The 57,671-nt window shown below is 63.8% G+C and carries 49 protein-coding genes (1 of these 49 running past the window's edge); 31 read left to right on the plus strand and 18 right to left on the minus strand.

The features are described from left to right. Nucleotides 1-42 precede the first annotated feature (42 nt). From ABE456_RS14305 to pyk, 4 genes are all read right to left on the minus strand, one after another. Nucleotides 43-393, minus strand: a complete 351-nt coding sequence (locus tag ABE456_RS14305) for a hypothetical protein (protein ID WP_346644544.1) — start codon at nt 391-393, stop codon at nt 43-45. Nucleotides 394-570: 177 nt separating this feature from the next. After that, on the minus strand, nt 571-2,196 hold the full coding sequence (locus ABE456_RS14310; protein WP_346644495.1) for an NADP-dependent glyceraldehyde-3-phosphate dehydrogenase: 1,626 nt from the start codon (nt 2,194-2,196) through the stop codon (nt 571-573). A gap of 64 nt (nt 2,197-2,260) precedes the next feature. Then, on the minus strand, nt 2,261-3,058 hold the full coding sequence (gene tpiA, locus ABE456_RS14315; RefSeq protein WP_346644545.1) for a triose-phosphate isomerase: 798 nt from the start codon (nt 3,056-3,058) through the stop codon (nt 2,261-2,263). A 24-nt stretch (nt 3,059-3,082) separates the two neighbouring features. Further along, nucleotides 3,083-4,531: a pyruvate kinase gene (gene pyk / locus ABE456_RS14320; protein ID WP_346644496.1), complete on the minus strand. Its 1,449-nt coding sequence runs from the start codon at nt 4,529-4,531 to the stop codon at nt 3,083-3,085. Nucleotides 4,532-4,741: 210 nt separating this feature from the next. Here pyk and ABE456_RS14325 point away from each other — a divergent pair, with 210 nt between their 5' ends. Beyond that, a complete protein-coding gene (locus tag ABE456_RS14325; protein ID WP_346644497.1) occupies nt 4,742-6,040 on the plus strand; it encodes an OprD family porin in 1,299 nt (432 codons plus the stop codon). A gap of 113 nt (nt 6,041-6,153) precedes the next feature. After that, nucleotides 6,154-7,086: a GntR family transcriptional regulator gene (locus ABE456_RS14330; protein WP_346644498.1), complete on the plus strand. Its 933-nt coding sequence runs from the start codon at nt 6,154-6,156 to the stop codon at nt 7,084-7,086. Nucleotides 7,087-7,117: 31 nt separating this feature from the next. On the opposite strand, the gene ABE456_RS14335 is transcribed toward ABE456_RS14330, so the two are convergent. The 4 genes from ABE456_RS14335 to ABE456_RS14350 all read right to left on the minus strand — a co-directional run bounded on the left by ABE456_RS14335 (nt 7,118) and on the right by ABE456_RS14350 (nt 11,400). After that, nucleotides 7,118-8,158 carry an AbrB family transcriptional regulator gene (locus tag ABE456_RS14335; RefSeq protein WP_346644499.1) on the minus strand — a complete coding sequence of 347 codons (1,041 nt, stop codon included), beginning with the start codon at nt 8,156-8,158 and terminating at the stop codon, nt 7,118-7,120. Nucleotides 8,159-8,319: 161 nt separating this feature from the next. Beyond that, nucleotides 8,320-8,955 (minus strand): 3-oxo-tetronate 4-phosphate decarboxylase, encoded by a 636-nt coding sequence (gene otnC, locus ABE456_RS14340; protein ID WP_346644500.1) that lies wholly within the window; start codon nt 8,953-8,955, stop codon nt 8,320-8,322. Further along, nucleotides 8,952-10,223, minus strand: coding sequence for a 3-oxo-tetronate kinase (gene otnK, locus ABE456_RS14345; protein WP_346644501.1), 1,272 nt, complete (start codon nt 10,221-10,223; stop codon nt 8,952-8,954). The genes otnC and otnK overlap by 4 nt, the downstream gene beginning before the upstream one ends. Nucleotides 10,224-10,329: 106 nt before the next feature. Next, complete coding sequence (locus tag ABE456_RS14350) at nt 10,330-11,400, minus strand: isocitrate/isopropylmalate dehydrogenase family protein (RefSeq protein ID WP_346644502.1); 1,071 nt, start codon at nt 11,398-11,400, stop codon at nt 10,330-10,332. A gap of 249 nt (nt 11,401-11,649) precedes the next feature. Here ABE456_RS14350 and rraA point away from each other — a divergent pair, with 249 nt between their 5' ends. Further along, entirely contained in the window at nt 11,650-12,126 is a 477-nt protein-coding gene (rraA, locus tag ABE456_RS14355) for a ribonuclease E activity regulator RraA (protein WP_346644503.1), read from the plus strand. Here the strand turns inward: rraA and ABE456_RS14360 are convergent. Beyond that, a complete protein-coding gene (locus ABE456_RS14360; RefSeq protein WP_346644504.1) occupies nt 12,123-13,061 on the minus strand; it encodes a GntR family transcriptional regulator in 939 nt (312 codons plus the stop codon). The genes rraA and ABE456_RS14360 overlap by 4 nt on opposite strands. Nucleotides 13,062-13,183: 122 nt before the next feature. Here ABE456_RS14360 and ABE456_RS14365 point away from each other — a divergent pair, with 122 nt between their 5' ends. The 9 genes from ABE456_RS14365 to ABE456_RS14405 all read left to right on the plus strand — a co-directional run bounded on the left by ABE456_RS14365 (nt 13,184) and on the right by ABE456_RS14405 (nt 24,842). After that, nucleotides 13,184-13,846 carry an aspartate/glutamate racemase family protein gene (locus tag ABE456_RS14365; RefSeq protein WP_346644505.1) on the plus strand — a complete coding sequence of 221 codons (663 nt, stop codon included), beginning with the start codon at nt 13,184-13,186 and terminating at the stop codon, nt 13,844-13,846. Nucleotides 13,847-14,153: 307 nt separating this feature from the next. After that, a complete protein-coding gene (gene phbB / locus ABE456_RS14370; RefSeq protein ID WP_346644506.1) occupies nt 14,154-14,897 on the plus strand; it encodes an acetoacetyl-CoA reductase in 744 nt (247 codons plus the stop codon). Nucleotides 14,898-14,989: 92 nt separating this feature from the next. Continuing rightward, complete coding sequence (locus ABE456_RS14375; protein ID WP_346644507.1) at nt 14,990-16,321, plus strand: CitMHS family transporter; 1,332 nt, start codon at nt 14,990-14,992, stop codon at nt 16,319-16,321. 64 nt (nt 16,322-16,385) lie between these two features. Next, the gene (locus ABE456_RS14380) at nt 16,386-17,273 is read left to right on the plus strand and encodes a LysR family transcriptional regulator (protein WP_346644508.1); all 888 of its coding nucleotides are present in this window, start codon (nt 16,386-16,388) and stop codon (nt 17,271-17,273) included. Nucleotides 17,274-17,422: 149 nt separating this feature from the next. Then, nucleotides 17,423-20,095 carry an aconitate hydratase AcnA gene (gene acnA / locus ABE456_RS14385; RefSeq protein WP_346644509.1) on the plus strand — a complete coding sequence of 891 codons (2,673 nt, stop codon included), beginning with the start codon at nt 17,423-17,425 and terminating at the stop codon, nt 20,093-20,095. A 106-nt stretch (nt 20,096-20,201) separates the two neighbouring features. Further along, complete coding sequence (locus tag ABE456_RS14390) at nt 20,202-21,254, plus strand: lactonase family protein (RefSeq protein WP_346644510.1); 1,053 nt, start codon at nt 20,202-20,204, stop codon at nt 21,252-21,254. A gap of 63 nt (nt 21,255-21,317) precedes the next feature. Beyond that, entirely contained in the window at nt 21,318-22,634 is a 1,317-nt protein-coding gene (locus ABE456_RS14395) for an MFS transporter (RefSeq protein ID WP_346644511.1), read from the plus strand. A gap of 133 nt (nt 22,635-22,767) precedes the next feature. Continuing rightward, nucleotides 22,768-24,021: an OprD family porin gene (locus ABE456_RS14400; protein ID WP_346644512.1), complete on the plus strand. Its 1,254-nt coding sequence runs from the start codon at nt 22,768-22,770 to the stop codon at nt 24,019-24,021. Nucleotides 24,022-24,113: 92 nt separating this feature from the next. After that, nucleotides 24,114-24,842 (plus strand): transporter substrate-binding domain-containing protein, encoded by a 729-nt coding sequence (locus ABE456_RS14405; RefSeq protein ID WP_346644513.1) that lies wholly within the window; start codon nt 24,114-24,116, stop codon nt 24,840-24,842. Nucleotides 24,843-24,928: 86 nt separating this feature from the next. On the opposite strand, the gene ABE456_RS14410 is transcribed toward ABE456_RS14405, so the two are convergent. Then, nucleotides 24,929-26,335 carry a PLP-dependent aminotransferase family protein gene (locus tag ABE456_RS14410; RefSeq protein WP_346644514.1) on the minus strand — a complete coding sequence of 469 codons (1,407 nt, stop codon included), beginning with the start codon at nt 26,333-26,335 and terminating at the stop codon, nt 24,929-24,931. A gap of 168 nt (nt 26,336-26,503) precedes the next feature. On the opposite strand from ABE456_RS14410, the gene ABE456_RS14415 reads away from it, so the two are divergent. From ABE456_RS14415 to cydB, 4 genes are read left to right on the plus strand one after another with little or no spacing between them, the layout of a single operon-like run. Next, complete coding sequence (locus ABE456_RS14415) at nt 26,504-28,513, plus strand: DUF2849 domain-containing protein (RefSeq protein WP_346644515.1); 2,010 nt, start codon at nt 26,504-26,506, stop codon at nt 28,511-28,513. Further along, the gene (locus ABE456_RS14420; RefSeq protein WP_346644516.1) at nt 28,503-28,994 is read left to right on the plus strand and encodes a DUF934 domain-containing protein; all 492 of its coding nucleotides are present in this window, start codon (nt 28,503-28,505) and stop codon (nt 28,992-28,994) included. The genes ABE456_RS14415 and ABE456_RS14420 overlap by 11 nt, the downstream gene beginning before the upstream one ends. After that, a complete protein-coding gene (locus ABE456_RS14425; RefSeq protein ID WP_346644517.1) occupies nt 28,982-30,403 on the plus strand; it encodes a cytochrome ubiquinol oxidase subunit I in 1,422 nt (473 codons plus the stop codon). The genes ABE456_RS14420 and ABE456_RS14425 overlap by 13 nt, the downstream gene beginning before the upstream one ends. 14 nt (nt 30,404-30,417) lie before the next feature. Beyond that, complete coding sequence (cydB, locus tag ABE456_RS14430) at nt 30,418-31,425, plus strand: cytochrome d ubiquinol oxidase subunit II (protein ID WP_346644518.1); 1,008 nt, start codon at nt 30,418-30,420, stop codon at nt 31,423-31,425. A gap of 114 nt (nt 31,426-31,539) precedes the next feature. On the opposite strand, the gene ABE456_RS14435 is transcribed toward cydB, so the two are convergent. Then, the gene (locus ABE456_RS14435; protein ID WP_346644519.1) at nt 31,540-31,857 is read right to left on the minus strand and encodes a DUF2388 domain-containing protein; all 318 of its coding nucleotides are present in this window, start codon (nt 31,855-31,857) and stop codon (nt 31,540-31,542) included. Between the two features lie 291 nt (nt 31,858-32,148). Here ABE456_RS14435 and ABE456_RS14440 point away from each other — a divergent pair, with 291 nt between their 5' ends. The 3 genes from ABE456_RS14440 to ABE456_RS14450 all read left to right on the plus strand — a co-directional run bounded on the left by ABE456_RS14440 (nt 32,149) and on the right by ABE456_RS14450 (nt 34,164). Further along, on the plus strand, nt 32,149-32,706 hold the full coding sequence (locus ABE456_RS14440; RefSeq protein WP_346644520.1) for a proline racemase family protein: 558 nt from the start codon (nt 32,149-32,151) through the stop codon (nt 32,704-32,706). Between the two features lie 240 nt (nt 32,707-32,946). Continuing rightward, nucleotides 32,947-33,573, plus strand: coding sequence for a glutathione S-transferase (locus tag ABE456_RS14445; RefSeq protein ID WP_346644521.1), 627 nt, complete (start codon nt 32,947-32,949; stop codon nt 33,571-33,573). A 201-nt stretch (nt 33,574-33,774) separates the two neighbouring features. Then, nucleotides 33,775-34,164, plus strand: a complete 390-nt coding sequence (locus ABE456_RS14450; protein ID WP_346644522.1) for a hypothetical protein — start codon at nt 33,775-33,777, stop codon at nt 34,162-34,164. A 157-nt stretch (nt 34,165-34,321) separates the two neighbouring features. Here ABE456_RS14450 and ABE456_RS14455 read toward each other — a convergent pair whose 3' ends face one another. Then, nucleotides 34,322-34,936 carry a TetR/AcrR family transcriptional regulator gene (locus ABE456_RS14455; RefSeq protein ID WP_346644523.1) on the minus strand — a complete coding sequence of 205 codons (615 nt, stop codon included), beginning with the start codon at nt 34,934-34,936 and terminating at the stop codon, nt 34,322-34,324. 84 nt (nt 34,937-35,020) lie between these two features. Between ABE456_RS14455 and ABE456_RS14460 the strand changes: the two genes are divergently transcribed. The 9 genes from ABE456_RS14460 to ABE456_RS14500 all read left to right on the plus strand — a co-directional run bounded on the left by ABE456_RS14460 (nt 35,021) and on the right by ABE456_RS14500 (nt 47,056). Further along, on the plus strand, nt 35,021-35,770 hold the full coding sequence (locus tag ABE456_RS14460) for an SDR family oxidoreductase (protein WP_346644524.1): 750 nt from the start codon (nt 35,021-35,023) through the stop codon (nt 35,768-35,770). Further along, the gene (locus ABE456_RS14465; protein WP_346644525.1) at nt 35,763-36,518 is read left to right on the plus strand and encodes an SDR family oxidoreductase; all 756 of its coding nucleotides are present in this window, start codon (nt 35,763-35,765) and stop codon (nt 36,516-36,518) included. The genes ABE456_RS14460 and ABE456_RS14465 overlap by 8 nt, the downstream gene beginning before the upstream one ends. Before the next feature lie 168 nt (nt 36,519-36,686). After that, nucleotides 36,687-38,762 carry a hydantoinase/oxoprolinase family protein gene (locus ABE456_RS14470; protein WP_346644526.1) on the plus strand — a complete coding sequence of 692 codons (2,076 nt, stop codon included), beginning with the start codon at nt 36,687-36,689 and terminating at the stop codon, nt 38,760-38,762. A gap of 24 nt (nt 38,763-38,786) precedes the next feature. Then, entirely contained in the window at nt 38,787-40,451 is a 1,665-nt protein-coding gene (locus tag ABE456_RS14475; RefSeq protein WP_346644527.1) for a hydantoinase B/oxoprolinase family protein, read from the plus strand. Nucleotides 40,452-40,454: 3 nt separating this feature from the next. Beyond that, entirely contained in the window at nt 40,455-41,657 is a 1,203-nt protein-coding gene (locus ABE456_RS14480) for a pyridoxal phosphate-dependent aminotransferase (protein WP_346644546.1), read from the plus strand. 25 nt (nt 41,658-41,682) lie between these two features. Beyond that, nucleotides 41,683-42,495, plus strand: coding sequence for an NAD(P)-dependent oxidoreductase (locus ABE456_RS14485; protein WP_346644528.1), 813 nt, complete (start codon nt 41,683-41,685; stop codon nt 42,493-42,495). Between the two features lie 143 nt (nt 42,496-42,638). Continuing rightward, nucleotides 42,639-43,835, plus strand: coding sequence for an FAD-dependent oxidoreductase (locus tag ABE456_RS14490; protein ID WP_346644529.1), 1,197 nt, complete (start codon nt 42,639-42,641; stop codon nt 43,833-43,835). A 23-nt stretch (nt 43,836-43,858) separates the two neighbouring features. After that, entirely contained in the window at nt 43,859-45,544 is a 1,686-nt protein-coding gene (locus tag ABE456_RS14495) for a thiamine pyrophosphate-binding protein (RefSeq protein WP_346644530.1), read from the plus strand. A gap of 63 nt (nt 45,545-45,607) precedes the next feature. Continuing rightward, complete coding sequence (locus ABE456_RS14500; protein ID WP_346644531.1) at nt 45,608-47,056, plus strand: NAD-dependent succinate-semialdehyde dehydrogenase; 1,449 nt, start codon at nt 45,608-45,610, stop codon at nt 47,054-47,056. A gap of 77 nt (nt 47,057-47,133) precedes the next feature. On the opposite strand, the gene ABE456_RS14505 is transcribed toward ABE456_RS14500, so the two are convergent. Further along, nucleotides 47,134-48,021, minus strand: a complete 888-nt coding sequence (locus ABE456_RS14505) for a LysR substrate-binding domain-containing protein (protein ID WP_346644532.1) — start codon at nt 48,019-48,021, stop codon at nt 47,134-47,136. A gap of 150 nt (nt 48,022-48,171) precedes the next feature. On the opposite strand from ABE456_RS14505, the gene ABE456_RS14510 reads away from it, so the two are divergent. Beyond that, entirely contained in the window at nt 48,172-49,191 is a 1,020-nt protein-coding gene (locus tag ABE456_RS14510) for an LLM class oxidoreductase (RefSeq protein ID WP_346644547.1), read from the plus strand. Between the two features lie 33 nt (nt 49,192-49,224). Here ABE456_RS14510 and ABE456_RS14515 read toward each other — a convergent pair whose 3' ends face one another. The 5 genes from ABE456_RS14515 to ABE456_RS14535 form a co-directional block, all read right to left on the minus strand. Next, the gene (locus ABE456_RS14515; protein ID WP_346644533.1) at nt 49,225-51,675 is read right to left on the minus strand and encodes a TonB-dependent siderophore receptor; all 2,451 of its coding nucleotides are present in this window, start codon (nt 51,673-51,675) and stop codon (nt 49,225-49,227) included. Between the two features lie 84 nt (nt 51,676-51,759). Then, the gene (locus ABE456_RS14520; RefSeq protein WP_346644534.1) at nt 51,760-52,713 is read right to left on the minus strand and encodes a FecR domain-containing protein; all 954 of its coding nucleotides are present in this window, start codon (nt 52,711-52,713) and stop codon (nt 51,760-51,762) included. After that, on the minus strand, nt 52,710-53,240 hold the full coding sequence (locus ABE456_RS14525) for a sigma-70 family RNA polymerase sigma factor (protein ID WP_346644535.1): 531 nt from the start codon (nt 53,238-53,240) through the stop codon (nt 52,710-52,712). The genes ABE456_RS14520 and ABE456_RS14525 overlap by 4 nt, the downstream gene beginning before the upstream one ends. Before the next feature lie 262 nt (nt 53,241-53,502). Continuing rightward, nucleotides 53,503-54,402 carry a catechol 1,2-dioxygenase gene (gene catA / locus ABE456_RS14530; protein WP_346644536.1) on the minus strand — a complete coding sequence of 300 codons (900 nt, stop codon included), beginning with the start codon at nt 54,400-54,402 and terminating at the stop codon, nt 53,503-53,505. 167 nt (nt 54,403-54,569) lie between these two features. Continuing rightward, nucleotides 54,570-56,258, minus strand: a complete 1,689-nt coding sequence (locus ABE456_RS14535; RefSeq protein WP_346644537.1) for a sigma-54-dependent Fis family transcriptional regulator — start codon at nt 56,256-56,258, stop codon at nt 54,570-54,572. Nucleotides 56,259-56,631: 373 nt separating this feature from the next. On the opposite strand from ABE456_RS14535, the gene ABE456_RS14540 reads away from it, so the two are divergent. Further along, nucleotides 56,632-56,889 carry a phenol hydroxylase subunit gene (locus ABE456_RS14540; protein ID WP_346644538.1) on the plus strand — a complete coding sequence of 86 codons (258 nt, stop codon included), beginning with the start codon at nt 56,632-56,634 and terminating at the stop codon, nt 56,887-56,889. 55 nt (nt 56,890-56,944) lie between these two features. Then, nucleotides 56,945-57,671 carry the 5' portion of an aromatic/alkene monooxygenase hydroxylase subunit beta gene (locus ABE456_RS14545; RefSeq protein WP_346644539.1) on the plus strand. It continues 269 nt past the right edge of the window, so only the first 727 of its 996 coding nucleotides appear in the window; it begins with the start codon at nt 56,945-56,947; its stop codon lies off the right edge, out of view.

Raw genomic sequence — 57,671 nt, forward strand, 5'->3', positions numbered from 1 at the left:
ACACAAGGCCGCTCCTACAGGGGGTGCGTTAGCCGCTTACGGTCAGCGGCGGTAGTAACGGTGGTCGTCGTAATGACGCTGTTGCATGGCCCGCTCATGCCGGCGTTCCCAGTCACGGCGCCGTTCCCAGTCACGTCTGCGCTCCCAGTCCCTTCGGGCTTGCTCACGGCGCCACTGTTCGCGGCGCCAGTCGCTGCGGTGGTCGTGCCAGCGGTCGTCGTCGTGCGCCAGCAGTGTAGCCGGGTGCACATCTGCCACGCTGGCCACTCTGGACCAGGGGTTGGCGGCAGGTTGCAACGGTGACTGAACAGCCGGGGCCGCGGCCGCAGGCGCTTTCATTTGTGTTGCCGATGCCGTGCCCATCGCCGCGAACGAGAACAGGCCGAGCAGCATCAACCTAGCGACATGTATTTTCATGAGCGAAGCCAACCTCTGATAACAATTGAGCCATCTGGCCAGCAGGTGTGGGGCGAACCTTGTCTCGCGTGCCGCTACCTTTCTGTGCCTTCCACATAGACCGGCAAACGAGAAAAAGTTCGCTGCAGCAACAACTTGTAGAACTTTTGCGCCTCAGAACAGATAGTCGGTGGTGAGGAAGCTGGACTCGCGGCGTTGGATGATGTTGCTGACCAGGGCCTTGTTGTCCGCCTGGTAGCGGGTGGCAACCAGCGTGCGGATGGAGAATACGCGCAAGGCGTCATGTACCGACAGGGTGCCTTCGGCGCTGTTCTTGCGGCCATTGAACGGGAAGGTATCGGGGCCACGCTGGCATTGCGCGTTGATGTTGATGCGCCCGACCTGGTTGGCCAAGGCATCGACCAGCCGGCCAACCTGGGCACTGTCGTTGCCGAAGATGCTTGCCTGCTGCCCGTAGTCAGAGGCCAGCACATAGTCGATCACCGTCTGCAGGTCGCGGTAGGGCACCACCGGTACCAGCGGGCCGAACTGCTCTTCGTGGTACACGCGCATGTCGGACTTAACCGGGTACAGCAGTGCCGGGTAGAAGAATGAACCCCGTGCCTCGCCGCCGCCAGGGTTGACCACCTTGGCCCCCTTGGCCTGGGCATCGGCGACCAGGGTGGCCAGGTAGTCGACCTTGCCGGGCTCGGGCAGCGGTGTCAGCGCCACGCCAGGCTCCCACGGCATGCCGGGTCTGAGCGCCGCCAACTGGTCGTTGAACTTGGCGAGGAAGGCGTCGGCCACGTTCTCGTGTACGAACAGGATCTTCAGTGCCGTGCAGCGCTGGCCGTTGAATGACAACGCGCCGGTGATGGCCTCACTGACGGCGTTGTCCAGGTCGACGTCGGGCAACACGATACCTGGGTTCTTGGCATCCAGCCCTAGCGCAGCGCGCAGGCGGTGCGGGCGCGGGTGCAGTTTCTTCAAGTCGCTGGCGGCCTTGTGCGTGCCGATGAAGGCGAACACGTCGACCTTGCCGCTGGCCATCAGCGCGCTCACCGTTTCGCGGCCGCGCCCGTAGATGACGTTGATCACCCCCGGCGGGAAGCTGTCGCGGAACGCTTCGAGCAAAGGGCGAATCAGCAGCACGCCGAACTTGGCCGGCTTGAACACCACGGTGTTGCCCATGATCAGCGCCGGGATCAGCGTGGTGAAAGTTTCATTGAGCGGGTAGTTATATGGCCCCATGCACAGGGTGACGCCCAGTGGTACCCGGCGGATCTGGCCGAGGGTGCCTTGTTCCAGTTCGAAACGGCTGGAGCGGCGATCCAGTGTCTTGAGGGCGTTAATGGTGTCGACGATGTAGTCGCAGGTGCGGTCGAATTCCTTTTCCGAGTCCTTGAGGTTCTTGCCAATTTCCCACATCAGCAGCTTGACCACGGTCTGGCGCTGCTCACGCATGCGTGCCAGGAAGGTTTCGACATGCTGGATGCGCTCGGCGACGTGCAGGGTTGGCCAGTTGCCCTGGCCGTTGTCATAGGCGCGCACTGCTGCATCCAGAGCGTCAAGCGCGGCGTCGGCACCCAGTAATGGGGCGCTGCCGAGGACGACTGGATGGTCGCCGTTATCGCTGGCCAGGTGCACCGGGCTATGGACGGTGGCAACGGCGCCGGGCCAGTGGCGCAATTGGCCGTCGACCAGGTACTCGCGCTGGTGGAGTGGTTCGGCCAGGCGGTAGGCCGGGGGGACTTGTTCGGCGGTGGGGAAGAGGGTAGTCAAGCGAGAGTTGGCGCTCATGGTAGGTCCTTGTTGTTGTACTCAAATTTCAAAGGCTTACTCGGCCCTCTGTGGGAGCGGGCCGCTAGATCTGTGAGATGGGGGGCGTTATGGCCGCACGGCAAATGGCCGCGAACGCATCAGCGTCCAGCGAGGCGCCGCCGATCAGGCCGCCGTCGATGTCTTTTTGGGCAAACAGCTGCGCGGCGTTTTCGGCCTTGACGCTGCCGCCATACAGCAGGCGTATGCGCGCCGCGGTTGCGGGGGGCTGCGCGGCCAGCAACTGGCGGATGTGCGCATGCACCGCCTGTGCCTGCGCCGGGCTGGCGGTTTCGCCAGTGCCAATGGCCCACACTGGCTCGTAGGCGATCACGCCCTTGGCCAACTGCGCCATGCCAACCTGCTCCAGTACCGCCTTGAGCTGCGAGCCGATTACCGCGTTGGTATTGCCAGCGCGCCGCTGGTGGATGGTTTCACCCAGGCACAGCACCGGGGTCAGGCCGGCGCGCAGCGCGGCCTCGAACTTCATGGCCACCTGTGCATCGGTCTCGCCATACAGGCTGCGACGCTCCGAGTGCCCGACCAGGGCGTAGCCGCAGCCCAGGTCGGCGAGCATTTGCCCGCTGACTTCGCCGGTGAAGGCGCCCTCGGCGCGCTCACTGATGTTCTGCGCCCCCAGGCTGATGCCGGTGCGGCTCAGCAGCCCGGCCAGCTGGGCGAGGTAGGGCATTGGCGGGCAGATCGCCACTTGTACCCCAGGCATGGGCGGCAGGCTGGGCAGCAAGGCGTCGATCAGCCGGGCATTACCGGCGTGGGTGCCGTGCATCTTCCAGTTGGCGATGACCAGTTTCGGGCCAGGCGCTAGGGTGTTGCGGGTTGACATGTTCATCAAGGTTCTCCTGGCTGCTCAGCGAATGGCATCACCCACCCGCACGATACGCAGGGTGTTGGTACCACCCTGGTCGTTCGCGTGGTCGCCGCGGGTGATCAGCACCAGGTCGCCATGGCTCACCACCTGGCGTTGCAGCAAGGCGTCCACCGCGCATTGGTTGATTTCAGCCAGTGGCATCTGCTCGGTGTTCAACGGCAAGGTCTGCACGCCACGGAACAGGGCCACCCGGTGTTGCGTGCGCGGGTTGCCGGAGCAGGCGTAGATCGGCAGGTGCGAGCGAATGCGCGACATCAGGCGTGGGGTATCACCGGTTTCGGTCAGGCTGATGATGGCCTTGACCCCGCTGAGGTGGTTGGCTGCGTACATGGCCGATAGCGCGATGGTTTCGTCGATACGCTGGAACACTTCGTCCATGCGGTGGCGGGAACGCTGTGCCTGCGGGTGGCGTTCGGCACCGGCTATGACCCGCACCATGGCCTGGACGGTTTCCACCGGATAGGCACCCGTGGCAGTTTCTGCCGACAGCATGACCGCATCGGTACCGTCGAGTACCGCGTTGGCCACGTCGAACACTTCGGCACGGGTGGGCAGTGACTGGCTGATCATCGATTCCATCATCTGCGTGGCGGTGATCACCACGCGGTTCAGGCTACGGGCACGGTCGATGATCAGCTTCTGAACTGCCACCAGTTCGGCATCACCGATTTCCACACCCAGGTCGCCGCGGGCCACCATCACGCCTTCGCTGGCTTCGATGATGCCATCGAGCACCGCCGGGTCGGCGACGGTCTCGGCGCGTTCGATCTTGGCGACCAGCCCGGCTTCACCACCAGCGGCGTGCAGCAACTGCCGCGCCAGGTGCATGTCGCTGGCATCGCGGGGGAATGACACCGCCAGGTAGTCGACCTGCATGCGCGCGGCGGTGCAGATGTCTTCGCGGTCCTTGTCGGTCAGTGCGCTGGCGGACAGGCCGCCGCCCTTGCGGTTGATGCCTTTGTTATTGGACAGCGGGCCACCGACCAGCACCTCGCACACCAGCCGGCTGGCCTCGGCCTGCAGCACTTGCAGTTCGAGGCGCCCGTCGTCCAGTAGCAGGATGTCGCCCGCGCGGCTGTCGCTGACCAGTGCGGCATAGTCGATGCCCACTGCGTGGGCGTCGCCTGCCTGCTTGTCGAGCGAGGCATCCAGCACGAAGCGCTGGCCCTTGCTCAGTTGGACCTTGCCCTGGGCAAAGCGGGCAATGCGGATTTTCGGGCCTTGCAGGTCGGCGAGGATGGCGACGAAGCGGCCATGCTTGTGCGCCATTTCCCGCACCAGCTCGGCACGGGCTATGTGCTCGGCTGCCGAACCGTGGGAGAAGTTCAGGCGCACCACGTCCACACCGGCGCGGACCAGGCCCTCGATGGCGGCGGGTGATTCGGTGGCAGGTCCCAGGGTGGCAACAATTTTTGTTCTGCGCTGCATCAGGAGGGGTTCCTTCAAGGGCTGCGGCTGTATCGGATTTATTGGATATAAAAATTCGCACGTACAAATATTGCTCAATTTGTAAATCAAGATTGGCATATTGACGTTTTAAAATGCAATGTTATTTTTGGGCTGCGTTTTAGATCGACAACAACAAAGCCCGCAGCTGCACGGCGCGGGCAACACCTTCTAAACCAGGAAATACCCACCATGCATGCAGCATCAGTTGGCCTTACGGCGTTGGCACTGTGCCTTTCAAGCGGTCTGGCACAAGCTTCGGAGCAAGCCGAGGCAAAAGGCTTCATCGAGGGCAGCAGCCTTCGCCTGCTCACCCGCAATTTCTATTTCAACCGCGACTTCCGCGATGCCGCTGCCGGCGACCAGAGCTACCGCGAGGAGTGGGCACAGGGGGAGCTGGCGTTCTATCAGTCGGGCTTCACCCAAGGCACGCTGGGCCTGGGCGTGGATGCCCATGGCCTGCTCGGCCTGAAACTCGACGGTGGTCGTGGGCGCTCGGGGGCCGACCTGCTGCCCGTCGACAGTGATGGTCGCCCTGAAGACAGCTATGCCAGTGCAGGGGGGGTGCTGAAGGCGCGCTTGTCCAGCACCGAATTGCGCTATGGCGACATGCGCACCGAGCTTCCGGTGTTTGCCACCGGTGACTCGCGTTTGCTGCCCGAGACAGCAACCGGCGCGCTGTTGACCAGCCAGGAGGTAGAAGGGCTGCGCCTGGATGCCGGGCATTTCACCGCGTACAAACTGCGCGACTCCAGCAACCACGACGATGAGCTGTACCTGAACTACGGCGAGGGCAAGGTTGGCAAGGCCATCGATTTTGTCGGAGGCACTTACGCAATTACCCCGCAGCTCAATGCCAGCCTGTACGCGGCCGATTTCGCCGAAACCTGGCGGCAGTACTACGGCAACCTGCTGTACGTCTTGCCGTTGAGCGATAGCCAGGCGCTGGACTTCGACTTCAACCTGTACCGCACCCGCGACACCGGCAAGGCTTTGCAGGGTGAGATCGACAACACTACCTACAGCTTTGCGGTGGGCTATGCCTTTGGTGCGCACAAGTTGACGGCGGCCTACCAGAAAGTCGACGGTGACACACCGTTCGATTATGTGGGCGGTGACTCGATCTTTCTCGCCAACTCGGTGAACTACTCCGACTTCAATGGCGCCCACGAGCGCTCCTGGCAGCTGCGTTATGACCTGGATCTGGCGAGCTACGGCGTGCCGGGGCTGAAGTTCTCGGCCCGCTACATCAAGGGCGACGACATTGACGGCAGCCAGGCCGACCCGCTGGGCGGCTATGCCGGCTTGCAGGGGCAGGGCGGCGAGCACTGGGAACGCAACCTCGACCTGCGCTATGTGGTGCAGTCTGGCGCGGCCAAGGATCTTTCGCTGCGTTTGCGCCACGCCACCCACCGCGCCAATGCGGCGCAGGGCGAGGGCGATGTGGATGAACTGCGCCTGATCGTGGAGTACCCGTTCGACATCCTCTGATGCCGGCAGCGCCCACCAGGCGGCGGCGTTGCCCGGGCAACGCCGTGGCCGCTCGCGTATACTGTGGCGCAGATCCGGCAGCGCAAACACTTACCTTTGATTGGTTCAGGTACATGGCATCGAGCACCTTAGTCCAGAGAATCGTTTCTGAAATCCGGCAAAAGATTCAGCTGGGCGAACTGGCCCCGGGCGCGCACCTCAGTGCGCAGAAGGTGGCCGATAGCTTCCAGGTGTCGCGCTCGCCCGCGCGCGAGGCACTGACCACGCTTGCCGAGCAGAAACTGCTGGAGCAGATCCCCAACCGGGGCTTCTTCGTGTTGGAGATGCCCGGTGAGGTGGTGCCCGGCAGTGACGAAGTCACTTCGCTGGAAGAGCCGCCCGAGTACTACCGGCTATCCGAGGACTGGCTCAACGACGCCATCCCGGCAGAGGTGACCGAAAAGTACCTGCGCGACCGCTATGGCCTGACCAAGTTCCAGGTGACCGACATGCTCAACCGGGCGGCCAAGGTCGGCTGGGCGGAGCCCAAGCCGGGCTATGGCTGGCGTTTCCTCGACGTGGCCAAGACCCCGGAGACACTGGAGCAGATCTACCGCGTGCGCGCTCTTATCGAGCCGGCGGCGCTGCTGGAAAGCAGCTTTATCTGCGACCTGGAGGTGCTGCGCCGGTTGAAGAAGGAGCAGAGCGATTTGCTGGCGGGCGGTATCGACACCCTGCCTGCGGACATGTTGCTGAAGTCAGGCATTCGTTTTCATGAAGAGCTGATCAAGCTGTCGGGCAACCCGCTGTACCTGATGATTCTCAGGCAGTTGAACAACATGCGCCGGTTGATCGAATACCGCTCGATGATCGACCGCAAGCGCCTGTATACCCAGTGTGCCGAGCACCTGCGCATGGTCGAACTGGTGGAGGAAGGCGACAACCTGGAGGCGGCGCACCTGATGAAGCGCCACCTCAGCGGGTCGTTTGCGCGCAAGTCGCCCATCCTGGAGCTGCGTCGGGCGGCGCAGGGGCAGGTTGTGCCGAATGTTGTCGTGGAAATCTGAATTTCGGGGCAGCGAGGCGGCCCCGGCAATCTCAGGATTCGACCGCTGCCCGCCGCCCCAACCACACTTTCAACAGCGGCTCCGCACACAGCATCACTACTACCAGGCGCATGATCTGCATCGCCGTCACCATCCCCGCCCCAAGGTTCAGCGCCTCGGCCGTCAGGTACATCTCGGTGGCACTGCCCGGCATCATCCCCAATGGCAGCGTCAACAACCCGCTACCCGACAACCAGGCAAAGCCCCAGGCAAACAGGAAGGTGCAAGTAATCATCGACAAGGTGAACGCCACCACCTTGGCCAGGTACAGCGGCGAGCGCCGGAAAAAACCGCGGTCGAAGAAGCTGCCCAGCGCGCAGCCGATCATCAACTGGCCGTAATGGCTCAATTCCACCGGCAGCGCCATGCGCAGGTCGAAACTTGCCGTCAGCACCGCACACAAGGCCATCGGCCCGAACATCCATGGGTTAGGCAACCCCAGGCGCTTCCACGACAAGGCCACCAGCACTCCGCCCGCCAGCATCGGCCCTAGCCACAGCCAGTCGGCTGGCAGGCGCGTTTGCACGGCGCCAGGCGCTGCGTGCACCAGCAGGAACATCGCTGGCGGTACAATAAGCACAATCAGCACCAGGCGGATGCTGTGCGCGGCGGCGATCTGGCTGACGTTGGCCCGGTAGCGCATGCCCAGCTGGATCATCTCGGCGAAGTTGGCCGGCATGAAGGCGAAGTAGGCGGTGGTCAGGTCCATGCCGCGGCGGTGCATGAAGGCGATGCCGGCCAGGGCCAGCAACAGGGTGACGAAGGCGGCGGCCAGCATCAGCAGGAAATGCCCGGCAATTTCATGCACCACCGGCTGGGTGAAGTGCAGGCCGATGGAGGTTGCGATCAGCCATTGGCCAGACTTGCGGCCATTGGGAATTTCGGCGATGGCCCAGCCGCTGCAACGGACGATGATCACGGCCAGCATCGAGCCGATGATCCATGGCAGGGGCCAGTGGGCGGCGCTGGCGAGGAAGGCGCCCGCGGTGCCTACCAGCGGGGTGGCCCACCAGGTTTTCAGGCTTTTGAACATGGGGTCTCCTGGTGTTTATCGGGGAGGGTGAGATTTTTGGGGCTGCTTCGCAGCCCATCGCGACACAAGGCCGCTCCTACAAGGGGACCGCGCTCTCCTGTAGGAGCGGCCTTGTGTCGCGATGGGGCGCAAAGCGCCCCCCAAATTGCCCGGAAAACGCATCACTTGACCGGATACTGCCTCCGCAACTCCGCCACCTGCTCCGGGGTCAAGGTGCGGAACTTATGCTGGAAAATCAGCAGAAACAGCTGCGCCGTTGCCTCCAGCTCTTCCGTGGCATCCACCGCCGCATGCAGGTCGCTGCCCGCCACTACCGGCCCGTGGTGGGCCAGCAGCATGGCGTGGTGCTTGCCCGAAAACGCCCGCACCGCTTCGGCCAGTGCCGGGTCACCGGGTGCGTAGTAAGGCACCAGCGGCAGCTTGCCGACACGCATGGCGTAATAGGCGGTAATGGCCGGCAGCAGGTCGTCCGGGTCCAGCCCGTCGAGCACCGACACCGCCACCGAGTGCGTTGAGTGCAGGTGCACCACCGCACCGCTGGTGGGCCGTTCCTGGTACATGGCCAGGTGCAGCATCAGCTCCTTGGATGGCTTGTCGCCGCTGACATGGCGGCCCTCCCAGTCGAGCTTGGTCAGCCGCGCCGGGTCCAGCCGGCCCAGGCTGGACCCGGTGGGGGTGAGCAGCCAGCCATCGTCCAGGCGCACGCTGATATTGCCGGTGCCGCCGTGGGTCAGGCCGCGGTCGTACATCGACTTGCCCAGCAGGACGATGTCCTCGCGTTGCTTGCTCTCGTTCATGGCGCCAGCTCCAAGGCCTGGGTGAAGAAGCCTGGGCCGCCGAAGTTGCCCGACTTCAACGCCAAAGCCACAGGGGCCTGGCTCTGGCTGAGGGTCCAGGGCACGCCGGGGGCAATCGACGGGCCGATGCGCAGCGCCTCGACGCCCAGGGCCTTGACCACTGCACCGGAGGTTTCGCCACCCGCTACCACGAAGGTGCGTACGCCCAGTTCCAGCAGGCCGACGGCGATCTGCGCCAGGGCGCGCTCGACGATTGCCCCGGCGGCCTCCACGCCCAGCCGGGCCTGCACCGCCTTTACCGCGTCTGGCGGTGCGCTGGCATAAACCAGCACCGGGCCCTGGGCCAGCAGTGGCTGGGCCCAGCCCAGTGCTTCTGTCACCAGGTCATGGCCTTCGGCCAGGCGCAGCGGGTCGAGGGCGAAGCTGGGTTTGCCACTGTCGCGCCAATGCGCGACCTGGCCGTTGGTGGCCACCGAGCAGCTGCCGGAGAGCACCGCCGCCAAACCCTCGACTGCTGGCAATGCTGCCGCGCAGGCGGCATCAGCCAGCAGTCCGGCGCGTTTGTAGTTGCCCGGCAGGCCCAGGGCAACGCCTGAACCACCGGTGATCAGCCGCTGCTCACTGGCGGCTTCGCCAATCACCATCAGGTCGGTGTTGCTGATGGCATCGACGATGGCATAGCCACAGCCACTTGCCTGGGTATCGGCCAAGGCCTGGCGCACTGCGGCGGCACCTTGGCTGACAGTGGCCTGGCGGACCAGGCCGACCTTGCGCGGCGTCTGCTGTTGCAGCACGCGCACCAGGTTGGCATCGGTCATCGGCGTGAGCGGGTGGTGGCGCATGCCGGACTCGCTCAGCAACGTGTCGCCGACGAACAGGTGGCCATTGAACAGGCTGCGCTGGTTTTCCGGGAAGGCCGGGCAGGCCAGGGCAAATGGTGTGTCCAGCGCGTCGAGCAAGGCATCGGCTACCGGGCCGATATTGCCTTGCGCGGTGGAATCGAAGGTGGAACAGTACTTGAAGAAGTACTGTCGGCAGCCGGCGGCCTCGAGCCATGCAAGTGCTGCGAGGGATTGCTCGACCGCCTGTGCGGCGGGCAGTGTGCGGGTCTTGAGGGCGATGACGATGGCATCGGCGTCGCTGTCGATCGGCCCGGCGGGTACGCCGATCACCAGCAGGGTGCGCATGCCGCCGCGTACCAGCATGCTGGCAAGGTCGGTGCCGCCGGTGAAGTCGTCTGCGATGCAGCCCAGAATCGGTTGGCTCACGGCCAGTTCCTCCAGCCTGGCGCCGAATGCATGGGGCTCGGAACGCAGGCCTGTTCAGGTAGGGAAGGGCGCTTGGCGGCACGCATGGGCGTGCCGCCAAGCGCGGTCAACCGGCGATGACCGCCGCCACGGCTTCGCCGAAGGCACGGCAACCCAGTTGGCCACCGAGGTCGGCAGTGCGCTTGGCCGGGTCTTCCAGCACTACGTCCACGGCCTGCTCCATGGCCTTGCCGGCCTCGAACAGCGCCGGTTTGCCGTGGTGCTCCCCCATCCACTGCAGCAGCATGGCCACCGAAAGGATCATCGACACCGGGTTGGCCTTGTCCTGCCCGGCGATGTCTGGCGCCGAACCGTGCTGGGCCTGGGCACAGCAGTGGATGTCGCTGGCCATCATCGAACCGGCCAGGCCCAGGCTGCCGGACAGCTCGCTGGCCAGGTCGCTGATGATGTCGCCGTAGAAGTTGGTCGCCACCAGTACGTCGAAGCGCTCCGGGCTGCGCACCAGGTGGGCGGTGGAGGCATCCACCAGCAGGTCGTCCAGTTGCACCTCCGGGAAATCCTTGGCCACGTTGCGCACGCATTCCAGGAACAGGCCATCGGTCATGTGGAAGCTGTTGGCCTTGTGGATCGCGGTGACCTTGCGCTTGCGCTTCATCGCCAGTTCGAAAGCGCGGCGGGCGATGCGTTCGCTGCAGTGGCGGGTGATCTTGCGGGTCGACAGAGCCATGTCGGGCGAGGGCATCACTTCACCCCAGCCGCGGCTCATGTTGCGGTCCGGGTAGAAGCCTTCGGTGGCCTCGCGCATGATCACCAGGTCCATGTGCTTGCCTGGTTTCATGTTCGATTCGAGGAAGCTGCGGGTACGCGCCGGGCGCACGTTGGCGTAGAGGTCCAGGCCAATGCGGAAACCCGCCGAAACGTTACGCCCGCCTTTTTCCGGGGCCGGGTAGTCGGCGTGGGACTGGGTGCCGAGGATGATGCCATCGTAGGTCTTGGCCTTCTCCAGCACTTCGTTTCGCAGGGTGGTGCCGTACTTTTCCAGGCTGACGAAGCCGACGTCGTCGTAGTCGAACGACAGGCCCAGGTCGAACTTGCCATTGGCAGCGTGCAATGCCGCCATCGACGACTCCACGATCTCGGGGCCGATACCGTCGCAGGGAAGAACCAGAATTCGCATCACACTCTCCTAACCATTTTTATTCGGGCGTTCTGTTGAGGATCAAGGCGTTTGATCGATGACACTCATTTGTGTACGTCATGATTACGAAATACATTAAAGGTCAGTCGTCCAGTACGGGTTCAGGTGCGGTCCTGCTGTGCACCGTGGATTGGCCTTCGTGTTCGACTTTGCATTTTATTGCATAGAAAGCCAATTCGTGCAACATTTGTTTCGGCAACTGACCTACTGAACAGAGGAGAGTGCAACATGATCAAGACCACGGACCTGTGCGACGAACTGGGCGAGCGGGCCCGGTTGCTGGCGCCGGTATTCGTTGACCTGGGCGGTAAACGGGATTTCCAGGGGCAGGCGGTGACGGTGAAGTGCTTCGAGGACAACTCACGGATCAAGGAGCTGAGCAGTCAGCCAGGGCAGGGCAAGGTGCTGGTGATCGACGGGGGTGGCAGCGAGCGCTGCGCGCTGTTCGGTGACCACATCGCCGAAGACCTAGCGCGCAACGGCTGGGCGGGTGTGCTGGTGTACGGCCATGTGCGTGACAAGGCCGTGCTGCAAGGGCTGCCGCTGGCAATCAAGGCGCTGGGCGTGACCCCGCGCAAATCGGTCAAACGCAACGAAGGGCAGGTGGGCCTGAGCGTGACCTTCGCCGGGCAGACCATCGCCGCCAGTGACTGGCTGTATGGCGACGATGATGGGGTGGTGGTGCTCGACGCGCCGTGCTCCTAGCCCAGGTCGGCGACTGCCAGCGCCTGCTTCAGGTCGCGGGCTTCCTGGGCTTCGCGAGCGGCCTTGAGCCGGCTGACCACATCCAGGTGCTCGCGCAGGAACGCCGCTGCCTCTTCGCGCCGGCCCTGTTCGATCAAGTCGAGCAGCTGGATGTGCTCCTTGCACTGGCTGATCAACCGCGGGCGATCGACGTTGGACTGGTAGGCCATGAACCGGCGCAGTTGGTTCTGCCGACGGATTGCCTCAAGGAAGAAGGTGTTGCCCGAGCAGCGCACGATCAGCTCGTGCAGTTGCGAACCGATGTGGAACAGTTGCGAACGCGACAGGGTGAAGATATCGCCGTCGAGCAGCTCTTGTTGGGTGCGCCGGGCCTTGGCGAAGGCCGCAGTGTCGACCTTGTAGCCGGGCTCCAGCAGCGCCGCCGGCTCGATGGCCATGCGAAAGCGGTAGCTCTGGATATGCGCTTCGGAGTCGTGCAGGAAGCTGTTGATGCTCCAGCCTTGGCCCGGGTTGCGCTCGATCATGCCTTCGTTGGCCAGGCGGTTGAGCACCTTGAGCAACTGGCCGCGAGGCACGTCGTACTTGCGCAGCAACTCGGCTTCGAAGAACGAGGTGCTGATCTCGCTGGCCAGTACATCGTCGACCACGCGCAGGTAGAAGTCTTCGAAGGTATCGACATCCAGCGGCAGTTTGCGTACGTCGATGTCGCGGGCATCGCGGGTGAGGAAATAGCCGCGGTTGGGCTCCTTGACCGCCAGGCCGAGGTCTTCGAGCAAGGCAAAGCCGCGGCGCACCGGCGAGCGCGACACGCCCAGTTCCTTGGCGAAGGCTTCTTCGCGCAGTGGGTCGCCGGCGCGCATCGAGCGGGCCCGGGCCATGTCGAGGATCTTCGGTGCGAGTTGGCCGGCGAGGTCCGTTTTTATCTTGGAGGTCATGTCCTGGTGCTTCGAGCAACGGGCGGCGAGCCGCGAAAAACAGCCGGGCAACCCCCGGCCGGAAACATCATCCCTGGCAAGCCTGGCTTGCCGTCAACAATGTTTGCACCTCTGGAGTACGCATGACCAGCACCAAACGCATTTTTCTCATCCACGCCACGCCTGTGGCCATTGCGCCGATAAACGAAACCTTCGCCCGGCTGTGGCCCGAGGCCGAACTGTGCAACCTGCTGGAAGACTCATTGGCCCGCGATCTGCGCAGTGCAGGGGAGTTGACCGACGGCCTCAAGCGGCGCTTCTGCGCACTGGCCCGCTACGCCCGCGATGCTGGCGCGCATGCGGTGCTGTTCACCTGCTCGGCGTTCGGCGAGGCCATCGAACTGAGCCGTCGCGAGCTGGACATTCCGGTGCTCAAGCCCAACGAGGCGATGATCGAAGAGGCGTTGGGGCTAGGCCGCACGATAGGCATCCTTGCCACGTTCGAGCCGAGCATCGGCTCGATGAGCGAGGAGTTCGCCAAGGCGGCTGAGGCGCGGGGTGTGCAGATTCGCCTGGTATCGGCGGCCTGCCCGCAGGCGCTGGAAGCCTTGCACCAGGGCGATGCGGCCGGGCATGACCGGCTGATTGCCGACCTGGCCGGGCAGATCGAGGCCTGCGATGTGCTGTGCTTTGCCCAGTTCTCCATGACCTCGGCGGCGGAAGGTGCGCGCTATGCCAGCGGCAGGCCGGTGCTGACCACCCCGGACAGTGCGGTGCTGATGCTGCGCAGGCTTCTGGAGGGCTGACAGTTGCGGCGTTCGTAAGCATACCGGGTTCCCTGTGGGAGCGGGTTCACCCCGCGAAGAGTGCGACGCGGTGCATGGCGCCGGCTGCGCCGGTGTTCGCGGGTGAACCCGCTGCCACTGGGTAGGTCGATGTTTTCGATATATTTGTCTATTTGAATTCTAATATGCAGTTTGTTTTTGGCATGGTTTGCAAAATAAATTGTACTGTATCGCCTTGCAAAACAATCTGACTTCGCGTTAAGTAATGTGCAACCGCCGCCACCGGTGGCCAGTAATGCTCCCCACAAAAACAAAACGGAGTACACCCATGAGCAAACGTATCGCCTATGTCACGGCGGGAATGGGCGGCCTTGGCACTGCCATCTGCCAGCGCCTGGCCCGGGACGGTTTCACCGTCGTGGTCGGCTGTGGCCCTGCATCGCCGCACAAGGACGCCTGGCTGGCCGAGCAGAAACAGCGCGGCTTCGACTTCATCGCCTCGGAAGGCAATGTCGCCGACTGGGCGTCGTGCCAGGAGGCCTTTGCCCGCATCAAGCGTGAGGTCGGCCCGGTGGATGTCTTGGTGAACAACGCCGGCACCGCCATCAACGTGGTATTCCGCGATATGCAACCGGGTGACTGGAGCACGGTCATCGATACCAACCTCAATTCCCTGTTCAACGTCACCCGCCAGGTGATCGACGACATGGTTGCGCGTGGCTGGGGCCGGGTAATCAACATCTCCTCGGTCAACGCCCAGATCGGCCAAGTCGGCCAGGTCAACTATTCCACAGCCAAGTCTGCCATCCGTGGCTTCACCCGTGCGCTGGCCCGTGAAGTGGGCGCGCGCGGGGTGACGGTCAATACCGTGTCGCCGGGCTTCATCACCACACCCAAACTGCGCTCTGTCACCAGTGCCTCGGTGATGGACCGCATCATCCAGGACATCCCCGCACGCCGCCTGGGCACCCCGGACGAGATCGCCGCCATCTGCGCCTGGCTGGCATCCGACGAATCGGGCTATGCAAACGGGGCGGATTTCTCGCTCAATGGCGGCCTGCACATGAGCTGACGGCACAGGCCGAACGCCTGCCGCTCTACCTTGATGCGCCTGTTTGGCGCTGACCCATAAAAACAATTGTATTTCAAGTCAAGGTGATACAAATGCTGTCATTTCTCGGATACGGCATGATCGTGACCTTCATGGCACTGATCATGACCAAGCGCCTGTCGCCGCTGGTGGCGATGACCACGGTACCGATCCTGTTCGCGTTGTTCGCAGGCTTCGGGCCAGATATGGGCGACATGATGATCGACGGGCTGCGCAAGGTCGCACCCACAGCGATCATGGTGATGTTCGCCATTCTCTATTTCGGGGTGATGTTCGACACCGGCTTGTTCGACCCAATCATCAAGAAGTTCATCCAGCTGATCGGCGGTGACCCGATGAAAGCGGTGGTGTTCGCCGCGCTGCTGGCGGGGCTGGTGTCGCTCGACGGCGATGGCTCGACCACCTACATGATCACCGCCACGGCCATGTTGCCGCTGTTTAAGCGCATGCGCCTGGACCCGCTGGCGCTGACCTGTGTGGTAATCCTCGCCGCCAGCGTTACCAACCTGCTGCCCTGGGGTGGGCCACTGGCCCGTGCCGCCGCCTCGCTGCAGGTGGAAACCGCCGAACTGTTCCTGCCGCTGATCCCGACGCTGATCATCAGCTTCCTGGGCGTATTGCTGCTGGCCTGGTTCATCGGCACCCGTGAACGCCAGCGCCTGGGCCGCCTGCCGCAGTCGCTGGGCGCGGCCGCCACGGTGTTCGACGATGCTGATAATGAGGCCACGCCGTCGCTGTCGGAAGAAAACGCCGAACTGCGCCGGCCCAAGCTGTTCTGGCTGAATGCCGGCCTGACCATCGCCCTGATGACCGGCCTGGTGCTGGAAATCCTGCCGCTGGCGATCCTGTTCATGGTCGCATTCTCGATTGCCCTGGTGATCAACTACCCGCATATGCAAGACCAGCGTCGGCGCATTTCCGCTCACGCGCCGACGGCGCTGAACCAGATCGCCATCTTCCTCGCCGCCGGCATCCTCGCAGGCATCCTCTCGGGTACTGGCATGGTCGATGCCATGTCCAAGAGCTTCCTCGACATGCTGCCGGCCAGTTGGGGCCCATACATGGCACCGATCACGGCGCTGGCGAGCATCCCGGGCACCTTCTTCATGTCCAACGACGCCTTCTACTATGGGGTACTGCCGGTGCTGGCCAAGGCCGCCGAGGTGTATGGCATCACCCATGCCGAGATTGGCCGCGCCTCGTTGGTCGGCCAGCCTATCCACCTGCTCAGCCCGCTGGTGGCTTCAACCTACTTGTTGTGTGGCCTGGCTGGGGTAGAGTTCAGTGACCACCAGAAGTACACGCTGAAATGGGCGTTCGCGCTGTGCATGCTGATCATGTTCGTGGCCATGGGCTTTGGCCTGTTCCCATGGAGCGCTGGCTGACCCGCGCCGTTCAACACCGGGGTGGGCACAAACTGCCCCGGCTTTTGCCTTTCAGGACTTTGCCGTGCGTTACGACCTTACCAGCCTGGACCTGTTCATCACCGTGGCCCAGGAGCGCAACCTCACCCGCGCCAGCCGCATCAAGCATATGGCGGTGTCGGCCATCAGCAAGCGCATCACCGAGCTGGAGGCGCAGATCGGCTCGCCATTGCTGGTGCGCAATGCTCGCGGCGTGGAGCTGACACCGGCCGGCCAGTCGCTACTGTTCTACGCCCGCCAGCTCAAGCAGACCATGGCCCAGCTGGACACTGAACTGAGCGGCTATGCCAGCGGGGTCAAGGGCCATATTCGCATCCATGCCATCACTTCGGCGCTGTCGCAGTTTCTGCCACAGGACCTGGCCGGCTTTGCCCAGTTGTACCCGGCGATCAAGTTCGACATCGAGGAGCGGGTGGGCTCGGCGGTGGTCCGCGCGGTTGCTGACGGGCGCGCGGACCTGGGCATCATCGCCGCGCAAACCCCGGCGCAGGGGCTGGAAACCTTCCCTTACCGACACGACGAACTGACCCTGGTGGTGCCCGCCGGGCATGCCCTGGCGGCCCGTCAGCGGGTGCGCTTTGCAGAGGTGCTGGAGCACGAGATGGTCGGCCCGCACCTGGAAAGCTCGGTGCACACCTTGCTTACCAGCGAAGCCGAACGGCTGGGCAAGGCGCTGAAGCTGCGCATCCGCATCAGCAGCTTCGACTGCATGTGCCGCATGGTGTCGAACGGGCTCGGGGTGGCCGTGCTGCCGCGTAGTGTCATCGACCAGTACCTGCGTAGCCACAAGCTCAAGGCGGTGACCCTCGACGAGCCCTGGGCGCAGCGCACGCTGCTGCTGGCGCTGCGCAAGTTCGAGGGGGCCTCGGCCACCCTCAAGACCTTTGTCGACCACCTGAAGTTGGCGGAGTAGGGCCCTTGGCGAGCGTTCGCGCTTGGCGAACGCTGCTGTGGTAATTGATCAATTTTCATCCGCCCAGGCTGCTTTTACCATCGGCTCATCCACAGCGCCGAGTACCCAATGCGCCCTGTGCACACGACAAGAAACCGAGCGATACGAGCATGACCGAGACTGCCCGCGACCTGATGAGCACCCTGGAGATCGACCAGGCGCAATTTGCCTATGTCGACCTGAAGAAGCTGCTGAACCCCAGCCAGCTGCAACGCCTGCCGTTTTCCATCCGTATCCTGCTGGAGAACGTCGCCCGCTGCACGCCGCAGGCGCTGCAGCCGGTGCTGGCCCGCGCCCTGGGCCAGGGCCCGGATTGCGAAGTGCCGTTCCAGCCCAATCGCCTGATGTTCCATGACACCACCTGCCTGCCGGCGCTGGCCGACTTTGCCGGCATGCGTGACGTGGTGGCCGAGTTGGGTGGCGACCCGGCGGCGATGAACCCGCAGATCCCGGCGGTGCTTACTATCGACCACTCGGTAATCGTAGAGCGTTATGCCGAGCCGGAAGCGGTCGAGCAGAACCTGGACATCGACTTCCGCCGCAACAGCGAGCGCTATCGCTTCATCAAGTGGGCGCAAAAGAGCCTGGACAACTTTGGCGTGATCCCACCAGGCACCGGCATCATTCACCAGATGAACATGGAAGCCCTGGCCAAGGTGGTGTGGGAAAGCCGCACCGAAGACGGCCAGCGCCTGTTGCACCCGGACGACATGGTCGCCACCGATAGCCACACGCCGATGATCAACGCCATCGGCGTGCTGGGCTGGGGTGTCGGCGGCCTGGAGGGGCAGGCGGCGATGGTCGGCGAGCCGGTGCCGATCAACTTCCCGCAGGTGATCGGTTTTCGCGTTACCAATGCGTTGCGCCCCGGCGTGACCGCCACCGACCTGTCGCTGCATGTGGCTGAGATCCTGCGCCAGCGCTCGGTGGTAGGCAAGTTCGTCGAGTTCACCGGCCCCGGCCTGACAACGCTGAGCTGGGCGGCGCGCGGCACGGTGTCGAACATGGCACCGGAATATGGCGCCACCGTGGTGTTCTTCCCGTTTGACGACCAGACCCTGGACTACCTCAAGCTCACCGGCCGTTCGCCGGAGCTGTGCCTGCAAGCCGCCAGCTACATGCATGCGCAAAACCTGCACCGGCGCGACGACCTGCCAGAGCCACAGTTCGATGAGCTGATCGAATTGGACCTGGCCAGCATCGAGCCCAGCGTCGCCGGCCCGTACCAGCCGCACCAACGCCAGCCGCTGTCGCGTTCGGGTGCCTCGTTTCAGGAGCAGGTGCTGGGTGGCGGCAACCTGATTGCCGGGCCCAAGGCCGAACAGTTCTTCGAGCCATCCTTTGGTACACCAATCAGCCATGGTGCCGTGGTGATCTCGGCGATCACCAGTTGCACCAATACCGCCAACCCGGCGCAGATGATCCAGGCCGGCCTGCTGGCGCGTAACGCCCGCCGCCTGGGCCTGCAGCGTAAACCCTGGGTCAAGACCTCGCTGTCGCCGGGCTCCCAGGTGGTGGCCGACTACTTGGCCGAGGCCGACCTGCTGCAGGACTTCTCCGCGCTGGGCTTCGACTTGGCTGGCTTTGGCTGCATGACCTGCATCGGCAACTCCGGCAAGCTCGAAGAGCATGTCGAAGCCTTTGCCGACCAGGGCCTGAAAGGTGTGGTGGTGCTGTCGGGCAACCGCAACTTCGAAGGCCGGGTGAACCCCAAGGTGCCTGCTGGCTACCTGGCGTCACCGGCCCTTTGCGTGGCCTTTGCCATCGCCGGTACTGTCGAGATCGACCTTACCTGCGAAGCACTCGGGTACGACAGCGCCGGCAACCCGGTGCACCTGCATGAGCTGATGCCCAGCGATGAAGACGTCGCCGCACTGGCAGCCCAAGTAGTCAAGCCGGAGTTCTTCCAGCAGCGCCTGGCCACCGTGTGGGATGGTACCCACCATTGGCAGGCCCTGTCGGCCGAGGGCAGCGTGCAATTTCCTTGGGACGCGCGCTCGACCTACCTGCGCCGCCCGCAGTACCTGGCTGACATTCAGGCCGAAGCGAAGGCCAGCCTGGCGATCCAGGGCGCACGGCCGTTGATGGTGCTGGGCGACAACGTCACCACTGACCATATTTCCCCTGCTGGCGCGATCCCTGCCAACAGCCAGGCCGGTGAATGGCTGCTGGCGCGCGGCGAGGACCCGCAGGACCTCAACCAGTACTCCACCCGCCGCAGCAACCACGAAGTGATGCTGCGCGGTGCGTTCACCAACAAATCGGTGCGCAACCGCCTGCTCGGCGAACAACAGCCAGGCCCTGGAGCCTGGGCCTGGAACGCCGACCACAGCCAGTGCCTGCCGCTGTACGACGCGGCACAGAGCTACGCCGGTACGCCGATGGTGGTGTTCGCCGGGATCAACTACGGCGCCGGCTCCAGCCGCGACTGGGCGGCCAAGGCCCAAGCCTTGCTGGGCGTGCGCGCGGTGGTGGCGCGCAGCATCGAACGCATCCACCGCAGCAACCTGATCGGCATGGGCGTGCTGCCGCTGCTGTTCAAGGATGGCCAGAGCGTGGATGACCTGCAACTGGACGGCAGCGAGCGCTTTGACTTCATTGGCCTGGACGAGTTGACCGTAGGCGAGAACCGCATCCGCCTGCTGGTACAGCGCAAGGATGGCCGCCGCGATGAGGCCGAGCTGATCGCCCGCATCGATTCGCTGCAGGAAATCCGCTACCTGGTTAACGGTGGGGTGCTGCCCTACGTGATTCGCAAAGTGGTCAAGCGCACCCGCAGCTGACCCCGCACATCGGAATGACTCAAGGCGGTGGCCGTGATGGCCATCGTGCGGGGCACTGCTGCCGCCAGAACGGCCAGTGCCCATCCACTTACGGGAGATCTACCCAATGTTTGCCTATGTCGGTTCGCGCACCACTCGCGAGCGCAACGCCCGGGGTGACGGCATCACGGTCTATCAGTTGGACCAGCAGGCGGGCACCCTGGAGCGCGTGCAGGTGGTCGGCGACCTAGTCAATCCGTCGTTCCTGGCCCTCAACCGTGCCGGTGATCGCCTGTACAGCGTGCATGGCGACCGCAGCGAAGTCAGCGCGTTCAGCGTCGAGCGCAGCGATGGTAGCCTGACCCTGCTCAATACCGTCAGCTGCGAAGGGCGTAACCCGGTACACCTGGCACTGGACCCGAGCGAGCGCCATATGGTGGTGTCCAACCATATCAGCGGCACCCTGGCGGTGCTGGAGGTGCAAGCCGATGGCCGCCTGGGTGCGGTCAGCCAGCTGTTGCAACTGGAAGGCCCGGTCGGGCCGCACCGGGTCGAGCAGCCTTTCGCCAAGCCGCATTTCAACCCGTTCGATGCCTCGGGCCAGTTCGTGCTGGTGCCGGACAAAGGCCTGGACCGGGTGTTCAGCTTCCGCTTCGACAACGGCAAATTGTGCCCGGCTGAGCAACCCTTCGTGGCCTGCCGCGAAGGCGCCGGGCCACGGCATATCGCACTGCACCCCAATGCGCCGTATGCCTTTGCCATCAACGAACTGGATTCTACCGTCACCAGCTACCGCTTCGATGCCGAGAGCGGTGTGCTGCAACCGCTGCAGGTGTTGTCGTCACTGCCCTCGACTTACACCGGCAACAGCCGCGCCTCGGAAATTGAAGTGGACCGCAGCGGGCGTTTTCTCTACGCCTCCAACCGTGGCTACGACAGCATCGCGGTATTCGCCATCGACCGGCACAGCGGCCTGCTGACGCTGGTCGATGTGGCACCGAGCGGCGGCAGCACACCACGCTTTTTCGCCCTTACCCCCAACCAGCGCTTCGTCTTCGCCCTCAATGAAGACAGCGACAGCATCGTTGCCCTGGCAGTCGATGCGCAGCACGGACGCTTGAGCAAGACGGGCTTTGCGGTTTCGACCGGCAGTCCGGTCTGCATGGTTTTTTCTGCCTGAACCGGGCTGCACATATAACAATGAAAAGGGGCGGGCCCTGGCTTGCCCCACAGTGAGGTTGCCATGAACAACAACAAGACTGTCGATGAACAGGCCACGGTCCGCAAGGTCACCCTGCGCATCATCCCTTTCATGTTCCTGCTTTACATTGTCTCGTACCTGGACCGCGCCAATATCGGCTACGCAGCCCTGGAAATGAACAAGGAACTGGCCCTGACCAGTGAAGCCTTCGGCTTCATCTCGGGCATCTTCTTCATCGGCTACTTCCTGTTCGAAGTGCCGAGCAACGTCATGCTCAACAAGTACGGGGCGCGCGTATGGATCGCCCGCATCTTGGTGACCTGGGGCGCCATCGCCGCCGCTACCGCCTTCGCCCAGACTGCCAACCAGCTGTATGTGCTGCGCTTCTTCCTGGGTGTCGCCGAGGCTGGGTTCTTCCCGGGGGTGATCGTCTACTTGACTTACTGGTTCCGCTCCAAGGAGCTGGCCACCACCGTGGCGCTGTTCACCGCAGCGATCCCGGTCAGTTATATCATCGGTGCGCCGCTTTCCACCTGGATCATGGACAACATCAAGTGGCTGGACTGGAGCGGCTGGCGCTGGATGCTGTTTCTTGAAGGCGTGCCGGCGGTGTTCCTCGGCGTGGCCTGCTTCCTGTTCCTGACCGACAAGCCCGAGCAGGCCAAGTGGCTGACCCAGGCAGAGAAGGACTGGCTGCTCGCCGAGCTTGAGCGCGACCGCCAGAGCCGTAAGAACGTGAAGCGCCTGAGCGTGTTCAAGACCATGGTCAACCCCAAGGTGCTGTACCTGGCGTTCATCTACTTCGTGTACCAGTGCGGCAGCCTGGGTGTCGGCTACTGGATGCCGCAGATCATCAAGGGCTTCTCCAGCAGCCTGACCCACACCCAGATCGGCCTGATTGCCATGCTGCCGTACATTGTCGCAACCATCCTGATGGTGGTGTGGTCGCGCAGCTCCGACCGGCGCAACGAGCGCAAGCTGCACTCGGCCATCCCGCTGGCGGTGGCAGCCCTGGGCCTGATGGGCGCGGCCATGCTGCCGAGCCCGGTGGCATCGATGGCGATGATCTGTGTGGCGCTGACCGGCCTGTACAGCTTCAAGTCGCCGTTCTGGGCGCTGCCCACGCTGTTCCTCGACCGCGCCACCGCTGCGGTGTCGATTGCCGTGATCAACTCCATCGGCAACCTCGGCGGCTTTGCCGGGCCATCGCTGATTGGCGTGGTCAAGGGCGAGACCGGCAGTGCGGCGACCGGGTTGCTGTTCCTCAGCGCCTTGTTGCTGCTGGCGTTCCTGATGACCTTGTTGATGCGGGTTGCCAACAAGGAACCGGGGCAGCCAATGACTGCATCCGCCCATTAGTCCCCTGGGCTGCTGCGCAGCCCTTTACTGCCCCCCCAAAAAAAAACAACACAGAACCTGTGGGAGCGGCCTTGCGTCGCGATAGGGCCGCGCAGCGGCCCCAGCATTCACAGCCAAAAAACGGACCCGCCAGATGCACAACAACAAGAACATCCTGCGTACCCTGCTAACCCTGTCACCCTGCCTTGCGGTCAGTACCGTCAGCGCCGAAGGCTTCATCGAAGACAGCAAGGCCAACCTGACGCTGCAGAACTACTACTTCAACCGAGATTTTCGCGACGGTGCCGGCCAGTCCAAGCGCGAGGAGTGGGCCCAGGGCTTCCTGCTCGACCTGCGCTCCGGCTACACCCCAGGCACCATTGGTTTCGGCCTGGACGCCCTGGGCATGCTCGGCCTCAAACTCGATTCCAGCCCCGACCGCGCCGGCTCCGGCCTGCTGCCGGTGCACGACGATGGCCGCGCCGCCGACGAATTCAGCCGTCTGGGCCTGACGGCCAAGGTCAAGGTGTCTGCCAGTGAGTTCAGGTACGGCACGCTGATCCCGAAACTGCCGACCGTGCAAGCCAACACCGGCCGTATTCTGCCGCAAACCTTCGAGGGCGGCTTGCTGACAGTCAAGGAGATCGATGGCCTGACCTTCACCGGTGCGCGCTTCAACCGCATGACTGACCGCGATTCGACCAACGCCACCAAGATCACCTTGAACAACAAGAACCGGCGCTTCGCCGGGGCCGTGGAAGGGGATGATTACTGGATTGGCGGCGCTGACTACGCCATCAGCAAGCAATTGGGCATCAGCTACCAGTACGCCGAACTGCAGGACGTGTACCGGCAGAGCTTCTTCGGCCTCAATCATGTGTGGAGCCTAGGCCCAGGCAAGCTCAAGAGCGACCTGCGCTACATGCTCAGTGACGATGCCGGCAAGGCCCGCGGGGGTATGATCGACAGCGGGGCGCTGAGTGGCATGTTCACCTACAGCCTGGGCGGCCATGCCTTTGGCTTGGGCTTGCAGAAGATGAATGGCGATACTTCGATGCCATTCCTCAATGGTACCGACCCGTACCTGACCAACTACATCCAGATCAACGATTTTGCCGAGCCGGGTGAGCGTTCGTGGCAGCTGCGTTACGACTATGATTTCGCAGCGCTGGGTATCCCGGGGCTGAGCTTCATGACCCGCTACGTCAAAGGCGACCATGCTGATGCGGCGACCTCGGCGCAGGAGGGGCGTGAATGGGAGCGCAACACCGACATCGCCTACGTGATCCAGGCCGGGCCCTTGAAGAACGTTGGCCTGCGCTGGCGTAATGCGGCCTACCGCTCCAGCTTCGCTCGGGGAGCCGACGAAAACCGCCTGATCGTGACTTACACCTTGCCTATCTGGTAAGCCCCATTCGCGGGCATGCCCACTCCCACAGTGTGGTCCCTGTGGGAGCGGGTTTACCCGCGAAGAGGCCCGCCCAGACAACGGAGAACTCAATGTCCATCGCAATCACCCCAGAACTCCTGGCCGAACTCGCCCCCAACGGCATCCTCCCGGTCGCCATCAACCTCGGCAACCCGGTGCTCGCCCAGCGCGGTCCGGATGGCGAACCCCAAGGGGTATCGGTCGCCCTGGCCAAGGCCCTGGCCGAAGAACTGTGCGTCACCCTGCAGATGCGCACTTTCGACGCCGCCGGCAAGGTGTTCGCCGCGCTGGAGGAGGGTGCCTGGAACCTGGCCTTCCTCGCCATCGAGCCGGTGCGCGAAGCACAGATCGCCTTCAGTGAGCCCTACGTACTGATCGAAGGCACCTACCTGGTCAGCCGCGACGCGCCGTTCCAGCAGGTCGAACAGCTTGACCGTGGCGGCCTGCGCCTGGCCGTGGGCAAGGGAGCTGCCTACGACCTGTACCTCAGCCGCACCCTTGAACACGCCGAGCTGGTACGCGCCGATACGTCGGCTGGAGCTGTCGACCTGTTCATCGAGCAAGGCCTGGACGCGGCGGCCGGTGTGCGACAGCCGTTGCAGAAAGTGGCCGATGCCGACCCGCGTTATCGCGTGCTGGACGGTGCCTTCACCGCCATACGCCAGGCCATGGCGGTGCCGCGTGGGCGTGAGCAGGCGGCGGCGTATGTGCGTGAATTTGTCGAGCGGCAGTTGCGCAGTGGTTTTGTTCGCGGGGCGTTGCTGGCTACCGGGCAAACCGACGTCAGCGCACCGCGTTGAATTCGGGGGGCGCTTTGCGCCCCATCGCGACACAAGGCCGCTCCTACAGAGGGAACGCGATCCCCCAGCACCTGTTCAACAGGTGCTCACACAAAAGCCCGCCCCCCACGCCGGCGGTCTTCTTTCAACAACCCCTCCACCTTGCGCAGCGCCTGCCCCAGCACGGCCTGGTCCGGCGCCCCGCCCAGCGAGATACGCACGGCATCCGGCCCCTGTGGCGCCACGCTGAACGAATCCGCCCCGGCCACGCTTACGCCCATGTCATCCAGGGCGTGGGTAAACCGCTCCTGGTGCCAGTGCGCCGGCAGTGGTAACCACAGGTGCAGCCCGGTGGGGTGCGCCTGAAACTGATGGCTCAGCAACGTGCGCGCCAGGTGCTGGCGGGCGCGGGCTTCGCGCTGGATCTCCTGGGTCAGCTCCCTGGCGATACCACTGCGGATCCACTGCTCGACCAGCGCCAGCAGCAGGGCCGAGCAGCCCATGCTCGCTGCCCGTAGGCCCGTCAGCAGGCCATGCCCGTCATCACCACGCGGCGGCAGCACGAAAGCGGTGCGCAGGCTTGGCCACAGGCACTTGGACAATGACGCCAGGTAGTACGTGTTGCTGCCCCCGGTCAGGCAGGTAATGGGCGTGGGCGCGTCGTCGAGCAGGTAGCGGTAAGGATCATCCTCGATCAGTGTGATGCCGTGCTTGAGCAGCACCTCGGCAATCGCCTGGCGCCGGGCCACGGGCATGGTATGTGCCGTTGGGTTGTGGAAGGTGGGGTTGAGGTACAGCAGGCGCGCGCCGCTTTCCTGGCAGGCCTGCTCCAGGTGATCGGGGCGCATGCCGTCTGCGTCACCGGCCACCGCGACGACGCGCAGCCCCAGCTGCTGGGCTGCCAACAACGCACCGGGGTAGGTCAGCGGGTCGCAGAGGATGGCGTCACCCGCGCGGGCATGGGCGCTGAGGATGGCAAAGATGGCCGCCTGCGACCCCGAGCATAGAGCCAGGCCACTGCTGTCCAGGTCTCCCAGTGCCGGTTTCAGCCAGCCCTGGCCGGCTTGCAGCAGCGAGCGGGTGGCCGGTTCGTCCTGGTAAAGCGACAGCGCTTCGATGCGGTTGCGTTGTAGTACCTGCCCAAGCCCGGCGCTCACCAGCTGGGCCATGGAGCCATTGGCCGGTTGCGGCGGAATGTTCATGGTCAGGTCGACGCCGGCCAGGCTGGGCGCGTCGCTGGCACCCAGGATGAACGAGCCGCGGCCACTGTAGGAGGCAATCAGGCCGCGGTTGCGGGCTTCGGCGTAAGCGCGGGTCACCGTGGTCAGGTCGACGCCCAGGTGGGCGGCAAGCACTCGCTGCGGCGGAATCTGCTCGCCGTCCAGCAGAACTCCAGATTGTATGGATTCTGCGAGCATGTCTGCAATCTGTATGTATCTTGGGCCTGCCTTTGGCTTGAAAGGCCTTGTCCAGCGTATTTGAGCGGCTTCTCTTGATGCGTCGGCAAGAGGCATGACTATTCCTCCCGGTTGTCAGTCCATACGCATAGGAATATCATGACATACGGTTGTTAACAAATCCATACAATATGGAAAGTGTATGGTTTTATTGATGTGCACCGGAACGGCGCGGCAGGGTTGCAACGATAAGCGCTTCCGGGCTGCCAGTCATGGAGATGTTCGATGAATGACTGTCATTTGATCTGTGCCAATCGTCTCGACGATGGTGCTGTCGTCTGGCTTGATGCCGGGCATGAGTGGGTGGAGACGCTGCAACAGGCCGGTACCTTCAATGCGCAGGCCTTGGTGTCGGCAACCCTCGCCGCCGAAGCGGCGGTACTGGCTAACCTGGTAGTTGCGCCAACGCCTTGCGAAGCCTGGCTGGTCGATGGCGTGCCAGAGCCGAAAAGCCTGCGTGAACGGCTGCGCTCGCGTGGCCCCTCGGTACGCAGCGACCTCGGCAAGCAGGCGGCAGGCATGCCAGCACAGGGCGGCCAGCCTACGCGCCCATTGCTACCCGTGGAGGCGGGGCAGGCAGGGGTGTACCGCTACGACCCGTTCGAGCGTGAGTATCTCAAGGACCGCGCCCGCCAGTTCGAGCAGCAGGTTGCCCGCCGCCTGAGTGGCGAGCTGGATGAAGAGGCGTTCAAGGTCTACCGGTTGATGAACGGCCTGTACCTGCAGTTGCACGGCTACATGCTGCGTGTGGCCATCCCCTATGGCACCTTGAGCGCGGTGCAACTGCGCCAGCTGGCCTACGTGGCCCGCACCTATGACAAAGGCTACGGCCACCTCACCACGCGGCAGAATATCCAGTTCAACTGGCCGCGCCTGGCTGATACCCCAGAGATCCTGTCAGTGCTGGCCGATGCCGACCTGCATTGCATCCAGACCAGCGGCAACTGCATCCGCAACGTCACCACCGACCATTTTGCCGGGGCCGCCGAGGACGAAGTGCTCGACCCGCGGGTACACGCCGAGATCCTTCGCCAGTGGTCCACCGACCACCCAGAATTCACCTACCTGCCGCGCAAGTTCAAGATCGCCATCACCGGCAGCCCCAAGGACCGCGCGGCGGTACGTTTCCATGACATCGGCATCCTGGCGCAGCGCAATGTGCAGGGCGAGGTGGGCTTCCAGGTATATGCCGGTGGCGGCCTGGGGCGTACCCCGATCGTCGGCACCCGTGTGCGCGAATGGTTGCCAGAGCGCGAACTGCTGCGTTATGTCGAGGCTATCCTGCGGGTGTACAACGCCCTGGGGCGGCGCGACAACCTGTACAAGGCGCGCATCAAGATCCTGGTGCGCGAGCTCAAACCCGGGCGCTTCATCGAAATGATCGAGCAGGAGTTCGCCAGCCTGCCGGCCGACCACCAATACCTGGAACCGGCCATCGTCCAGGGCATACACGCCCGCTTCGTGCAGCCAGCCTTCGAGGTATTGCCCGGGCTGTGTGACAGCTTCCTGCGCGCGCGGGCGGACGACAATGCATTCGCCAGCTGGGTGCGCACCAATACCCACCCGCACAAGAAGCGCGGCTATATCAGCGCGGTGATCTCGTTGAAACCGCCGGGTGGCATCCCCGGTGACATCAGCGCCGAAGAAATGCTCACCCTGGCCGACCTGGCCGAGGCCTACTCGCTGAACGAGATTCGCGTCTCCCACGAGCAGAACCTGGTGCTGCCGCACATCCGCCTGGGCGACCTGCACCGCGTGTGGCAGGCGTTGTGCCGGGCCGGGCTGGCGACCAGCAACATCGGCTTGTTGTCCGACTCCATCGCCTGCCCGGGGATGGACTACTGCAGCCTGGCCACCGCCCGTTCGGTGCCGGTCGCCCAGCGCATCGCCTTGCGTTTCGATGCTGCCCAACAACAGGACATCGGCGAGCTCAAGCTCAATGTCTCCGGCTGTATCAATGCCTGTGCCCACCACCATGTGGCGCATATCGGCATCCTCGGCCTGGACAAGGCTGGCCACGAAAACTACCAGATCACCCTTGGCGGCAGTGCCGAAGAAGATGCCGCGGTCGGCAGCATCCTCGGCCGCTCGGTGCCGTTCGAGGAGGTGCCCGACATCGTCGAGGCGATCATTGCTATCTACCTGCAATTGCGCGAGGACGGCGAGCGCTTTCTCGATACCTACCGCCGCGTGGGCATCGAACCGTTCAAGGAGGTGCTGCGTGATGCTCGTTGACCGTGATGGCCTGGTTCAGGTCGATACCTGGCGCTACCTGGGCAGCGAAGAGCTGCCAACCTACGCCGCCCATACAGTGCTGCAGCCGCAGCAGTGGGATGACTACCACATGCGCTTCGGCATGCCAGCCGAAGGTTTGTGGCTGGCCGCCGACCAGGACCCGGCGCAGGTGCTGCCGTTGCTCGGCCACCTGGGCTTGATCGTGGTCGAGTTCGCCAAGTCTCGTGATGGCCGCGGCTTCACCCTCGCCAGGCTGCTGCGCGAGCGCCATGGTTTCAGTGGCGATCTACGCGCCGCCGGGCCGTTGCTGCCCGACCAGTTTGCCATGTTGCTGCAGTGCGGCTTCACCAGCGTACTGGTTGCGGCCAGCGTGCCGGCGCAGCGCTGGCAGGACGCCGCGGCGGCTCATCGGCAGGCGCGGCCGCGCACCCTGCTGCAACGTCTTTCCCAATGCAGCGAGGCATCGCCATGTTCAGCCTGACAGCCTTGGAGCTGGCTCGTATACAGTTCGGTTTCACCATTACCTTTCACATCATCTTCCCCGCCATCACCATTGGCCTGGCGGCATTCCTGGCGGTACTGGAAGGCCTGTGGTTGTGGAAAAAGGACAATGCCTACCTCGACCTGTACCACTTCTGGTCGAAGATCTTCGCCGTCAACTTCGCCATGGGCGTGGTCTCGGGGCTGGTCATGGCCTACCAGTTCGGCACCAACTGGAGCTTCTACTCGCAGTTCGCCGGCAGCATCACTGGCCCGTTGCTGACTTACGAGGTACTGACGGCCTTCTTCCTGGAAGCGGGCTTCCTCGGCGTGATGTTGTTCGGTTGGCACAAGGTCGGCCGTGGCCTGCACTTCTTCGCCACGGTGATGGTGGCCGTGGGCACGATGATTTCCGCCACCTGGATCCTCGCCTCGAACAGCTGGATGCAAACACCGCAGGGGCATGAAGTGATCAATGGCGTGGTGGTGCCGGTGGACTGGTTCGCCATCATCTTCAACCCGTCGTTCCCATACCGCCTGGCGCACATGGTAACTGCCGCAATGCTGTCGACCGCACTGTTCGTTGGCGCCTCGGCGGCGTGGCACCTGATGCGCGGAAACCGCACCCCTGCGGTGCGGCGGATGTTCTCGATGGCGCTGTGGATGCTGCTGTTCACCGCACCGCTGCAGGTGCTGATTGGTGACATGCACGGCTTGAACACGCTCAAGTACCAGCCGGCGAAAATCGCTGCAGTAGAGGGCCACTGGAGCAACACGCCAGGGCAGGGCGTACCGTTGATTCTGTTCGGCATCCCGGACATGGAAGCGGAAACCACCCACTACAAGGTCGAGATCCCCAACCTGGCCAGCCTGATCCTGACCCACAGCCTGCACGGGCAGATACCCGCCTTGAAGGACTTCCCGAAAGAGGACCGGCCCAATGCGGCGATCCTGTTCTGGTGCTTCCGGGTCATGGTCGGCCTGGGGTTGCTGATGGTCGTGCTTGGCCTGTACGGCGCCTGGCTGCGCTGGCGCGGGCGGCTTTACGAGTCCCGGGCACTGGCGCGGTTTTCCCTGTGGATGGGGCCTTCGGGCCTGGTGGCCTTGCTGGCTGGCTGGTACGTCACCGAAATCGGCCGCCAGCCCTGGGTGGTGTACGGGCTGATGCGCACCAAGGACGCGGTGTCGGACCACTCGGCGCTGACCCTGTCGGTGGGCCTGGTGGTGCTGGTGGTGATGTACCTGGGGGTGTTCGGTACTGGCGTCGTGTACATGCTGCGCCTGGTGGGCAAGGGGCCGGAGACGCACGACGACCACCAGCAGCCAGTGACCGCCAACCAGCGGCCGGCCCGCCCATTGTCGGCGGTGGACGACCCGCTGTACCCCCATTCGCCGAATTACACTGACTGACCGGAGACGCTGTCATGGGTATTGATCTTCCGCTGATCTGGTTTTTGATCATCGGCTTTGGCGTGATGATGTACGTCATCATGGACGGTTTCGACCTGGGCATCGGCATTCTGTTCCCGTTCATCAGCGACCGCGACCACCGCGACACCATGGTCAACACCGTGGCGCCAGTGTGGGATGGCAACGAAACCTGGCTGGTGCTGGGTGGGGCAGGGTTGATGGCGGCATTCCCCAAGGTGTACGCCATTTTGCTCAGCGCGCTGTACATCCCCGCCCTGGGCCTGCTGGCCGGGCTGATCTGGCGCGGTGTGTCGTTCGAGTTCCGCTTCAAGGCCGATGATGCACACAAGCCGTTCTGGGACCGGGCGTTCATTGGCGGTTCTTACGCGGCAGCGTTCTTTCAGGGCGTGATCCTGGGGGCGTTCATCGAGGGCCATTCGATTGTCGATGGTGTGGCCACCGATGGCCTGATGAGCTGGCTGACGCCGTTCAACGTGTTCTGCGGGGTCGGTGTGGTGGTGGCGTATGCATTGCTGGGCGCCACCTGGCTGGTGTTGAAGACCGAGGGCCGGCTGCAGGCCAGCATCATTCGCGCGTGTTCACCCATCACCCTGGCGACGGTGGCGATGATGCTGATTGTCAGCATCTGGACACCGCTGACTCACCCGGCAATTTTCGACCGCTGGTTCAGCCTGCCGAATTTCTGGTTCTTCCTGCCGGTACCGGTGTTGGTGCTGGTGGCCACCTGGGCGATCCTGAAATCATTGCGCGGGGCGCCGCATGCAGGGCCCTTTGTCTGGTCGTTGGTGCTGGTGTTCCTGGGCTATACCGGTTTGGTGATCAGCATCTGGCCGTACGTGCTGCCACCCAGCCTGACCATCTGGGAGGCCGCAGCGCCACCTCAGAGCCTGGGCTTCGCGTTGGTTGGGGCATTGCTGATCATCCCGTTCATCCTGGGGTACTCGGCGTGGTCGTATTACGTGTTCCGCGGCAAGGTCAAGGACGGCGAAGCGTACCATTGAGGCCGGGCTGACAAGTGCAGGGTGCAATGCAACGTGTCGCCTGCTGCGCGGGCAAGCCAGCGCCTGCACATTCAGGCGCTGGCTTGCCGGCGACAGGGCCGGTGCAGGCCTACCTCAATGGTCGGCCACAGGGTCGGCCTGGGACAGGATAGCCCGGGCCAGTTCTTCATCATTGGCCTGCAGGCCAGGGTGGTCCTTGCGGGCTTGTGCCAACGCCGACTCCACATAGGCGCCACGGATTGCACCACCACTGGCGACGAAGGCAGAGAGTTCGTCACGCGCTGGGATGATCCGTTTGTCATCCTTGAAGGTCGAATAAAGCGAGGCGGAGATACCGGCCGAGGTGGCGACGTCGCCCGCATCGACGTCGGCCAGGGCTGCACCGGCAGGCAGCAGGAGCAGCAGCGCAGGGGCGAGGAGTAGATGGCGCATGTCGTGTTCTCCAGTAGCTTGTAGCTCAAGGAAATAAACCACTCAGTCCTTAAGAAAGCGCGGATGTGGTGGTAGTTCCCTTACTTGTCCTGAAGATTGTCGGGGGTCGCTTTGCGGCCCAATCGCGACATAAGGCCCCACAAGGGCCATGACCGGTGTGTCGCTGCTGTTGGGCATCCCGTAAGCCCGACGTCCGCGTACCGGTGTCGGTAGAGCCGGCACAGATCGCTTTGCTATACCACATGAACAAGCCCGAAGGGGCGTCTGGCGCTGGAGACGCCGGCTGGCCGGGTGGAAATCGAGTACAAGCGCAATGGTGCCTTCGTTGAAGAGGTGCGGTTGTTCAACGTCAACAGCTACCTGCATGAGCGCGACATCGTGCTTGAGGTACCGCAGATTGGCACGCTGACCGTGGACCTGTCATACGGCGGCAACTACTACATCATCGTCGAGCCACAGCAGAACTACGCCGGCCTCGATGGCCTGAAGGCCGATGACCTGGTGCGCATGAGCCACCTGGTGCGTGAGGCCGCGCAGAAGGTGTTGCACCCGGTGCACCCGGAGGACGAGCGCATTCGCGGGGTAAAGCATGTGATGTGGTGTGACAAGCCCAAGGCGCCCGGGGCGTCGGCGCGCAATGCGGTGTTCTACGGCGACAAGGCAATTGATCGCTCGCCATGCGGTACCGGTTCGTCGGCACGGGTGGCACAGCTGGTGGCGCGGGGGCGGTTGCAGGTGGGCGAGACCTTTGTGCACGAGAGTATCACCGGCACCACGTTCAACTGCCGGGCCGAGGAGCTGACACGCGTGGGTGACTACCCGGCGGTGCGGCGGGGTGGGCGCGGGTGATCGGGTACAACACCATTGTTGTGGATGACCGTGATCCACTGGCGCATGGGTTCCAGATCGCCTGAGTATGAATTGACTGCAGCCGGCTGGGCGTGATTTGCTCGGGCTGATGGCCTATCGCCGGCAAGCCAGCTCCCACAGGTACAGCACCTGCCTTCAGGCTTGTGCATGACCTGTAGAAGCGGGTTTACCCGCGAATGGCCTTGACACGATCATTCAAAGGAAATTGAAGGTCCGCCCATGCCTGACTACAAGCTGCATTGCTTCGCCGAATCCGGTAACGCCTACAAGGCCGCCCTGATGCTTGAGCTCACCGGCCAGGACTGGCAGCCGGTGTTTGTCGATTTCTTCAATGGCCAGACCCGCGAGCAAGCCTGGCGCGACGAGGTCAACGAGCAGGGAGAAGTGCCGGTGCTGGAACACGCCGGTAAATCCCTCACTCAGTCGGCACTGATCCTGGAGTACCTTGCGGAGCAAACCGGGCAGTTCGGCCCCCGCGACGAGGACGAAAAGCGCGAAATCTGGCGCTGGATGTTGTTCGACAACCACAAGTTCACCAGTTACTACGCGGCGCTGCGTTTTCTGTACTGCCTGAAGAATACAGGCGAAACCGATGTGACCCGGTTCCTGCGCGAGCGCGCCACGGCGGCGTACCGCATTGTTGACGCGCACCTGGCGAGAACGCCGTTCATGGTGGGCGGGCGGCTGACCATTGCTGACCTGTCGTTGGCGGGGTATGTGTTCATGCCCGAAGACACCGGTATCCCGTTGGCGGAGTTCATCCATATCGAAGCATGGAAGGCGCGGATCCAGGTGCTGGCGGGCTGGAAGCACCCTTATGAGTTGATGCCGCGTAAGCCATTCTGATGACCGGTCGGTGACAAGCGCAGCGGCATGACTACGCTCAAAAAATTCGAAATATTCTGCAATATTTGCCCAGCTGGCCCTGAGGGATCTTGTTCAACTGCTGCTGAAGGAAGGTCGCGCTGGTTTGCAGGTCGCCCCATGGGGGCCGGAGCCCACAGGGCGAGCAGTGCAACCCTGTGCTACTCCAAGCGGAGGCTCATCATGCTGAAGAAATGCCTCTTGGCTTTGGCTATCGGTGCCGTGTTGTCGGGGGCGGCGGTGCTGGTGCCTGACTCCATTGGCGGCACCTCCAGCGCGTATGCGAAGGATGGTGGCGGTGGTGGGGGCGGCGGTGGCGGCGGTCATGGTGGCGGTGGTGGCGGCAGCGGCGGTGGCGGCGGCCATGGCGGCGGCAGCGGACACAGCGGCGATGGCGGCGGGCAGGGTAGCAGCGGGCGTAATGGTGCTGATGATGGCGCCAATCATGAGGCCAACCATGAGGCAAATCACGAAGCGAATCACGATGTGGGCGAGGCCCACGGTGTAGGGCATGGCGCTGATGATGGGGCTGACCATGACGTCGGGGATGATCGCGGAGGCGATCGGAACTGACAATTGCAGTGCCTGTGCCGGGCTGTTCGCGGGTAAACCCGCTCCCACAGGTACCGCGCCGATTTCAAATGTGGCGCTGTACCTGTGGGAGCGGGTTTACCCGCGAAGAGGCCGGCACAGGTTTACCAACAATCAGATCGACAACCGCACCACCCGGTTATCCAGCACCTGCTGCTTTTGCCCACGCCGCTTGCGGGTGCTTGCCGGTGCCGACAATGCCCTGCACGAACGTCACCAACTGCTCCCTGGCGTTCATCAGCGTCCCCCACTGCGCCTGACCGCACAACAACCCCAGCACCGCGTGGGCGATAGATCGCGCCCGCGGTGCCGTCAGCCCGCATTCGGCCGCGACAATGTCGCTGAGCAGGCTGCTGTATTCCGCTTTCAACTGTTCAACCTGCAACAGTTGGTCCTCACTCAGGTTCATGGCCTCGCGGGTCAGTAGCACCAGCTTGTCCGGGTTGGCCTGGCTGTAGGCCACGAACGCCTGCACGAAGCACGGCAAGCGTTCACTGTTGCTGCGGGCGCTTTTGAGGCATTGTCGGGTTTCATACAGCAGGTCGGTCAGGCTCGATTCGATCAATTCGAACAGCAGGCCCTGTTTGCTCTCGATATGGTGATACAGCGACCCTGCGCGCAAGCCCAGATGGCTGGCCAGGTCGCGCAGGCCGATCGCCTGGTAGCCATGGCTGGCGAACAGTGCGCTGGCCGCTTCCAGCAAGCGATCCCGGGCATGCGGGGAGGGTACGGGCGAGCGGCTGGAAGCGGGCATGGCGGCACCTGTCGGCGAATTGATGTTTGACCAAATGTAAGACAACAGGCATCTTACGTAAAGACTCAATCGTGGAGGTGTTGTGTGGACAAGCAAACGGTGGTGATCGTAGGTGGTGCCTCGGGTCTGGGCCTGGAAACAGCCCGGCTGATGGTCAAGCGTGGCGCCGGCAAAATCGGCCTGATCGACCGTAACGAGCAATTGTTGGTACAAGCAGCAGAAGAGCTGCGCGGGCAGGGGGTAGAGGTGGCGATCGCGGTGGGTGACATCGCCCGCAAGGACACCGCCCATGCCGCCTTCGCCCAGATCGTCGAAGGCCTGGGCCGGGTGCATTGCCTGGTCAACAGTGCGGCGATCTATCCGCGCCAGGATATCTTCGAGATCAGCGACGAAGAGTGGGACCTGGAAAACGCGGTAAACATCAAAGGCACCTACCACATGATGGTCGCGGCCGTGCGCCACATGCAGCAGTACGTGGCGGCACCGGCGGTAACCGGGCGCATCGTCAACGTCACCTCGGTGGATGCCTTCAAGGCCCACCCGCAGAACGCCCATTACGCCGCGACCAAGGCTGCGGTGGTGAGCCTGACCAAGTCCTTCGCCCAGGCCTGTGCCAAGGACCAGATCCTGGTCAACTCGGTGGCGCCGGCCGGTTTTGCCACTGAGCGCGCCAAGCAGCTGGGCTTCCTCGGCGAACTTGCGGCGGCCAACCCGCTGGGCCGTGCTGCGGAGCCGGCAGAGATCGCCGAATGGATCGTGATGATGGGCAGCAGCCGCAACAGCTACGCCACCGGTGAAAACGTAATCGTCAGCGGGGGTTACATCTATGCCTGAAGTCGCATTCCCCGAGGGCTACCAGCGCGCGCTGGTGACCGGGGCCACCAGCGGTATTGGCAAGGCCATCGTGCTGGCGTTGCGCGATGCCGGCCTGCAGGTGATTGCCGTGGGGCGCAGCCCGCAGGCACTGGCGGAGCTTGCCGGTGAACCGGGGGTGACCACCTTGCAGGCGGATGTGCGCGACTATCGTGCGCTGGCTGCCGCGCTGGAGGGGCAAACAGTGGATGTACTGGTCAACAACGCGGGCATTCTGTCCACCCGTGCGGCGTTCCAGGACATCGACGAAGCCGAGATCGACAACATGCTCGACATCAATCTCAAGGCACCGCTGCACCTGGCACGTCAGGTGCTGCCGGGCATGGTCGGGCGGGGTAGGGGGCACCTGTTCTTCATCGGCTCCAGTGCCGGCCGTGCGCCGCACCCAGGCGCGGCGGTGTATGGGGCATCCAAGGCCGGGGTCAGTCTGTTCTGCGATGCCTTGCGCTGTGACCTGCTGGGCAGCGGGGTGCGGGTGACCGAGATCGCCCCGGGCCGGGTACAGACCCAGCTGTACAAGACCGCCATGGGCATGCAAGCGGCGGGCAGTGAGCTGTATGACGGCTATGAATCCATTCAGCCGCAGGACATTGCCGAGCTGTTGCTGGCAGCGTTGAAGATGCCGCGGCAGGTGGATGTGTCGCGCTTGGAAGTGTTCCCCACGGCGCAGGCGGTGGGTGGCGGGCGGATGGTCAAGACTGCGGGTTGATGGGTTGCCTGTGCTGGCCTCTTCGCGGGTTCACCCGCGAAAGGGTCGGTGCAGGCAGCACGATTTTCAGCAAATAGGTGCTTGACCACATGTAAGACAACATATAACTTACATGAAGACCGCCTCAACCGGTCGAGACAACTACAAAGCATTGCAGGGGATATGACGATGACTGCGACATCATGCCGGGTCGGCGTGGACATAGGCGGCACCTTCACCGATATCGCGCTGGACGTGAACGGCGTGCTGCATTCGACCAAGATCCTGACCGACTATGAGCTGCCTGAGCGGGCCATCCTCACCGGCGTACGCCAGGTGGTGGAGCAGGCGGGCCTGGCGCTGTCGGACATCGACCAACTGATCCATGGCACCACCCTGGCCACCAACGCCCTGATCGAGCGTCGTGGCGCGCGCACTGCCTTCATCACCACCGAAGGCTTCCGTGACACCCTGGAAATGCGCACCGAAAACCGTTTCGAGCAGTACGACATCAACATCGCACTGCCGCCGCCGCTGATCGACCGCGAACACCGCTACACCCTGCGTGAGCGCCTGGATGTCAAAGGCCAGGTGCTGATTGCCCCGGTGCAGGCCGAGATCGACGCGCTGGTCGAGCGCATTGCCCAAGGCGACTACCAGAGCGTGGCCATCGGTTTCATTCACAGCTACGTCAACGGCGCCCACGAGCGCCAGCTGCGTGACGCCCTGCAGGCGCGCCTGCCGCAGCTGTCGATTTCCATCTCCAGCGAAGTCTCGCCGCAGATGCGAGAGTTCGAGCGCTTCAATACCGTGTGCGCCAACGCCTACGTCAAGCCACTGATCAAGTCCTACCTGGACCGCCTGGTGGTCACCCTCAAGGAAGCCGGCGCCAACTGCCCGGTGTTCATGATCCATTCTGGCGGCGGCATCATCTCGGTACAGAGCGCTGCGCAATTCCCGGTGCGCCTGGTGGAGTCCGGCCCCGCCGGTGGCGCCATCTTCGCTGCCGACATCGCCCGCCGTTATCAGCTGGAAAACGTGCTGTCGTTCGACATGGGTGGCACCACGGCAAAAATCTGCCTGATTGAAGACCAGGTGCCGAAAACCGCAAAAACCTTTGAGGTCGCGCGTACCTACCGCTTCAAGAAGGGCAGTGGCATGCCGATTTCCATCCCGGTGGTGGAAATGGTCGAAATCGGCGCTGGCGGCGGCTCTATCGCCAGTATCGACAGCATGCGCCAGATCCGTGTCGGCCCACACAGCGCGGCTTCCGAGCCTGGCCCGGCCTGCTACGGCCGTGGTGGCCTGGAGCCGACCATCACCGACGCCAACCTGCTGCTTGGTCGCCTGGATGCCGACAACTTCGCTGGTGGTGCCCTGCGCCTGTCCAGCGATAACGCCGCCAACGCCATGGCCCGGGTGATCGGCCAGCCGCTGGGCATGCAGGCAGACACTGCAGCCTTCGGTGTGTGCGAGGTGGTCGACGAGAACATGGCCAACGCCGGACGTGTGCACGCGGTGGAAAGCGGCAAGGACATTGCCGACTACACCATGATCACCTTCGGTGGCGGCGGCCCGCTGCATGCCGCGCGGCTGTGCGAGAAGATGGGCGTAGCGCGCTTCATCGTCCCAGCCGGTGCCGGCGTGGGTTCGGCCATCGGCTTCTTGCGTGCGCCATTCGGCTATGAGGCCGTGCGCAGTGCCTTCGTGCGGCTGTCCGAGTTTGAGGCTGTGCGGGTCAATGGCCTGATCGAGGAGATGAAAGCCGAGTCGCTGGGCTTCCTGCGCCAAGGCATGCCGGTCGGTGAACCGGAAATGGAATGCACCGCATTCATGCGTTATGTCGGCCAAGGCTGGGAAATTCCAGTAGCACTGCCGTTCAAGGCCTTCAGCGCTGCCGACACGGTGGAGTTCAAGGCCCGTTTCGAAGAAGCCTACACACGCTTCTTTGGTCGCCCCATCGAAGGCCCGGACATCGAGATTGTCAGCTGGTCGGTCAAGGCCAGTTCGCCGCTGCCGCCGGTCAAGCACATCGAAGAAGTGGGCGCCGCTTATCGCGCCCATGAAGTCACGCGCCGCCAGGTGTTCGACGTGGCCGCCGGCGGTTTCGTAGAAGCCGGCATATACCCGCGCGAAGAGCTGCAGGTCGGCGCTCGCGTCGATGGCCCGGCGATCATCGTCGAGCGCGAAACTTCGACCTTCGTCACCTCCAACTTCACCGCCACGGTCCAGCCAGACGGCTGCCTGCTGGTCGTGCGCCGCTAACGCCTGAATTCGGAAGCCAGAACCATGAGCGATACTTTGATCGACATTCAAATGCAGGTGATGTGGAACCGCCTGGTCTCGGTGGTCGAAGAGCAGGCCCTGACCCTGATCCGCACCGCCTTCTCCACCAGCGTGCGCGAAGCCGGCGACCTGTCCGCCGGGGTATTCGACCGCGCCGGCAACATGCTGGCCCAGGCGGTCACCGGCACCCCCGGCCACGTCAACACCATGGCCGAGGCGGTGGTGCACTTCATCAATGACATCGGCGAGGACAACATCTTCGAAGGCGATGTGTACGTGACCAACGACCCGTGGAAGGGGACTGGCCACCTGCACGACATCACCATCGTTTCGCCGTCGTTCTACAAGGGCAAGCTGATCGGTTACTTCGCCAGTACCGCCCACGTGGTCGATATCGGCGGTCGCGGCTTTGGCCCCGACGCCCGCGAGGTGTACGAGGAAGGCTTGTTCATCCCGATCATGAAGCTGTTCGAGCGTGGCAAGGTCAACCGCGATCTCATCAACATCCTGCGCAACAACGTACGCGAGAACGACCGGGTAGTGGGCGACTTCTACGCGCTGTCGGCGTGCAACGAGACCGGCCACAAGCGCCTGCTCGACATGCTTGAAGAGTTCAAACTGGACGACCTGGAGCACATCGGTGGCTTCATTCTCGAACACAGCCGCCGCGCCACGCTGGAGTGCTTCAAGAACCTGCCGCACGGTACCTACAGCAACAGCATGACCCTCGATGGCTACGACGTGCCGGTAACCCTGGCGGTGACCATCACCGTTGGCCCGGACGGTATCAAGAGCGACTTCACTGGCACCTCGGGCATGAGCCAGTTCGGCATCAACGTGCCGCTGGGCTACGCCAAGGCCTATGCCTGCTATGGCCTGAAGTGCATCGTCGCGCCGGAAATCCCCAACAACACCGCCTCGCTGGCGCCGTTCGAGGTTACTGCGCCGGAAGGTTGCATCCTCAATGCCAAGCACCCGGCACCGGTGTCGGTGCGCCATGTGCTCGGCCACTTCGTGCCAGACCTTGTGCTCGGTGCGTTGCACAAATGCCTGCCAGGCAAAGTGCCGGCCGAGGGCGCCAGTGCCCTGTGGAACCTGCACCTGAGCGTGCGCCCGCTAGAGAGCAACCCGAACGGCCGCAACGCCGAGATGCTGATGTTCAACAGCGGCGGCATGGGTGCCCGTTCAGCGATGGATGGCCTGAGCGCCACGGCATTCCCCAGTGGCGTGCACACCATGCCGGTTGAAGCAACAGAACACGCGGGCCCGGTGGTGGTATGGCGCAAGGAGCTGCGCGAAGGTTCCGGCGGCGCCGGCCAACTGCGCGGCGGCCTGGGCCAGGAGATCGAAGTGTCGGCGGCCGAGGGCTACAGCTTCCGCTTCAGTGCCATGTTCGACCGCATCCAGCATGCCGCCCGCGGCCTGGAAGGTGGCAAGGAAGGCGCCGAAGGTTACGTCGGCCTGGATGACGGCAGCTTGCTGCGCGGCAAGGGCCAGCAGTTTGTGCCCGCCGAGCGCCGCCTGGTGCTGCGCCTGCCCGGTGGTGGCGGCTATGGCGACCCGCGCCAGCGTGACCGCCAGCAAGTCGAGCGCGACCTGCGCTTTGGCTACATCAGCGCCGAACAGGCACGCAACGACTACGGCTTCGACGCCGCCCTGGAGCGCTAGATGATGGACGTGCAAAGCAGCCGCGTGCGAGCGGTAAAAAGTTCGCCAAGCATGGCCGTGTCGGTGCTGGCCAAGCAGATGCTGGCCCAGGGTGAGCCGGTGATCAACCTGGCCCTCGGCGAGCCGGACTACAACGTGCCGGCCCATGTGATCGAGGCCGCCTACCAGGCGATGCTGGCTGGCAACAACCACTACACCGGGCCCAACGGCCTGGAGGCGTTGCGCCAGGCGATCGTCGACAAGTTCGCCCGGGAAAACGACCTGGTCTATGGCCTGGATGAGATCTGCGTAGGCAACGGCGCCAAGCAACTGCTGTTCAACGCCTTCCTGGCCACCCTGGAACCGGGTGACGAGGTGATCACTCCGGCGCCGTACTGGGTGTCGTACACCGACATGGCCATGCTTAATGGTGGTGTGCCCAAGGTCATCCCGTGCGCTGCCGAACAGGGTTTCAAGTTGCGCCCCGAGCAGTTGGAAGCGGCGATCACCCCGCGCACCCGCTGGGTGATGCTCAATTCGCCGAACAACCCGAGCGGGGCGATCTTCACCCGTGAAGAGTTCGCCGCGCTGGGCAAGGTGCTGGAGCGCCACCCCAAGGTGCTGGTGATTTCCGACGAGATCTACGAGCACATCGTGCTGGGCGATCAGCCGTTCGTGTCCTTCGTCACTGCCTGCCCGCAGCTGCGTGAGCGCACCTTGCTGATCAACGGCGTGTCCAAGGCCTATGCCATGACCGGCTACCGCCTGGGCTACGCGGCAGGCCCCAAGGACCTGATCGTGGCGATGAACAAGACCCAGTCGCAAACCACCACCTGCCCGTCGAGCATTTCGCAGCTGGCGGCCGTGGCGGCACTGAACGGGCCGCAGGACTTCGTGCGCGAAGCTAACCGCGAGTATCAGGCGCGCGGTGCGCTGGTGGTGCAAGGGCTGGCGCAGATCCCGGGCCTGCAATTGCAGATGCCGCAGGGCGCGTTCTATGCCTTCCCCGAGGTCAGCGCCTTCATCGGCAAGCGCACGCCCGAGGGGCAGGTCATTGGCAACGATGCCGAGCTGGCGGCCTACCTGTTGCGGGTGGGCAAGGTCGCGACCGTACCAGGTTTGGCGTTTGGCCTGGAGCCCTATATTCGTCTGTCGTTCGCCACGTCGCGCCAGGAACTGGAACAAGCCCTGGGGCAGCTGCGCGATGCATTCGCGGCGCTGTCCTGAGCCCACCAAGCAATCGAGGTAACACATGAGCAAGCCTTTCAAACGCCTGCTGATCACCGGCGCCGCCGGGCGCCTGGGCAGCGTGCTGCGCAAGCACCTGGCAGCCTTCGCCGATGAGCTGCGCCTGACCGATATCGCTGACATGGGCCAAGCGGCGCCGCATGAGCAACTGGTGCGCTGCGACCTGGCCAACTTCAACGACGTGCTGCCGCTGGCCGAGGGCGTCGACGCCATCGTGCACGCTGGCGGCGTGCCGGTGGAGGACACCTTCGACAAGATCCTCAACGGCAACATTGTCGGCACCTACAACATCTACGAAGCCGCTCGGCGCAATGGCGTCAAGCGCGTGGTGTACACCAGCTCCAACCACGCCATCGGCTTCTACGACCGCACCGAGACCATCGACGCTACCGCCGCGCACCGCCCCGACAGCCTGTATGGCGTCAGCAAGTGCTTCGCCGAGGATCTGGGCCGCTACTACTGGGACAAGTTCGCCATCGAGTCGGTCAACCTGCGTATCGGCTCGTCATTCCCCGAGCCACTGGACCGGCGCATGCTCGCCACCTGGCTGTCGTTCGACGACTTCGCCCAGCTCACCGAGCGTTCGCTGCTGGCGCCGCGGGTCGGGCACATGATCGTCTACGGCATGTCGGCCAATCGCGAGAGCCTGTGGGACAACCGCCTGGCCTCGTCGCTCGGCTACGTGCCCAAGGACAGTGCCGACGACTACCGCGACAAGGTCCTGGCCGAACACCCGCCATTGCACCCGAACGAGCCAGCTGCGCGTTACCACGGCGGCAACTTCGCCGGTGCCGGGCATTTCGAAGACCCGAAATGAACTACTAGCCCCGGCTCGGTACCTGTAGGAGCGGGTTCACCCGCGAACACCGGCCAAGCCGGGGCCATGCACCAAGTTGCCTGTTTCGCGGGTGAGCCCGCTCCCACAGGGTCCCTGCTATCTTCAAGAAGAGAGCTATTTCCATGGCTTCCACCGCAAAACAACAGAATTACGATGTGGTGATCGTCGGCGGCGCAGTCAATGGCAGCGCCACCGCCTACTTTCTCGCCAACAACCCGGACTTCAAGGGTTCGGTACTGGTCATCGAGCGCGACTGGACTTACAACAAGTCAGCCACCGCGCTGTCGAGCAGCTCGATTCGCCAGCAGTTCTCCAACCCGATCAACATCGAAATCTCCAAATTCGGTGCCGAGTTCGTGCGCAACTTCCCCGAAGTAATGGAAGTCGACGGCGACCGCCCAGACCTGGCCTTCCACGAGAACGGCTACCTGTTCCTCGGCGACGACAAGGGCTATGAAGTGCTGCGCCGCCTGCACGATACCCAGGTGTCCCACGGTGCCGACGTGCACTTGCTCGACCCCGAGCAGCTCAAGCGCAAGTTCCCCTGGGTGAATATCAACAGTCTCGCTGGCGCCAGCTACGGCCAGAGCGGCGAAGGCTGGTTCGACAGCCTGGGCATGCTCAATGGCTTCCGGCGCAAGGCCCGTTCGATGGGTATCGAGTACATCGAGAATGAGGTAGCCGGCATCCAGCGCGAAGGCGACCGTATCACTGGCGTGCAACTGGCGAGCGGCGAGCGTATCGGCTGCGGCCTGCTGGTCAACTGTGCCGGTACGCGCGGCACCAAGGTCGCGCGCATGGCCGGCCTGGATATCCCGGTCGAGCCGCGCCGCCGTTCGCTGTTCGTGTTCGACTGCCGTACCCCACTGGAAGGCACCGTGCCGCTGACCATCGACCCGACCGGGGTGTTCTTCCGCCCGGAAGGCAAGTTCTACCTGGGCGGCACCTACCCGAAGAACGATCCGGAAGTGGACTTTGAAGACTTCGACGTGCTGCATGAGGAGTTCGACGAAGAGGTGTGGCCGATTCTAGCCGAGCGCGTGCCGGCGTTCGAAGGCATCAAGGTGGTCAATTTCTGGGCCGGGCACTACGACTTCTGCGTGCTTGACCACAACGCCATCGTCGGCCCGCACAACGAGGTTGGCAACTTCCTGTTCTGCAACGGCTTCAGCGGGCATGGCCTGCAGCAGGCCCCGGCCATTGGCCGCGGGCTGTCCGAACTGATCACCTACGGTGGCTACCGCTCGCTCGACCTGGGCGCGCTGAGCTACCAGCGAGTGATAGACAACAAGCCGTTCCTGGAAGATTCGGTCATCTGACCAGCGCCTGAGGGAGAACAACAATGAGCAACTCCGAAGTGAAGCGCAGTGGCGGCCAGGTGCTGGTCGATGCCCTGCGGGTAAATGGTGTCGAGCGCGCTTTCTGCGTGCCGGGCGAAAGCTACCTGGCAGTACTCGATGCGCTGCACGATGTGCAGGATGAAATCGACCTGATCGTCTGCCGCCAGGAGGGTGGGGCGGCGTACATGGCCGAGGCCTATGGCAAGCTGACCGGCAAGCCGGGCATCTGCTTCGTCACCCGTGGCCCGGGCGCCACCAACGCCTCGGTGGGCGTGCACACCGCCTTCCAGGACTCCACGCCGATGCTGCTGTTCATCGGCCAGGTGGCCCGCGACCAGATCGAGCGCGAAGCCTTCCAGGAAGTGGACTACCGGCGCATGTTCGGCCAGATGGCCAAGTGGGTGGTGCAGATCGACGATGCCGCGCGCATTCCCGAGCTGGTCAACCAGGCCTTCCAGCGCGCCATCAGCGGCCGCCCAGGCCCGGTAGTGATCGCCTTGCCGGAAGACATGCTGACTGACCTGGTGCAAGTGGCCGATGCCCGCCCGGCGCAACGCGTCGAAGCTGCCCCAGCGCCACAGGCGCTGGGCGAACTGCAGGCGTTGCTGGCCAAGGCCGAGCGGCCGCTGGTGATTGCGGGTGGTGGAGGCTGGAATGACCAGGCCGTGGCTGACCTGAAGCGCTTCGTGCAGGCGCAGAACCTGCCACTGGCGGCATCGTTCCGTTGTCAGGACCTGTTCGACAACACCGACCCGCACTACGCTGGCGACCTTGGCCTGGCAGCAGGCCCGGTGCTGGTGGATGCGGTGAAGCAGTCGGACCTGCTGATCGTGGTCGGCGCCCGCCTGGGCGAAATGACCACAGGCGGTTATGCGCTGGTCGACATCCCGACGCCGAAGCAGGCGCTGGTGCATGTGCACCCCAGTGCCGAGGAAATCGGCCGGGTGTATCAACCGACCCTGGGCATCAATGCCGGCCCGGCCAGTTTCCTGGCCCAGGCCGCTGCATTGCCAGCGGTGCGCCCAGCAGCGTTCGCCGACTGGGTCGCCAACCTGAACAGCGGCTACCGCGACAACTTCGAAACCCCGCGCTCGCCGGGTGATGTGCAGATGAGCGAAGTCATTGCCTGGCTGAACAAGACCCTGCCGGCCGACAGCATCCTCACCTGCGGTGCTGGCAACTACACCGGTTGGGTGCACCGCGGTTACCAGCACCGCGTGTTCCGCACGCTGCTCGGGCCCACCAATGGCTCCATGGGTTACGGTGTGCCAGCGGCGGTGGCCGCCAAGTTGACCTACCCGCAGCGCACCGTGGTGGCGTTTGCCGGTGACGGTTGCTTCCTGATGAATGGCCAGGAGCTGGCTACGGCAGCGCACTATGACGCCCGCGTGATTACCGTGGTGGTCAACAACGGCATGTACGGCACCATTCGCATGCATCAGGAACGCACCTACCCAGGCCGGGTCTCGGGCACCGAGCTGCACAACCCGGACTTCGCCGCCCTGGCGCGCGCCTACGGTCTGCACGGTGAAACCGTCACCCGCACCGAGGACTTCGCCGCCGCGTTCGAGCGTAGCCAGGCGTCCGGCAAGCCGGCGCTGATCGAAGTGCAGGTTGACCCTGAAGCCCTGACCCCGCGCATGACCCTCAGCCAGATCCGCGACAAGGCCCTGCAGGCCAAACGCTGATTCACCTCAGGTGGGGCGCTGTAGGGCCCCACCTTTTTTCCTTCTTCGAACGAGCCAATCGACATGAACCTTGCCGATCGTGAACTGCTGCGTGAAGTTTGCTATATCGACGGAAAATGGCTGGCGGCCGACAGTGGCCAGCGCATTGCCGTGACCAACCCGGCCACTGGCGAATTGCTCGGCCATGTGCCACGCATGGGGGCGGATGAAACCCGCCGCGCCATCGCCGCCGCTGAACGTGCCTTGCCGGCTTGGCGGGCACTTACCGCCAAGGAACGTGCCGCCCGGCTGCAAGCATGGTTCCGCGAAATCCTCGCCCACCAGGAAGACCTGGCGCGCATCATGACCGCCGAACAGGGCAAGCCGTTGGCCGAGTCCCGTGGCGAAATCGCCTTTGCCGCGGCCTATGTGGAGTTTTATGCCGAGGAAGGCAAGCGTATCTATGGTGATGTGATCCCTTCACCGAATGCCGATCGCCGGCTGATCGTCACCAAGGAGCCGATTGGCGTATGCGCGGCGATTACGCCATGGAATTTCCCGGCGGCCATGATCACCCGCAAGGCGGCCCCGGCGTTGGCGGCAGGTTGCACGCTGGTGCTCAAGCCAGCCTCGCAAACGCCGTTCAGCGCGCTGGCGCTGTGCGTGCTGGCCGAGCGCGCCGGTATCCCTGCGGGGGTGCTCAGCGTAGTAACCGGTGATTCGGCGGCGATTGGCGGCGAACTTACGGCCAGCCCGGTGGTGCGCAAGTTGTCATTCACTGGTTCCACGCCAATTGGCATTCAGCTGTTGCAGCAATCGGCGGCGACAGTGAAGAAAGTGACCATGGAGCTCGGTGGCAACGCGCCATTTATCGTGTTCGACGATGCCGACCTGGAAAAGGCCGTGGACGGCGCGTTGATCGCCAAGTTCCGCAACAGTGGCCAGACCTGCGTGTGTGCCAACCGTTTCTATATCCAGGATGGCATCTACGAGCGTTTCGTGACGCGTTTCGCTGAGCGTGTAGGTGAGTTGGTGGTGGGGCCGGGTGATGCGCCTGGAACCCAGGTCGGGCCGATGATCGACGGGCGAGCGGCCAGTGGTGTCGAACGTTTGGTGGGCGAGGCCGTGGAGGCCGGGGCGCGGGTGGTGGCGGGCGGGCGCAGGCATGCGTTGGGCGAGGCCTTCTTCGAGCCGACCTTGCTGGCGGATGTGACACCGGCCATGCGCGTGGCGCGCGAAGAAATCTTCGGGCCGGTGGCACCGATCTTCCGCTTCAGCAGCGAAGAAGAGGTGATTGCCCAGGCCAATGACACCGAGTTCGGCCTGGCTTGCTACCTGTATGCGCGGGATGTCGGGCGCATCTGGCGGGTGTCCGAGGCGCTGGAGTACGGCATGGTCGGGGTCAACGTCGGCGTGGTGGCAACCGAGGTGGCGCCGTTTGGCGGGGTGAAGGCCTCGGGGCTGGGCAGGGAAGGGTCGCGCTACGGGATCGAGGATTACCTTGAGCTCAAGTATGTGTGCCTGGGGCTGTGAGCTAATCCCGACCCTGTGATATTGCCTGTCCCGGCCGCTTCGCCGGCTTGCCCGCGCCCACAGGGGGCGGGCAAGGTCTAGCCACCCAGTGCCTGCTCCGTGACCCAGTCTATGAACGCCCGCACCTGCGGGCGTTTCAACGCTTGCGGGTGGGCCACGGCGTAGTAGGCGAACCGCGCCGGCCACGGCCGGTCGACTGCCACCTCCAGCCTGCCGCTGCGCAGGTCCTCTTGTGCATGGTAATCCTGCACCAGCGCAATGCCTTGCCCAGCTACCGCCGCACGCAAGAGCAGCAGGTCCTCATCGAAACTTGGCCCACGGCTGCTGCGGCTGTCTACTGCGCAGCCGTGGGCCTGCAGCCACAATGGCCAGTCGGCCCGCTCACCGTCATGCAGCAGCGGATAGTGCAGGCAGTCCAAAGGCTCTTCGATGGCTGGCCCGTTGGCCAGCAGCGCAGGGCTCGCCACCGGCAACAGCACAGGCGCCATCAGCGGGATGCTTGCCAGCCCAGGGTAGTGCCCCAGGCCATGGCGCAGCGCCACATCGACGCGGTCACGTTGCAGGTCCACCAGCTTCGCCGAAGCCTCTACCCGCACCTCGATGTCGGGGTAGCGTGCATTGAAATCGCCCAGGCGAGGTACCAGCCAGGTCGCGGCGAAGGCAGGTACGGTGCTCAAGGTCAGGGTGGGCGTGCGGGCCGTGGTTTGCAGTTCGGCCAGGGCGCTTTCGATCTGCCCGAAGCCGCGCGATAGCCCCGGATACAGTGTGGCCCCAGCGTCGGTCAGCTGCACGCCGTGCCGGGCACGTACCAGCAGGGTTACCCCCAGGCGCTCTTCGAGCAGGCGAATTTGCTGGCTGATGGCCCCCGGCGTCACGCCCATATGCTCGGCGGCAGCCTTCAAGGTACCCAGGCGCGCCGTTTCGGTGAGCGCGCGCAAGGCAAGCAAAGGCAAGACGGCACCCACGGCGTGCTCCTGTATTTAGAAAAACTAAAGTCATAGGGCAGAACGAATCGTTTCGATATTCCACCTGCCATGAATAGGATAACGCTCGGATCAACTGCCAAACATTAGTTTTTCTGAGGGAGACACAGGATGTCCGTTTACGATCCGACGTTGTCGGCTGTTACCCGCGGCGCTGACGCCAGCGCGTTTGCCCAGCACCCCGGTTACTGCCGCATGTTCGCCCCCCAGCGGCTGACGCTGGGGGTGTTTTTGCCGCTGCGCTTCTACCGGGGCGACATGCGCGTATTGCTCGGCCAGGCCGAGCAGGTGCGCGCTATTGACCGGCTGGGTTTCGCCGCCGTGTGGGTGCGCGACGTGCCGTTGTTCGACCCATCATTCGGCGATGCCGGGCAGGTATTCGACCCCTTCGCCTACCTGGCCTACCTGGCCGCGCATACCCAGCGCGTGGCCCTGGCCACCGGCAGTGCCATCTTCACCTTGCGCCACCCCATCGACCTGGCCAAGGCGGCGGCAACGCTGGACTGCCTGTCGGGTGGGCGGCTGGTGCTGGGTATTGCCTCGGGTGACCGCGCCGTGGAATTCCCGGCCTACGGCTTGGCCCACGAAGCGCGCGGCGAGCGTTTTGCCCACGCGGTGGATTATGTGCGCAAGTTGCTGGCGGGGCAGGCCTCGATCGACTCGCCGCTGGGGCAGGTGAGGGATGCCCAACTGTTGCCCAGGCCGCTGAATGGGCGTATTCCGCTGGTGGTCACTGGGCGCTCACAGCAAAGCCTGGAGTGGCTGGGCGAGTACGCCGATGGCTGGCTGAGCTACCCGGATGCCACTCACGATGCCATGGGGCGCAGGCGCCTGGCCGAGAAGATCCGCAGCTGGCGTGCGGCAATCCCTGGCGGTGGCTTCCGCCCGCACATGACCAACGAGTGGATCGACCTGGTCGATGACCCGCACTTCCCACGTACGCCAATGCAGCGCGGCCATGTGCTGAGGACCGGGCGCCAGGGGCTGATCGACCTGCTCGGCGAGTGGCAGGCAGCGGGGGTCAACCATGCCGCATTGGGTATTCACAAGGCCCAACGGCCTGCGGCAGACATCATCCAGGAACTGGCGGAAGAGGTTCTGCCGCTGTTCCCCAGCCTGCCGGGGCCGCACCCATTGAGCCAGGGTTGGTAGATGCGGCAGGCTGGGCGCTGATTGACAGCCCAGTCAGAAGTCCCAGCGGGTGGTGACCATGAGGTTGCGTGGTTCGCCATAGAAGGTGGTGTCGAAGTTGCCCAGTCCGGTCAGGTAGACCTTGTCGAACACGTTGTTGGCATTGACCGTGAAGCTCAGGTGCTCGTCGTACTGGTAGCGGGCCATCAGGTCGACCAAGGTGTAGCCGCCTTGCTTGATGCGCGTGTAGTCATTGGCGATCGGGCTGTAGATGTTGCCGTAGAAGCCGCTTTGCCACCTTAGCCCACCGCCCACGGTAAGCGGGTCAAGCGCGCCCGGCAGGCGGTAGGTATTGAACAGCCGCACCACGTGTTCAGGCTTGGTGGTTGCCAAGGGGTAGCCGAAAATGCGCTGGTCGTCGGCGTCACGGGTACGGGCATAGGTGTAGCCAGCGGTGACGTTCCAGCCGGGCGCCAGTTCGCCGGCCAGCTCCAGCTCTAAGCCTTTGGTGGTGGCGCCGTCGATGGCCTTGTAGATACCTTCGTTGGTCACCGAGTTGGTGCCGATGTTGGAGGCGACGTTGTCTTGCACGATGCGGAAAAATGCCAGGGTGGCGTTCAGCCGGCCATCGAAATAAGCGGCCTTGAAGCCTGCTTCATAGCCGTCACCCTCAACCGGTGCCAGGGTCGCGCCATTGATGTCCTTGTACACTTGCGGCTGGTAGATCGATGTGTAGCTGGCGTAGACCGAGTAGGTATCGTCCAGGTCATAGACCACGCCCGCATAGGGCGTGACCACACCGTGCTCCTTGTAGCTTGCGTGGGTGTCACTCAGCGAAGAGGTTGGGTAGTAGTCTTGATCGTCGTTGTACTTGAAGGTGCTGACCCGGGTGCCGAGGATAACTGACAGCTTGTCGGTCGGCCGCAGGCGGGTCGCCACATAGGCGCCGTTCTGGCTTTGCGTGGTGGTGTAATCACCGTTCTTCGGGAAGTTCTGCTCCGGAATTTTACCGTTCCAGTCGAAGATGGAGCCCGGCACCATGGCAAACGCGCTGCCGTCGTAGGTATCGCCGGTCTGCCGCGAATGCGCGGTCATGAAACCTGCCACCAGGTCGTTCTCACGGCCGAAGAGGGTGAACGGGCCTGACACACTCAAGTCTGCCGTGTTTTGCACGCGGTGGCCTTCCCAGCGTCCCCAGTACAGGAACATGCCCTCGCCGGTGACTGGGTCCGGGTTGCCACCGCTCGCAGACGCCAGGCGCGTGTCATGATCGCTGATCATGTGGTTGAGGCTGAGCTTGACCTTCCATTCGTTGGCCAGGGCTTGCTCCAGCGAAGTGAAGTAGGTGGTGGACTGGAAGTCCCGGCGGCTCCAGTCTGCCCCGGGGTTGTGCGAGCGCGAAAAGTCGGTGCGGCTGCCGTCGGAAAAGTAGGTCGGGTTACCGGTCCAGGACGACCCGCGTGGGGTGGTGGCCTGGTTATCGATGCCGAAGGTCAGCAGGGTATCAGGCGTCAGGTCGGCTTCAAGAATGCCGTAGTACACGTCCTTTTTCTGCTTGTAGTGGTCCAGGTACGACTTGCGGTCCTGGTAGGCACCCACCAGCCGGCCGCGTACGCTACCGGTGTCGTTGAGCGCGCCCGAGATATCGCCTTCGGTGCGGTAGTTGTCCCATGAACCCGCGCTGGCGGTGATCGAAGCCTTGAACGCCTGGGTGGGCTTCTTGCGCACCAGGTTGACCGTGGCAGACGGGTCGCCAGAGCCGGTCATCAGGCCGGTCGCACCCTTGATGACTTCGATGCGGTCGTAGGCGGCCATGTCGACGTGGGTCACGCCCTCATCGTACACCCCGTCATAGATGGTGTTGATGCCATCGTACTGATAGTTGGTAATGGCAAAACCGCGCGCGGAATACTCCATGCGTTCGCTGTCATAGGCCTGGACCGAAACCCCGGGCGTATTGCGCAGTACGTCACCGATGTCTTGCGAGCCGTGGTCGTCGACCACCTGGCGGGTAATGATGCTGACCGACTGCGGCGTTTCACGCAGCGTCAGTGGCAACTTGGTTGCCGTAGTCGAACCACCGGTGGTGTAGGCGCCGGTGCCCTCTGTGACATTACCCAACCCCAGGCCATCGATGCGGCTGGGGGCCAACTCCACCACGTCGCCCTGGCGGGTGGTCAACAGCAACGAATAGCGCCCGTCACTCTCGCGAGTGGCCTGCAGCCCGGTACCGCTCAGCAGTATCTGCAGCGCCTGGTCGATGCCATAGCGCCCGTCGAGCGCCGGCGAACGTTTACCGCGCGTCAGCTGGGTGTCGAACGACAGCACGATGCCGGACTCTGCAGCGAACTGCGTCAGTACTTCGCCCAGGTCGCCCTGCGGCAGGTGGTAATCATGGGCTTGGCTGGCACAGGCAGCGCCAGGCCCGCCGAGCAGGGCAGCTAGCATCAGGCAAGTGCGCAGGCCTGGCGCAGTGAAAGGCCTGGGTTTGAAGCGGCGGGTCATCTTTGCGTTTCTCTGATAGGTAAGTGTCGGGTTACCTATGAGTCGGATAAGGCGCGCCAAAGTGATCAGGTATCGAGTATTTATTTACGCTGCGGTGATCGTTACCCAGAAGCGGGTTCGGCTGTGCACTTGCACCGGCAGGGATGTGGCCAGTGCCCGCAGGATCTGGTCGGTATCATTGAGCCTGTAGGTGCCGCTGATGCGCAGCGCCGCCACGGAAGGTGCGCAGCGCAGCCAGCCCGGCCGGTAGCGTGAGAGGTTGCTGATGAACATGTCGAGGCGCTGGTCGTTGGCAATCAGCAGGCCCCGGCCCCAAGCGTCAGCTGCAAGCGCGTTGGTTTCCAGCGAGGAGAAACCCTGGTCATTGAACTGGCAGCGCTGGCCGCTGTTTACCTGCAGGGTTTGGCCAGAAGCCAGGGTCACCTGTGCCTGCTGGCCAAATACTTCAAGGCTGCTGCTGCCATCGAGCAGCCGCACGGCAAAGCGGCTTTCGCCCGCGTCGATCGTGCCATTTCCGGTAATGACCCTGCAGGTCTGGCGCGCTGGCACAGTGACCATGAGCTCACCTTGGCGCAAGCGCAGCCATGGTGCGTCGCGCCGGTCATCTACATCCAGCGCAGACGCGGTATTGAGCATCAGCGCAGTGCCATTATTCAGCACCAGCGAACGCTGTTCGCCCACCCCGGTACGCATATCTGCCAGCAGCGGTGACTGTTTGATTTCCCGATAGCCACCCAGGCCCAGGGCGCCGCCTCCCAGAAGCACCAGGCCGGCCTTGACCACCCGCCGCCGGCTGGCATGCCGGCCATTCGCTGCCAGCGCCAGTACGCGTGCCGAAGCTGGGTTCTCGCTCGCTGTCATACGTGTTTGCAGGCGTTCGGCCTGCTGCCAGGCCCAGGCATTGACTGGTGCTGCATTCAGCCACAGCTGCCAGGCCGAGTAATCACTGGCCTGCACCTCACCGCTGTTGAGCTGGCTGAACCAGTGCGCGGCCTGGCGCAGCGAAGCCAGTTGCTCGGCATTCAGGCTGGCGCTCACTGGCCGTGGCCAAGGCTGTAGATCATGCAATGTTCAGCCGCTTTGGCTACATAGCGGCGCACACTGACTTCGGAAATACCCAGCTGGGTGGCAATGTGTCTGTACGGCATGCCATCGATCTGCGAAAGCAGGAATGCCTCACGTACCTTGGGCCCGAGCGAGGCCAGCATGGCGTCGAGTTCGAACAAGGTTTGCAGCAGGGCCAAGCGTTGTTCAGGGGAGATGTCCAGTGCTTCTGGCTGCTCGGCGAGCACCTGCAACCAAGCCCTTTCCAGATGCACGCGGCGCAGGTGGTCGATCATCAGGCGGCGAGCGATGGTTGCCAGGTAGCCTTTGGGTTCGCGCACGGCCTCGAGCTTAACGGCGGCGTCGGCGGCAGACATCACCCGCACGAACACATCCTGGACGAGGTCGGCAGCCAGGTGGTTGCAATTCACCCGTGGTCTCAGCCAGTTATGCAGCCATTTGCTCTGGGCCCGATATAGCTGGCTGACTTGAGAGGTGAAGGCTAGATCCGGGGTGCTCATCCATGCCGCCTAAAAATATTCGCAAATGCTAATGGTTCGCATTGTATGCAAAGTATTTCAGGGTTTGCAATCGCAGCTCTGATAGAACGGCACATAACTCATTGACTTGGCAGGGACCATGTGGGAGCGGGCGTGCCCGCGAACACCGGCGCAGCCGGTGCCAGACACCGCGTCGAGTTCTTCGCGGGCACGCCCGCTCCCACAGTGACCGCGTCGTGCTTACCAATTGAGTGCACTGGGCGACAGCGCGGCCCCAACCCTCTCAACCCGCTTGCAAGGCCCGCGGCCGCTGGCTGCGCTGTTCATCATCGGCACTGACAGCCGGTTGCAGGCAGAAGTCGAACACCACCCGCGCTACTGCACCTTCAAGCTGCTCCACCTCACCCACCAACCCATCGCGTGTGGCATGGGCAAAGTCATCCCACAAATACGCATCCCCCGCCAGGTTGATCTGTGTGGTCAGGTGCCGGTACCCCGGTGCGCTGATGAAGAAGTGGATATGCGCTGGCCGCTGACCATGGCGGCCGAGCAGGTCCAGGCAGGCCTGGGTCGGGCCATCGGCCGGGCAGCCATAACCGCTGGGGACGATGCTGCGGGCGCGATAGCGGCCCTGGGCATCCGTGCGGATACGCCGGCGCAGGTTGTATTCCGACTGGCTGGAATCGAAGTAGGAATACAGGCCCTGGGTATTGGCATGCCACACGTCGACGATGGCCCCGGCCAGCGGCTTGCCGTCCAGGCCCAGCACCTGGCCTTCGAGCAGCATCGGCTGGCCTGGGTCGCGGCCGTCGTCCAGTCGTGCCTCGCCTTCGCACAGTGGTGCACCGGCCACGTATAGCGGGCCTTCGATCGTGCGTGGGGTGCCACCGCTGTGCCCGGCCTGGCTGTCGCGGGCATCGCTGAGCAGGTCGAGGAAGTGCTCCAGGCCAAGCCCCGCCATCAGCAGGCCGGCTTCGTTGCGGCTGCCCAGGCGGTTGAGGTAGTCGACCGCCTGCCAGAATTCGTCGTCGCTGATGGCCAGGTCCTCGATCAGCTTGGCGCTGTCCTGCAGGATGCGCAGCACGATCTGTTTCAGGCGTGGGTTGCCCTGATCGTTGCCAATGCCTGCCGCCTTCGCGAAGAAGGCCTGGACCTCGGGGGAATGGGAAATCGCTACAGTCATGGTCGCCTCACCGGTCGTTGTTGTTATTGCGGTTCAAGGCCTACAGCAAATGCGATGCCATGTTCGCAACCCGTTGATATCCAAGGCTTTGGTGTTTTTCCAGCCAGCGGCAGCTGGCACGCGCTCGATCATTTGATCAACCCGCGCCAGTGCCATTGCGCAAATGCTCAAGGCTTGTCGGGCGCCTTTTTCAGCCTGTAGGCGAGGGCCGGGCGGGTCATGCCGAGCAGGCGTGCGGCCTCGGAAACGTTCTGCCCACAGCGCTGCATGGCCGCCTGCATCAGCGCCTCTTCGACGGTATCCAGGCCGGTGCCGCTGTCGAGAATCTGCGCCACCCAGCCAGGCGCTGCCTGGTCACTGGCCACTACCAGCCGGCCATCGCTGCCCAGGCCGATGCTGTCGGTGGCCGGCGGGGCATGCGGGAACAGTGCGTCGAGGCCAATGCTCTGGTTCTCGTCGGTGATGATCACGCCACGCTCCATGAGATTTTCCAGCTCGCGAATGTTGCCCGGCCAGTCGTACTGCAGGCACACCTGCAGGGCGCGGTCGCTGAGGCCACGGGTTTTCTTGCCATAGCTCTGGTGCAGGCGGCCGAGGAAGTGCTCGATCAGCAGCGGGATGTCTTCGCGGCGCTCGCGCAGCGCCGGGATATGCACCGGAAACACGTTCAGCCGGTAGAACAGGTCGGCACGGAAACGCCCGTCCTTGACTGCCTGCTCGAGGTTTTCGTGGGTGGCGGCGATCACCCGTACATCCACCGGCCGCGTGCGGCTGTCGCCCACCCGTTCCAGCTCGCCCTCCTGTAGCACGCGCAACAGGCTGGCCTGGGCGCGCGGGGTAAGTTCGACGATTTCGTCGAGGAACAACGTGCCGCCGTTGGCCCGTTCGAAGCGGCCCATGCGCGCCTGCTGGGCGCCGGTGTAGGCGCCTTTCTCGACACCGAACAGCTCGGCTTCGATCAAATCCGGTGGAATGGTTGCGCAGTTCAGCGCCACGAACGCCGCCCCGGCGCGCTCGCTGCGCAGGTGCAGGCTGCGGGCGATCACTTCCTTGCCGACCCCGGTTTCACCCAGCAGCAATACCGAAGCCTTGCCCGGGGCGACCTTGTCGGTAAGCGCGCAGCAGCGCCGGTACACCGCCGACTGGCCGATGCCGTAGAACTGCCCCGACTCGTACTGCAGGCGCTGGCGCAGGTTGGCTACCTGCAACTGCAGCGATTGCAGCTCGTCGATCACCGGGTCGCTCTGGAAGTAGCGCAGGAAGGTCTCGGCATCGTCCCATTGCTCGACCGGCTTGCCGATGATGCGGCATTCGCTGCCCCCGCAGCCACGGCAGCTGACCTCCTTGTACAGCACTTGGCGGCCGAGGAAGAACGAGCTGTAGCTGATTGCGTAACCGAGCAGCATCCAGCACACCGGCTGCTCGGAATGCAGGCCTTCGGACTGGCAGTTGTCCACCTCGAAAGAGTCCTGCCATTCGATGTCGGCGTAGAAGTGGCCGTTGTCCAGGTCGATTTCCAGCTGCAGCGGGCGCACCTTGACCATGCCCTTGAGCGAGTGCAGCTGCGGGCCGATGAAGAACATCTCCACCGGGTTGCCGTTGGGCCGCAGCTTGCGCGCAAGCTCGGCGTCCTTGAGCCCCGACTGGTAGCCCAGGCGCAGGAAAAAGCCCTTGGCCCGCTCCACGCCGAGCATTTCGATCAGCTCGCGGCGCATGCTGGCCATGGTCGCGGCCTGCACCAGCAGCATGCGCTGCTCGTCCAGCCAGATCTTGCCTTCGGTGCCTTCGAACCGTACCCGTTCGGTCAGGTCCTTCAGCGCCGGTGCAGGTTCCGGCGCCCTGTACTGGGTAATCATTCGCTTGCGCCCCTTGCTTGTAGTTGTATGGGGAACCGGCGCGCACCCGCTCAGGCAAGGCGGGTTTACTGGGCGCGCCGAAACGACCGCGGTGTGCAGGCAAGGCACGGGTCGTTCTCTTTCTAAACCGCCTGAAACCTGCGCAAAAGTCAATCGCTGGCCACCTTGGTCATTTGCTCGAAGTGCACTGGGGCGATTGAGCAAATGATCAAACGAGCAGGCAGCGGCGCGCTCGCAGCGCCGTGCCTGAGCAACCATATGAAAATTTAAAACCTAATAAAAACAATGAGTTGAGTTCTATTTTTAGCGATTGAAAAGCGCCTGGCACAGCCGTTGCTCTAGCCCTTGGCACGTCCAACCGGAGCACCAGCGCATGACCCCAGCCACCACGCCTTTCGAGCAAATGCCGCGCTACGTCCGCGTACGCAGCGAGCCGGACGCGGCCTTTGTCGAGTTCGACTTTGCCATCGGTTACCCGGACCTGTTCGTCGAGCTGGTCCTGCCGCGCAGCGCCTTTGCCAGCTTCTGCGCCAGCAACCGGGTGCGCCACATGGATGCCGCGATGGCCGCTGCCGTCGATGCCGACATGCAGAAGTGGCGCTACGGCGAAGGCCGCGACGCGGACGACTGAAGCGCCGTTGACCGGCGCATTGCATCCCCACAACAACAAGTACAGGACGCCTTGCATGAGTATCGAAATCAAGACGGCCACGGTCGAGCCGATCCGCCAGACCTTCAGCCACACACGCCGGCGTTTCGGTGACAAGCCGGCCAGCCGCTACCAGGAAGCCAGCTTCGACATCGAGGCCGCCAGCAACTTCCACTACCGCCCGCTGTGGCAGCCCGACAAGCTGCTCAACGACCCCAGCCGCACCGCCGTGCTGATGGCCGACTGGTACGCCGTCAGCGACCCGCGCCAGTACTACTACGGCACCTACGTGCAGGCCCGGGCGCGCATGCAGGAAAACGCCGAGCACAGCTTTGCCTTCTGCGAAAAGCGCGAGCTGCTGGCCAGCCTGCCGGCCGAAACCCGTGCCCTGGTTGCGCGCCTGCTGCTGCCGCTGCGCCACGCCGAACTGGGCGCCAACATGAACAACAGCGGCATTGCCGCCGATGCCTTTGGTACCAGCGTCACCCAGATGCACATGTTCCATGCCATGGACCGCCTGGCCATTGCCCAGTACCTGTCACGCATCGGCCTGCTGCTGGAGGACGACGGCCTGGCATTGCTGGCCGAGGCCAAGCAACGCTGGCTGGACGAGCCGGCCTGGCAAGGGTTGCGCCGCTACGTTGAGGACAGCCTGGTAGTACGTGACTGGTTCGAGCTGAGCCTGGCGCAGAACCTGGTCAGCGACGGCCTGCTGTACCCGCTGCTGTTCGAGCATTTCGACGCGCAACTGGTGGCGGCCGGGG

The organism is Pseudomonas sp. TWI929 (assembly GCF_039673335.1).
GTDB lineage: Bacteria > Pseudomonadota > Gammaproteobacteria > Pseudomonadales > Pseudomonadaceae > Aquipseudomonas.

Bases quoted from the DNA above. Each gene is read 5' to 3' on its own strand.
- ABE456_RS14515 (WP_346644533.1), bottom strand. From the start codon at position 51,675: ATGACCCGCCGCTTCAAACCCAGGCCTTTCACTGCGCCAGGCCTGCGC.
- ABE456_RS14390 (WP_346644510.1), top strand. From the start codon at position 20,202: ATGTTTGCCTATGTCGGTTCGCGCACCACTCGCGAGCGCAACGCCCGG.
- phbB (WP_346644506.1), top strand. From the start codon at position 14,154: ATGAGCAAACGTATCGCCTATGTCACGGCGGGAATGGGCGGCCTTGGC.
- ABE456_RS14480 (WP_346644546.1), top strand. From the start codon at position 40,455: ATGGACGTGCAAAGCAGCCGCGTGCGAGCGGTAAAAAGTTCGCCAAGC.
- rraA (WP_346644503.1), top strand. From the start codon at position 11,650: ATGATCAAGACCACGGACCTGTGCGACGAACTGGGCGAGCGGGCCCGG.
- ABE456_RS14415 (WP_346644515.1), top strand. From the start codon at position 26,504: ATGAATGACTGTCATTTGATCTGTGCCAATCGTCTCGACGATGGTGCT.
- otnC (WP_346644500.1), bottom strand. From the start codon at position 8,955: ATGAACGAGAGCAAGCAACGCGAGGACATCGTCCTGCTGGGCAAGTCG.
- ABE456_RS14410 (WP_346644514.1), bottom strand. From the start codon at position 26,335: ATGCCTCTTGCCGACGCATCAAGAGAAGCCGCTCAAATACGCTGGACA.
- ABE456_RS14335 (WP_346644499.1), bottom strand. From the start codon at position 8,158: ATGTTCAAAAGCCTGAAAACCTGGTGGGCCACCCCGCTGGTAGGCACC.
- catA (WP_346644536.1), bottom strand. From the start codon at position 54,402: ATGACTGTAGCGATTTCCCATTCCCCCGAGGTCCAGGCCTTCTTCGCG.
- ABE456_RS14535 (WP_346644537.1), bottom strand. From the start codon at position 56,258: ATGATTACCCAGTACAGGGCGCCGGAACCTGCACCGGCGCTGAAGGAC.
- tpiA (WP_346644545.1), bottom strand. From the start codon at position 3,058: ATGTCAACCCGCAACACCCTAGCGCCTGGCCCGAAACTGGTCATCGCC.
- ABE456_RS14500 (WP_346644531.1), top strand. From the start codon at position 45,608: ATGAACCTTGCCGATCGTGAACTGCTGCGTGAAGTTTGCTATATCGAC.
- ABE456_RS14365 (WP_346644505.1), top strand. From the start codon at position 13,184: ATGACCAGCACCAAACGCATTTTTCTCATCCACGCCACGCCTGTGGCC.
- acnA (WP_346644509.1), top strand. From the start codon at position 17,423: ATGACCGAGACTGCCCGCGACCTGATGAGCACCCTGGAGATCGACCAG.
- ABE456_RS14325 (WP_346644497.1), top strand. From the start codon at position 4,742: ATGCATGCAGCATCAGTTGGCCTTACGGCGTTGGCACTGTGCCTTTCA.
- ABE456_RS14540 (WP_346644538.1), top strand. From the start codon at position 56,632: ATGACCCCAGCCACCACGCCTTTCGAGCAAATGCCGCGCTACGTCCGC.
- ABE456_RS14470 (WP_346644526.1), top strand. From the start codon at position 36,687: ATGACTGCGACATCATGCCGGGTCGGCGTGGACATAGGCGGCACCTTC.
- ABE456_RS14525 (WP_346644535.1), bottom strand. From the start codon at position 53,240: ATGAGCACCCCGGATCTAGCCTTCACCTCTCAAGTCAGCCAGCTATAT.
- cydB (WP_346644518.1), top strand. From the start codon at position 30,418: ATGGGTATTGATCTTCCGCTGATCTGGTTTTTGATCATCGGCTTTGGC.
- ABE456_RS14435 (WP_346644519.1), bottom strand. From the start codon at position 31,857: ATGCGCCATCTACTCCTCGCCCCTGCGCTGCTGCTCCTGCTGCCTGCC.
- ABE456_RS14375 (WP_346644507.1), top strand. From the start codon at position 14,990: ATGCTGTCATTTCTCGGATACGGCATGATCGTGACCTTCATGGCACTG.
- pyk (WP_346644496.1), bottom strand. From the start codon at position 4,531: ATGCAGCGCAGAACAAAAATTGTTGCCACCCTGGGACCTGCCACCGAA.
- ABE456_RS14450 (WP_346644522.1), top strand. From the start codon at position 33,775: ATGCTGAAGAAATGCCTCTTGGCTTTGGCTATCGGTGCCGTGTTGTCG.
- ABE456_RS14405 (WP_346644513.1), top strand. From the start codon at position 24,114: ATGTCCATCGCAATCACCCCAGAACTCCTGGCCGAACTCGCCCCCAAC.
- ABE456_RS14425 (WP_346644517.1), top strand. From the start codon at position 28,982: ATGTTCAGCCTGACAGCCTTGGAGCTGGCTCGTATACAGTTCGGTTTC.
- ABE456_RS14475 (WP_346644527.1), top strand. From the start codon at position 38,787: ATGAGCGATACTTTGATCGACATTCAAATGCAGGTGATGTGGAACCGC.
- ABE456_RS14485 (WP_346644528.1), top strand. From the start codon at position 41,683: ATGAGCAAGCCTTTCAAACGCCTGCTGATCACCGGCGCCGCCGGGCGC.
- ABE456_RS14490 (WP_346644529.1), top strand. From the start codon at position 42,639: ATGGCTTCCACCGCAAAACAACAGAATTACGATGTGGTGATCGTCGGC.
- ABE456_RS14400 (WP_346644512.1), top strand. From the start codon at position 22,768: ATGCACAACAACAAGAACATCCTGCGTACCCTGCTAACCCTGTCACCC.
- ABE456_RS14465 (WP_346644525.1), top strand. From the start codon at position 35,763: ATGCCTGAAGTCGCATTCCCCGAGGGCTACCAGCGCGCGCTGGTGACC.
- ABE456_RS14420 (WP_346644516.1), top strand. From the start codon at position 28,503: ATGCTCGTTGACCGTGATGGCCTGGTTCAGGTCGATACCTGGCGCTAC.
- ABE456_RS14305 (WP_346644544.1), bottom strand. From the start codon at position 393: ATGCTGCTCGGCCTGTTCTCGTTCGCGGCGATGGGCACGGCATCGGCA.
- ABE456_RS14455 (WP_346644523.1), bottom strand. From the start codon at position 34,936: ATGCCCGCTTCCAGCCGCTCGCCCGTACCCTCCCCGCATGCCCGGGAT.
- ABE456_RS14350 (WP_346644502.1), bottom strand. From the start codon at position 11,400: ATGCGAATTCTGGTTCTTCCCTGCGACGGTATCGGCCCCGAGATCGTG.
- ABE456_RS14395 (WP_346644511.1), top strand. From the start codon at position 21,318: ATGAACAACAACAAGACTGTCGATGAACAGGCCACGGTCCGCAAGGTC.
- ABE456_RS14310 (WP_346644495.1), bottom strand. From the start codon at position 2,196: ATGAGCGCCAACTCTCGCTTGACTACCCTCTTCCCCACCGCCGAACAA.
- ABE456_RS14330 (WP_346644498.1), top strand. From the start codon at position 6,154: ATGGCATCGAGCACCTTAGTCCAGAGAATCGTTTCTGAAATCCGGCAA.
- ABE456_RS14445 (WP_346644521.1), top strand. From the start codon at position 32,947: ATGCCTGACTACAAGCTGCATTGCTTCGCCGAATCCGGTAACGCCTAC.
- ABE456_RS14495 (WP_346644530.1), top strand. From the start codon at position 43,859: ATGAGCAACTCCGAAGTGAAGCGCAGTGGCGGCCAGGTGCTGGTCGAT.
- ABE456_RS14360 (WP_346644504.1), bottom strand. From the start codon at position 13,061: ATGACCTCCAAGATAAAAACGGACCTCGCCGGCCAACTCGCACCGAAG.